Annotated in this window: 57 protein-coding genes and 1 pseudogene (2 of these 58 cut by a window edge); 31 read left to right on the forward strand and 27 right to left on the reverse strand. The window is 70.5% G+C overall.

The features are described from left to right. On the reverse strand, positions 1-282 hold the 5' end (the start) of the coding sequence (locus IF188_RS09145) for a fumarylacetoacetate hydrolase family protein (protein WP_191171485.1). Its footprint begins 1269 nt before the window's first position; 282 of the gene's 1551 nt are visible here — the first part of the coding sequence; the start codon lies at positions 280-282; its stop codon lies off the left edge, out of view. 114 nt (positions 283-396) lie between these two features. Here IF188_RS09145 and IF188_RS09150 point away from each other — a divergent pair, with 114 nt between their 5' ends. Continuing rightward, positions 397-1773, forward strand: a complete 1377-nt coding sequence (locus IF188_RS09150; protein ID WP_191171486.1) for an MFS transporter — start codon at positions 397-399, stop codon at positions 1771-1773. Between the two features lie 175 nt (positions 1774-1948). Here the strand turns inward: IF188_RS09150 and IF188_RS09155 are convergent, their stop codons facing one another. After that, positions 1949-2557: a TetR/AcrR family transcriptional regulator gene (locus IF188_RS09155; protein ID WP_191171487.1), complete on the reverse strand. Its 609-nt coding sequence runs from the start codon at positions 2555-2557 to the stop codon at positions 1949-1951. Positions 2558-2648: 91 nt separating this feature from the next. Between IF188_RS09155 and IF188_RS09160 the strand changes: the two genes are divergently transcribed. The 9 genes from IF188_RS09160 to paaE all read left to right on the forward strand — a co-directional run bounded on the left by IF188_RS09160 (position 2649) and on the right by paaE (position 11217). Next, positions 2649-3398, forward strand: coding sequence for an enoyl-CoA hydratase/isomerase family protein (locus IF188_RS09160; protein ID WP_191171488.1), 750 nt, complete (start codon positions 2649-2651; stop codon positions 3396-3398). A gap of 242 nt (positions 3399-3640) precedes the next feature. Next, positions 3641-4453, forward strand: coding sequence for a 3-hydroxyacyl-CoA dehydrogenase family protein (locus tag IF188_RS09165; protein ID WP_224751667.1), 813 nt, complete (start codon positions 3641-3643; stop codon positions 4451-4453). Further along, positions 4450-6567 (forward strand): phenylacetic acid degradation bifunctional protein PaaZ, encoded by a 2118-nt coding sequence (gene paaZ / locus IF188_RS09170; RefSeq protein ID WP_191171489.1) that lies wholly within the window; start codon positions 4450-4452, stop codon positions 6565-6567. Before IF188_RS09165 ends, paaZ begins: the two co-directional genes overlap by 4 nt. Before the next feature lie 189 nt (positions 6568-6756). After that, a complete protein-coding gene (locus IF188_RS09175; RefSeq protein WP_396652755.1) occupies positions 6757-7224 on the forward strand; it encodes a hotdog fold thioesterase in 468 nt (155 codons plus the stop codon). Positions 7225-7324: 100 nt separating this feature from the next. Continuing rightward, positions 7325-8290 (forward strand): 1,2-phenylacetyl-CoA epoxidase subunit PaaA, encoded by a 966-nt coding sequence (gene paaA / locus IF188_RS09180; RefSeq protein WP_191171490.1) that lies wholly within the window; start codon positions 7325-7327, stop codon positions 8288-8290. After that, positions 8290-8595 carry a 1,2-phenylacetyl-CoA epoxidase subunit PaaB gene (gene paaB / locus IF188_RS09185; protein ID WP_191171672.1) on the forward strand — a complete coding sequence of 102 codons (306 nt, stop codon included), beginning with the start codon at positions 8290-8292 and terminating at the stop codon, positions 8593-8595. Before paaA ends, paaB begins: the two co-directional genes overlap by 1 nt. Before the next feature lie 5 nt (positions 8596-8600). Continuing rightward, a complete protein-coding gene (gene paaC, locus IF188_RS09190) occupies positions 8601-9497 on the forward strand; it encodes a 1,2-phenylacetyl-CoA epoxidase subunit PaaC (protein WP_224751693.1) in 897 nt (298 codons plus the stop codon). Further along, complete coding sequence (gene paaD / locus IF188_RS09195; RefSeq protein WP_191171673.1) at positions 9497-10003, forward strand: 1,2-phenylacetyl-CoA epoxidase subunit PaaD; 507 nt, start codon at positions 9497-9499, stop codon at positions 10001-10003. The genes paaC and paaD overlap by 1 nt, the downstream gene beginning before the upstream one ends. After that, positions 10003-11217 carry a 1,2-phenylacetyl-CoA epoxidase subunit PaaE gene (gene paaE / locus IF188_RS09200; protein ID WP_224751668.1) on the forward strand — a complete coding sequence of 405 codons (1215 nt, stop codon included), beginning with the start codon at positions 10003-10005 and terminating at the stop codon, positions 11215-11217. Before paaD ends, paaE begins: the two co-directional genes overlap by 1 nt. 194 nt (positions 11218-11411) lie before the next feature. Here paaE and IF188_RS09205 read toward each other — a convergent pair whose 3' ends face one another. The 4 genes from IF188_RS09205 to IF188_RS09220 are packed head-to-tail and all read right to left on the reverse strand — an operon-like array spanning position 11412 to position 16214. Beyond that, on the reverse strand, positions 11412-12155 hold the full coding sequence (locus IF188_RS09205; RefSeq protein WP_191171491.1) for an ABC transporter ATP-binding protein: 744 nt from the start codon (positions 12153-12155) through the stop codon (positions 11412-11414). Then, on the reverse strand, positions 12152-15040 hold the full coding sequence (locus IF188_RS09210) for an ABC transporter permease family protein (RefSeq protein ID WP_191171492.1): 2889 nt from the start codon (positions 15038-15040) through the stop codon (positions 12152-12154). Before IF188_RS09210 ends, IF188_RS09205 begins: the two co-directional genes overlap by 4 nt. Continuing rightward, positions 15037-15687: a hypothetical protein gene (locus IF188_RS09215; protein ID WP_191171493.1), complete on the reverse strand. Its 651-nt coding sequence runs from the start codon at positions 15685-15687 to the stop codon at positions 15037-15039. The genes IF188_RS09210 and IF188_RS09215 overlap by 4 nt, the downstream gene beginning before the upstream one ends. Beyond that, a complete protein-coding gene (locus tag IF188_RS09220; RefSeq protein ID WP_191171494.1) occupies positions 15684-16214 on the reverse strand; it encodes an RNA polymerase sigma factor in 531 nt (176 codons plus the stop codon). The genes IF188_RS09215 and IF188_RS09220 overlap by 4 nt, the downstream gene beginning before the upstream one ends. Positions 16215-16491: 277 nt before the next feature. Here IF188_RS09220 and IF188_RS09225 point away from each other — a divergent pair, with 277 nt between their 5' ends. Further along, positions 16492-17253 (forward strand): enoyl-CoA hydratase/isomerase family protein, encoded by a 762-nt coding sequence (locus IF188_RS09225; protein WP_191171495.1) that lies wholly within the window; start codon positions 16492-16494, stop codon positions 17251-17253. A 191-nt stretch (positions 17254-17444) separates the two neighbouring features. On the opposite strand, the gene IF188_RS09230 is transcribed toward IF188_RS09225, so the two are convergent. Together IF188_RS09230 and IF188_RS09235 are read right to left on the reverse strand one after the other, a co-directional pair. After that, entirely contained in the window at positions 17445-18260 is an 816-nt protein-coding gene (locus tag IF188_RS09230; protein ID WP_191171496.1) for an LLM class flavin-dependent oxidoreductase, read from the reverse strand. An 88-nt stretch (positions 18261-18348) separates the two neighbouring features. Continuing rightward, positions 18349-19062 carry a TetR/AcrR family transcriptional regulator gene (locus tag IF188_RS09235; protein ID WP_191171497.1) on the reverse strand — a complete coding sequence of 238 codons (714 nt, stop codon included), beginning with the start codon at positions 19060-19062 and terminating at the stop codon, positions 18349-18351. Between the two features lie 84 nt (positions 19063-19146). Here IF188_RS09235 and IF188_RS09240 point away from each other — a divergent pair, with 84 nt between their 5' ends. Beyond that, on the forward strand, positions 19147-20349 hold the full coding sequence (locus IF188_RS09240; RefSeq protein ID WP_191171498.1) for an FAD-dependent monooxygenase: 1203 nt from the start codon (positions 19147-19149) through the stop codon (positions 20347-20349). A gap of 64 nt (positions 20350-20413) precedes the next feature. Here the strand turns inward: IF188_RS09240 and IF188_RS09245 are convergent, their stop codons facing one another. After that, a complete protein-coding gene (locus IF188_RS09245; RefSeq protein WP_191171499.1) occupies positions 20414-22066 on the reverse strand; it encodes a thiamine pyrophosphate-binding protein in 1653 nt (550 codons plus the stop codon). Between the two features lie 141 nt (positions 22067-22207). Here IF188_RS09245 and IF188_RS09250 point away from each other — a divergent pair, with 141 nt between their 5' ends. Then, on the forward strand, positions 22208-22519 hold the full coding sequence (locus IF188_RS09250) for a hypothetical protein (RefSeq protein ID WP_191171500.1): 312 nt from the start codon (positions 22208-22210) through the stop codon (positions 22517-22519). Between the two features lie 580 nt (positions 22520-23099). On the opposite strand, the gene IF188_RS09255 is transcribed toward IF188_RS09250, so the two are convergent. Continuing rightward, the gene (locus IF188_RS09255; RefSeq protein WP_191171501.1) at positions 23100-23816 is read right to left on the reverse strand and encodes an IclR family transcriptional regulator; all 717 of its coding nucleotides are present in this window, start codon (positions 23814-23816) and stop codon (positions 23100-23102) included. A 112-nt stretch (positions 23817-23928) separates the two neighbouring features. Between IF188_RS09255 and IF188_RS09260 the strand changes: the two genes are divergently transcribed. The 10 genes from IF188_RS09260 (at position 23929) to IF188_RS09305 (ending at position 34197) form a co-directional block, all read left to right on the forward strand. Further along, positions 23929-25821, forward strand: coding sequence for an FAD-binding monooxygenase (locus tag IF188_RS09260; RefSeq protein WP_191171502.1), 1893 nt, complete (start codon positions 23929-23931; stop codon positions 25819-25821). A 118-nt stretch (positions 25822-25939) separates the two neighbouring features. Continuing rightward, entirely contained in the window at positions 25940-27409 is a 1470-nt protein-coding gene (locus IF188_RS09265; protein WP_191171503.1) for an NAD-dependent succinate-semialdehyde dehydrogenase, read from the forward strand. Between the two features lie 100 nt (positions 27410-27509). Further along, positions 27510-27908, forward strand: coding sequence for a VOC family protein (locus IF188_RS09270; protein WP_191171504.1), 399 nt, complete (start codon positions 27510-27512; stop codon positions 27906-27908). Further along, positions 27905-28441, forward strand: a complete 537-nt coding sequence (locus tag IF188_RS09275; protein ID WP_318152844.1) for an AAA family ATPase — start codon at positions 27905-27907, stop codon at positions 28439-28441. Before IF188_RS09270 ends, IF188_RS09275 begins: the two co-directional genes overlap by 4 nt. Positions 28442-28669: 228 nt before the next feature. Further along, positions 28670-29758 (forward strand): YihY/virulence factor BrkB family protein, encoded by a 1089-nt coding sequence (locus IF188_RS09280; RefSeq protein ID WP_224751669.1) that lies wholly within the window; start codon positions 28670-28672, stop codon positions 29756-29758. Between the two features lie 145 nt (positions 29759-29903). Next, positions 29904-31910, forward strand: a complete 2007-nt coding sequence (locus tag IF188_RS09285; protein WP_191171505.1) for an ATP-dependent helicase — start codon at positions 29904-29906, stop codon at positions 31908-31910. Between the two features lie 84 nt (positions 31911-31994). Then, positions 31995-32432, forward strand: coding sequence for a DUF1622 domain-containing protein (locus IF188_RS09290; RefSeq protein WP_191171506.1), 438 nt, complete (start codon positions 31995-31997; stop codon positions 32430-32432). Between the two features lie 213 nt (positions 32433-32645). Continuing rightward, positions 32646-33329: a phosphatase PAP2 family protein gene (locus tag IF188_RS09295; protein WP_191171507.1), complete on the forward strand. Its 684-nt coding sequence runs from the start codon at positions 32646-32648 to the stop codon at positions 33327-33329. A gap of 52 nt (positions 33330-33381) precedes the next feature. Then, positions 33382-33849 (forward strand): DUF1294 domain-containing protein, encoded by a 468-nt coding sequence (locus IF188_RS09300; protein WP_318152845.1) that lies wholly within the window; start codon positions 33382-33384, stop codon positions 33847-33849. Positions 33850-33852: 3 nt separating this feature from the next. Further along, the gene (locus IF188_RS09305; protein WP_191171508.1) at positions 33853-34197 is read left to right on the forward strand and encodes a TfoX/Sxy family protein; all 345 of its coding nucleotides are present in this window, start codon (positions 33853-33855) and stop codon (positions 34195-34197) included. Between the two features lie 7 nt (positions 34198-34204). Here the strand turns inward: IF188_RS09305 and arfB are convergent, their stop codons facing one another. From arfB to IF188_RS09320, 3 genes are read right to left on the reverse strand one after another with little or no spacing between them, the layout of a single operon-like run. Then, complete coding sequence (gene arfB / locus IF188_RS09310; RefSeq protein WP_191171509.1) at positions 34205-34642, reverse strand: alternative ribosome rescue aminoacyl-tRNA hydrolase ArfB; 438 nt, start codon at positions 34640-34642, stop codon at positions 34205-34207. Between the two features lie 38 nt (positions 34643-34680). Further along, positions 34681-34962, reverse strand: a complete 282-nt coding sequence (locus IF188_RS09315; RefSeq protein ID WP_191171510.1) for a winged helix-turn-helix transcriptional regulator — start codon at positions 34960-34962, stop codon at positions 34681-34683. Next, the gene (locus tag IF188_RS09320; RefSeq protein ID WP_191171511.1) at positions 34959-35363 is read right to left on the reverse strand and encodes a VOC family protein; all 405 of its coding nucleotides are present in this window, start codon (positions 35361-35363) and stop codon (positions 34959-34961) included. Before IF188_RS09320 ends, IF188_RS09315 begins: the two co-directional genes overlap by 4 nt. Before the next feature lie 78 nt (positions 35364-35441). Between IF188_RS09320 and IF188_RS09325 the strand changes: the two genes are divergently transcribed. Continuing rightward, complete coding sequence (locus IF188_RS09325) at positions 35442-35582, forward strand: hypothetical protein (protein WP_191171512.1); 141 nt, start codon at positions 35442-35444, stop codon at positions 35580-35582. Positions 35583-35866: 284 nt separating this feature from the next. Here the strand turns inward: IF188_RS09325 and IF188_RS09330 are convergent. Then, a pseudogene (locus tag IF188_RS09330) lies at positions 35867-36256 on the reverse strand (M24 family metallopeptidase); the annotation flags it as partial. A gap of 143 nt (positions 36257-36399) precedes the next feature. On the opposite strand from IF188_RS09330, the gene IF188_RS09335 reads away from it, so the two are divergent. Further along, a complete protein-coding gene (locus IF188_RS09335) occupies positions 36400-37230 on the forward strand; it encodes a phosphotransferase (RefSeq protein WP_318152846.1) in 831 nt (276 codons plus the stop codon). A gap of 24 nt (positions 37231-37254) precedes the next feature. On the opposite strand, the gene IF188_RS09340 is transcribed toward IF188_RS09335, so the two are convergent. From IF188_RS09340 to IF188_RS09360, 5 genes are all read right to left on the reverse strand, one after another. Next, on the reverse strand, positions 37255-37671 hold the full coding sequence (locus IF188_RS09340; protein ID WP_191171514.1) for a VOC family protein: 417 nt from the start codon (positions 37669-37671) through the stop codon (positions 37255-37257). 39 nt (positions 37672-37710) lie between these two features. Next, positions 37711-37995, reverse strand: coding sequence for a hypothetical protein (locus IF188_RS09345; RefSeq protein ID WP_191171515.1), 285 nt, complete (start codon positions 37993-37995; stop codon positions 37711-37713). Between the two features lie 78 nt (positions 37996-38073). After that, positions 38074-38502, reverse strand: a complete 429-nt coding sequence (locus IF188_RS09350) for a TA system VapC family ribonuclease toxin (RefSeq protein WP_318152847.1) — start codon at positions 38500-38502, stop codon at positions 38074-38076. 1 nt (position 38503) lies between these two features. Further along, on the reverse strand, positions 38504-38722 hold the full coding sequence (locus IF188_RS09355; RefSeq protein ID WP_191171517.1) for a hypothetical protein: 219 nt from the start codon (positions 38720-38722) through the stop codon (positions 38504-38506). A gap of 195 nt (positions 38723-38917) precedes the next feature. Beyond that, the gene (locus tag IF188_RS09360) at positions 38918-39283 is read right to left on the reverse strand and encodes a DoxX family protein (RefSeq protein ID WP_191171518.1); all 366 of its coding nucleotides are present in this window, start codon (positions 39281-39283) and stop codon (positions 38918-38920) included. 112 nt (positions 39284-39395) lie between these two features. Between IF188_RS09360 and IF188_RS09365 the strand changes: the two genes are divergently transcribed. Continuing rightward, positions 39396-39827: a winged helix-turn-helix transcriptional regulator gene (locus tag IF188_RS09365; protein ID WP_224751671.1), complete on the forward strand. Its 432-nt coding sequence runs from the start codon at positions 39396-39398 to the stop codon at positions 39825-39827. A 283-nt stretch (positions 39828-40110) separates the two neighbouring features. After that, positions 40111-41187 (forward strand): winged helix DNA-binding domain-containing protein, encoded by a 1077-nt coding sequence (locus IF188_RS09370; protein WP_318152848.1) that lies wholly within the window; start codon positions 40111-40113, stop codon positions 41185-41187. 6 nt (positions 41188-41193) lie between these two features. Here IF188_RS09370 and IF188_RS09375 read toward each other — a convergent pair whose 3' ends face one another. Continuing rightward, the gene (locus IF188_RS09375) at positions 41194-42630 is read right to left on the reverse strand and encodes an XRE family transcriptional regulator (protein ID WP_191171519.1); all 1437 of its coding nucleotides are present in this window, start codon (positions 42628-42630) and stop codon (positions 41194-41196) included. 125 nt (positions 42631-42755) lie between these two features. On the opposite strand from IF188_RS09375, the gene IF188_RS09380 reads away from it, so the two are divergent. Further along, entirely contained in the window at positions 42756-44651 is a 1896-nt protein-coding gene (locus tag IF188_RS09380; RefSeq protein ID WP_191171520.1) for a phosphoenolpyruvate carboxykinase (GTP), read from the forward strand. A gap of 208 nt (positions 44652-44859) precedes the next feature. Here the strand turns inward: IF188_RS09380 and IF188_RS09385 are convergent, their stop codons facing one another. Together IF188_RS09385 and IF188_RS09390 are read right to left on the reverse strand one after the other, a co-directional pair. Then, a complete protein-coding gene (locus IF188_RS09385; protein ID WP_191171521.1) occupies positions 44860-46953 on the reverse strand; it encodes an ABC transporter ATP-binding protein in 2094 nt (697 codons plus the stop codon). 25 nt (positions 46954-46978) lie between these two features. Next, positions 46979-47194, reverse strand: a complete 216-nt coding sequence (locus IF188_RS09390) for an AsnC family protein (protein ID WP_191171522.1) — start codon at positions 47192-47194, stop codon at positions 46979-46981. 133 nt (positions 47195-47327) lie between these two features. Between IF188_RS09390 and IF188_RS09395 the strand changes: the two genes are divergently transcribed. Genes IF188_RS09395 through IF188_RS09405 form a run of 3 tightly spaced genes read left to right on the forward strand, consistent with a single transcriptional unit; the run spans position 47328 to position 49983 of the window. Further along, positions 47328-48269: an ABC transporter ATP-binding protein gene (locus IF188_RS09395; RefSeq protein WP_191171523.1), complete on the forward strand. Its 942-nt coding sequence runs from the start codon at positions 47328-47330 to the stop codon at positions 48267-48269. A 23-nt stretch (positions 48270-48292) separates the two neighbouring features. Then, positions 48293-49168, forward strand: a complete 876-nt coding sequence (locus IF188_RS09400; RefSeq protein ID WP_191171524.1) for an ABC transporter permease — start codon at positions 48293-48295, stop codon at positions 49166-49168. Further along, entirely contained in the window at positions 49165-49983 is an 819-nt protein-coding gene (locus IF188_RS09405; protein WP_191171525.1) for an ABC transporter permease, read from the forward strand. The genes IF188_RS09400 and IF188_RS09405 overlap by 4 nt, the downstream gene beginning before the upstream one ends. A 12-nt stretch (positions 49984-49995) precedes the next feature. Here IF188_RS09405 and IF188_RS09410 read toward each other — a convergent pair whose 3' ends face one another. The 5 genes from IF188_RS09410 to ribA form a co-directional block, all read right to left on the reverse strand. Further along, the gene (locus tag IF188_RS09410) at positions 49996-52011 is read right to left on the reverse strand and encodes a TPM domain-containing protein (protein ID WP_191171526.1); all 2016 of its coding nucleotides are present in this window, start codon (positions 52009-52011) and stop codon (positions 49996-49998) included. A 68-nt stretch (positions 52012-52079) separates the two neighbouring features. Continuing rightward, the gene (locus IF188_RS09415; protein ID WP_191171527.1) at positions 52080-53519 is read right to left on the reverse strand and encodes an MFS transporter; all 1440 of its coding nucleotides are present in this window, start codon (positions 53517-53519) and stop codon (positions 52080-52082) included. A gap of 87 nt (positions 53520-53606) precedes the next feature. Further along, positions 53607-53960 carry a Fe-S protein gene (locus IF188_RS09420; RefSeq protein ID WP_191171528.1) on the reverse strand — a complete coding sequence of 118 codons (354 nt, stop codon included), beginning with the start codon at positions 53958-53960 and terminating at the stop codon, positions 53607-53609. Positions 53961-54031: 71 nt separating this feature from the next. Then, complete coding sequence (gene ribH, locus IF188_RS09425; protein WP_191171529.1) at positions 54032-54514, reverse strand: 6,7-dimethyl-8-ribityllumazine synthase; 483 nt, start codon at positions 54512-54514, stop codon at positions 54032-54034. Then, positions 54511-55757, reverse strand: partial view of a GTP cyclohydrolase II gene (ribA, locus tag IF188_RS09430; protein ID WP_191171530.1) — the 3' portion only. The gene runs 61 nt beyond the window's last position; the window shows 1247 of its 1308 coding nt (coding positions 62-1308); the start codon falls outside the window, past its right edge; the stop codon is at positions 54511-54513. Before ribA ends, ribH begins: the two co-directional genes overlap by 4 nt.

Raw genomic sequence — 55757 nt, forward strand, 5'->3', positions numbered from 1 at the left:
GGCGTCGGCGAGGGCGACACGGCGTGCCGGCGTGCCGATGACGAGCGCGATCTCACCCTCGAAGGCGAGCAGCTCGGTGCCGGCCGGGCGCTCGATCGTGCTGCCGGAGGCCGAGACCGAGCTCGACGGCTTGAAGAAGTAGGAGGGGGCAGCGGGCCGGCGTCCGCGCTGGTCGGCGCGGGAGGCGTAGCTGAGGTGGATCGCGATGATCTTGCCGGGACGCCCGGGCAGACCAGAGAACCGCGGATCTGCGGCATCCGGCGATGTCGTTTCTACCGTCATGAGCTCCCTCACTCTTGCGTCGTATCCGAAATCGTATATGATCGTCCGCAATCCGGCAACCATCCCGAATCGGTCGCCGGTGACGACGACGTCAGCCCCGACACAGGAGTCACAATGAGCACATCCCACGAGGGATTCACCCCCACCGGCACCATCGCGGCGTCGGCAGATCGCAAGAGGGTCGTCTTCGCGACCGTCATCGGCACCACCGTCGAGTGGTACGACTTCTTCATCTACGCCACGGCGGTCGGGCTGGTCTTCGGCCAGCTCTTCTTCGCACCGCTCGGCGCCAACAGCGCGCTCATCGCCTTCGCGACGGTCGGCGTGAGCTTCTTGTTCCGCCCGCTCGGCGCCTTCCTCGCCGGGCACTTCGGCGACAAGTACGGCCGCAAGGTCGTTCTGATGTGGACGCTGATCCTGATGGGCGCCTCGACCGCGCTCATCGGCGTGCTGCCGACCTACGAGGCGATCGGCATCGCCGCGCCGATCCTGCTGGTGCTGCTGCGGATCCTGCAGGGCATCTCGGCCGGCGGCGAGTGGGGCGGCGCGGTGCTGATGGCCGTCGAGCACGCCCCGAAGACGCGTCGCGGCGCGTTCGGCGCAGCGCCGCAGATCGGCGTGCCCCTCGGCCTGCTGCTCGCCTCGGGCGTCATGGCGCTCATGGCGATGATCGCGCCCGGCGACGCGTTCCTGGTGTGGGGGTGGCGTGTGCCGTTCCTGCTCAGCGTCGTGCTGATCCTCGTGGGCTACTACGTCCGCCGCCGCGTCGAAGAGAGCCCGGTGTTCGCCGAGCTCGCCGAGCGCAAAGAGAAGGCGCGCATGCCGATCATCACGCTGTTCCGCAAGCACCTGCTGCTCGTGATCGTCGCCGCGTTCGTCTTCGCGGGCAACAATGCGGTGGGCTACATGACCACCGGCGGCTACATCCAGGGCTATTCGACGAACCCCGAAGGCCCCCTCGCGCTGGAGCGCGGTCCGGTGCTGTGGGCCGTCGCGGGCTCGGCGGTCACGTGGCTGCTGTCGACCCTCGCGGCGGGCTTCATCTCCGACCGCATCGGCCGCCGCACGACATACATCATCGGCTGGATCCTGCAGCTCGCCGGCGTCTTCCTGCTGTTCCCGCTCGTCAACACCGGGAACATCTGGCTGCTGTTCCTGGGGCTGGCGATCCTCACGATCGGCCTGGGCTTCACCTATGGCCCGCAGGCGGCGCTGTACTCCGAGCTGTTCCCCGCGTCGATCCGCTTCTCGGGCGTCTCGATCTCGTACGCGATCGGCGCGATCCTGGGCGGCGCGTTCGCCCCGACCATCGCGACGGCGCTGGTGCAGGCGACCGGGTCGACCATGTCGGTCACGTGGTACCTGGCCGGCATGACGCTGCTGGGTCTCATCGCGACGCTGCTGCTGCGCGACCGCTCCGGCATCCCGCTCGGCCCCGAGCACGAGGCCGAGCAGGAGGTCAGCCCGATCTACGGTCTTGCCAAGGCCTGACCCTTCGGGGAGTGGATGCCGCCGCCCCGGGCTTCTCGTGAGCCCGGGGCGGCGGCATCCATCGTCGACCTCGTGTTCATCCGTCACACATGTACGCGGGGAACGCGGTCTCGCGTACATCTGTGACGGATGAACCATCGGGGGTGTGGCGCTGGGGCGCCGCGGGAGAAGGGGGTCAGCGGGTGCGCATGCCGTCGAGGGCGACCGTGACGACGTCGTGCGCGAGGCGGTCGCGGTCGACCGAGCCGCCGGGGCGGTACCACTCGACGAGCGAGTTGACCATGCCGAACACCAGGCGCGTGACGACCGCGCCGTCCACGTCGGCGCGCACACTGCCGGTCCGCTGCGCCTCGGCGACCAGAGCGGTGACACGGTGGTCGAAGGTGCGCCGGCGCTGCAGGGCGGCGCGCTCGACCTCGCTGTTTCCGCGCACCCGCAGCAGCAGCGTGACAAAGGGGAGCCGGTCGACCAGCACGAGCACGGCCCCGCGCAGCACGGCGGCCAGGCGCTCGGCGGGTGCGGCATCCGCGATCGCCGGGTCGTCGAGCACGCCCTCGAGCCCGCCCAGGGCTTCGTCGAGGGCGAGCGCGAGCAGCTGCTCCTTCGAGTCGAAGTGGTGGTACAGCGCGGACTTCGTGAGGCCCAGACGCTCGGCGAGATCGGCGACGGACGTCGCGTCGTAGCCCTGCTCGTTGAACAGCTCGACCGCGACCGCGAGGACCTGATCGCGGTCGTAGCCGGGGCGGCCGCGCCGTGCGGGGGCGGGGGCGGCGCTCGCGGACATGCGCCCAGTCTCGCACCACTCGGGGTAATACTGAACGATCGGTCACGTATTATGTGAGGCAACCGCGACGTCGCGAATCGAGAGGATGCCGATGCCGGTGCCGAATGAGCTTCCGCTCGTCGTCGAGCGTCGCGCCGACCGCGTCGTCGCCACGCTGTCGCGGCCGGCAGTGCGCAACGCGATCGACCAGCGCACGATCGACGCGCTGCACGACGTGTGCGCCGAGTTGGAGCGCGACCCGCGCACGCTCATCCTCACCGGAACGGACGGCGTGTTCGCGTCGGGCGCCGACATCGCACAGCTGCGGGAACGCGGCGCCGCCGACGCGCGCCGCGGCATCAACACGCGGGCGTTCCAGCGTGTGCGCGACCTGCCGATGCCGGTGATCGCCGCCATCGACGGCTATGCGCTCGGCGGCGGGGCCGAGCTCGCCTACGCCGCCGACATCCGCATCGGCACGCCGCGGCTGCAGATCGGCAACCCCGAGACGGGCCTCGGCATCATCGCCGCGGCGGGCGCCACGTGGCGGTTGCGCGAGATCGTCGGGGACGGCAGGGCTTCGGAGATGCTGCTGACGGGTCGGATCCTGGATGCCGCCACCGCCGTCGAATGGGGGCTCGTGTCCTCGCTGTTCGAGCCCGGCGACCTGCTCGCCGCGGCGCACGCGCTGGCAGACCGCATCGCCCGCAACGACCCGCTTGCGACACGGCACACCAAGACGGCGCTGCTCGCGCCGCGGGCCGCGCACCCCGAGATCGACCTCGAACTGCAGGCGGAGCTCTTCGAGAGCCCCGAGAAGCGGCGCCGCATGACGGCCTTTCTCGACAGGCGCGGGCGATGAGCGGCCAGGACGGTGCTCGCTCGATGGCCGGAGACCCGGCCCGCCTGGTGGTCGAGCGACCGAGGACGCTTCGTCTCGTCGCAGGCGCCCCTCGCTCAGCGACCGACTCGGGAGACGAAGCGTCGCGAGACGCCCTCGAGGACGATCCGCTCGGCGGTCGGGGCGTTTCGACTCGCTCCGCGGGCTCAACGAGCGGGCAGCCGAGCGTTCCCGACCGCGTCGGGGTCATCGGCGGCGGACGGATGGGGGCGGGCATCGCGCACGCGTTCGTGCTCGCCGGCGCCGAGGTGGTCGTCGTCGAACGGGACGAAGAGGCGGCGGTGGCGGCATCCATCCGGTTCACTGACAGCTTGCGACGCAGCGTCGAACGCGGCGCGACCGACCGCACCGCCGAAGAGCTCGCGGGTGCCGTGCGCACCGCCACCGATGTCGCCGCGCTGGCCGGATGCGGGCTCGTCGTCGAGGCGGTGCCCGAGGATCGCGGCCTCAAGGTCGATGCGCTCGCGCGGGCCGAGGCCGTGCTCGCCCCGGATGCGGCGCTTGCGACCAACACCTCTTCCATCTCGATCGACGACCTCGCTGCGGCGCTCGCGCGCCCGCAGCGCTTCGTCGGTCTGCACTTCTTCAATCCGGTTCCGGCGTCGCAGCTCGTCGAGGTCGTCACGGGAACGGCGACCGAACCCGGGCTCATCGACGACGCTCGCGCGTGGATCGCCGCGCTCGGCAAGACCGCGGTCGTCGTGCGCGACAGTCCGGGGTTCGCCTCCAGCCGGCTGGGCGTGGCGCTCGGCCTGGAGGCGATCCGCATGCTCGAAGAGGGCGTCGCGAGCGCGGCCGACATCGACGCGGCGATGGAGCTCGGCTACCGGCATCCGATCGGTCCGCTGCGCACGACCGACCTCGTCGGGCTGGACGTGCGGCTCGGCATCGCCGAAGAGCTGCGCCGCGAGCTCGGCGAGCGCTTCGCGCCGCCTGAGCTGCTGCGGCGGCTCGTCGCCGACGGGCATCTCGGCCGCAAGAGCGGCCGCGGGTTCTACGAATGGAGTGAGCAGTGACCGACATCCTCCCCAGCTACGTGCGCGACGCGTGGTGGACTCCGGATGCCGGCACCGCCGGCATCCCGGTGCGCGATGCTTCCACCGGCGAGGTCGTGACGCACGTGAGCACCGAAGGCCTGGACCTCGCCGGCGCGCTCGAGCACGCGCGCACGGTCGGGCAGGCGAGTCTCGGCGCGCTGACGTTCCACCAGCGCGCGCTGCTGCTCAAGGAGTTCGCGCTCGCGCTGACCGCGCGCAAGGACGAGCTGTACGAGCTGTCCAAGCGCGCCGGGGCGACCGTGCGCGACTCGCTGAACGACGTCGACGGCGGCATCGGCGTGCTCTTCACCTACGCGTCGAAGGGGCGACGCGAGCTGCCCAACGCGCAGGTGTACCTGGATGGTCCCGTCGAGGCTCTGGCGAAGGACGGGTCGTTCCTCGGCCGTCACGTGTACACGCGGCTGCCCGGGGTCGCCGTGCAGATCAATGCCTTCAACTTTCCGATGTGGGGCGCGCTGGAGAAGTTCGCGCCGGCGTTCCTGGCGGGCGTGCCGAGCGTGGTGAAGCCGGCGACGCCCACGGCCTACATCGCCGAGGCGTGGGTGCGCGTCCTGGTCGAGGCGGGGCGCCTGCCCGCCGGATCGCTGCAGCTCGTGAGCGGCGGGGTGCCGGGCCTGTTCGACCACCTCGGCCTCGGCGACCTCGTCGGGTTCACCGGCAGCGCCTCGACGGCCGCTCGGCTGCGTGCGCACGCACGTGAAGGCGTGCGGTTCACGAGCGAGACCGACTCGATCAACGCGTCCGTGCTCGGGCCCGACGCGGTGCCGGGCACGCCCGAGTTCGATGCGTACGTGAAGCAGCTGATGGTCGAGCTGACGACGAAGGCCGGCCAGAAGTGCACGGCCATTCGCCGGGCGATCGTGCCTGCGGGTGTGAGGGATGCCGTCGTCGAGGCCCTCCGCGACAAGATCGCCGAACGCGTCGTCATCGGCGACCCGCACGCCGAGAGCGTCACGATGGGTCCGCTGGTCTCGCTCGAGCAGCGCGACGAAGTGCTGCGCGCGGTCGCGGAGCTCGAGGCTGCGGGCGGCCGCCTGGTGCTCGGCACCACCGACGCCCCCGAGGTCGTGCGCGCCGACGGGTCGACCGGGGCTGCGCCCGACGGCGCGTTCGTCGTGCCGCTCGTGGTCGGCTTCGATGGCGACGCCTCCGCGCTGCCCGACGCCGTGCACGACATCGAGGCGTTCGGCCCCGTCGCGAGCGTGCTGGCCTACCGCACCGTCGACGAGGCGGCGGACCTCGTGGGCCGGGGCGGCGGATCGCTCGTCACGAGCGTCGCCACCGCCGACCCCGCCGTCGCCGCCACGCTGCTCGCCCGCACCGCGGCGTACAACGGGCGGCTGCTGTTCCTCGACCGCGACGACGCCCGCACTTCGACCGGGCACGGCGCGCCGGTGCCGCACCTCGTCCACGGCGGACCCGGCCGCGCCGGCGGCGGTGAAGAGCTCGGCGGGATCCGCGCCGTGCTGCACCATATGCAGCGCACGGCCGTGCAGGGCTCGCCCGCGATGCTGACGGCGCTGACCGGCGTATGGCATCAGGGCGCGGCATCCCGTTCCGACAGGCACCCCTTCCGCAAGCCGCTCGCCGAACTGCGGATCGGCGACCAGTTCGCCTCACCCCTGCGCGCCGTGACGCTCGACGACATCGAGACGTTCGCGCGCTTCACCGGCGACCTCTTCTACGCGCACATGGATGAGGAGGCCGCGGCCGCCAACCCGTTCTTCCCGGGGCGCGTGGCGCACGGATACCTGCTGGTGTCGTGGGCGGCCGGGCTGTTCGTCGACCCGGCGCCCGGCCCGGTGCTCGCCAACTACGGGCTCGAGAACCTGCGCTTCGTCACGCCGGTCTCACCCGGCGACGAGGTGCGCGTCGTGCTGACCGCCAAGCAGATCACCCCCCGCGAGACCGACGAATACGGCGAGGTGCGGTGGGACGCGGTGCTCCTCAACCAGCGCGACGAGATCGTCGCGACGTACGACGTGCTCACCCTGGTCGCGAAGACCTGGGAAGAGGGGGATGCCGGGCGCCCGGCATCCACGTCTCCCGAGCCTGCGGGGGTCGAGGCGTGAGCGCGGGGGTGGGTGTGAGCGCGGACGGCGTGGGCGTCGCGGCGTCGTCTCCCCAGAAACCCTGCGCGCTGTCGAAATCGGCATCCGCGCATGAAACTTTCTAGCGCGGATGCAGGTTTCGACAGCGCGAGCCTGGGCGCGTTGTGGGAACAGCGCGGATGCAGGTTTCGACAGCGGGAAGGTGGTGCCGTGACGGACCCGGCTGAGCACTTCGCAGGGCAGCGCGACATGCTGCGACGAGACCGGGCGTCTGCCGCACTCGGCATGGTCGTCGAGTGCGACGAGCCGGGCGAGGCGGTCGTGTCGATGCGCGTGCGCGACGACATGACCAACGGCTTCGGCATCACCCACGGCGGGATGGTGTTCGCGCTGGCCGATACGGCGTTCGCCATCGCGTGCAACGAGCCTGCTTCCGGGGCCGGGGCCGCCTCCGGGGCCGCGGGCGCCGGCGAGGGCGTCACGGTCGCCGCTGGGGCCGACATCTCGTTCCTCAAGGCGACGCGGGCCGGCCAGACGTTGACGGCGCGTGCGCACCGGCGTGCGCTCGCCGGGCGCTCCGGCCTGTACGACGTGACCGTGACGGATGAGACGGGCGAGGTCGTGGCCGAGTTCCGGGGGAGGTCGTTCATGACCCGCCCACCGACGGTGTCACCGTGACCGAGCGGTCTTTCGGGCACCCGGCATCATATGACGTAGACTTTACTGAACGAACGGTCTGTAATCCTTCGACAGGCTCAGGAACCGAACGGAGTCGACGATGACGACCGAGACGCTGATCGACGAAGCGGCCGAGCAGGCCGCGTTCGACGCGATCATCGAGGCCGATTCGCGCATCGAGCCGCGGGACTGGATGCCGGCGGCCTATCGCAAGACGCTGATCCGGCAGATCTCGCAGCACGCGCACTCCGAGATCATCGGCATGCAGCCCGAGGGCAACTGGATCACGCGCGCGCCGAGCCTCAAGCGCAAGGCGATCCTGATGGCCAAGGTGCAGGACGAGGCGGGCCACGGGCTGTACCTGTACTCGGCCGCGCAGACCCTCGGCATCACGCGCGACGAGATGACCGAACAGCTGATCGAGGGTCGCGCCAGGTACTCGTCGATCTTCAACTACCCGACGCCCACGTGGGCCGACATGGGGGCGATCGGCTGGCTCGTGGACGGCGCCGCGATCTGCAACCAGGTGCCGCTGTGCCGCGCGTCGTACGGGCCGTACGGGCGCGCGATGGTGCGCATCTGCAAAGAGGAGTCGTTCCACCAGCGGCAGGGGTTCGAGATCCTGCTGACGCTCATGCAGGGCACGCCCGCGCAGCGGCGCATGGCGCAGGAGGCCGTGGACCGCTGGTACTGGCCGAGCCTGATGATGTTCGGTCCTCCCGACGACGAGTCGCCGAACTCGGCGCAGTCGATGGCCTGGAAGATCAAGCGGTTCTCGAACGACGAGCTGCGACAGCGTTTCATCGGGATGCTGGTGCCCCAGGCCGAGGTGCTCGGCGTCACGCTCCCCGACCCGGAATTGCGGTGGGATGCCGACGCGCAGCGGTGGCACACCAGCGAGATCGACTGGACGGAGTTCCACGAGGTGCTGTCCGGTCGCGGACCGATGAACGTCGAGCGCATCCGGCGACGCCGCGAGGCGCACGAGGACGGCGCCTGGGTGCGCGAGGCGGCGGCCGAGTACGCCCGCAAGCAGCAGCTCGCACGACACGAGGAGGCGGCGTGATGACGACCCCGGGTGCGGCCGACCGCGAGACGTGGCCGCTGTGGGAGGTGTTCGTGCGGGCCGGACGCGGTCTCAGTCACGTGCACGCCGGGTCGCTGCACGCGCCCGACGCCGAGTTCGCGCTGCGCAACGCCCGCGATCTGTACACGCGGCGCGGTGAGGGCAGCTCGATCTGGGTGGTGCCCGCCGATGCGATCACCACCAGCGATCCCGACTCGAAGGGCGCCTTCTTCGAGAGCCCCGCGGGCAAGAACTACCGCCACGCCTCGTACTACACCGCGTCCGAGGGGGTGCCGCACCTATGACCGGGATGGATGCCGGCGGCCGCACGATCCCGCTCGTTGAGCGACCCAGGCACGATCCAGGCGAAACGTCGCACGCCGCTCTCGAGAACGACCCGCACGGCGACGTCACCGTCGACCGCGTCGCGCTGTCGGCGGAACTCGCCGGCGGCGAGGGCCGCGCGGCGTCGGCCGATGTCGCGGAGTACGCGCTGTGGCTGGGCGATGACGCGCTCATCCTGTCGCAGCAGCTGGGCATGTGGATCGCCCGCGCCCCCGAGCTCGAAGAGGACGTCGCGCTGGCCAACATCGCCCTCGACCTGCTCGGCCACGCGCGCTCGTTCCTCCGGTACGCCGGTACGTTCGACGGCCGCACCGAGGACGATCTCGCCTACTGGCGCGACGAGCCCGAGTTCCGCTGCGCCTGGCTGTTCGAACAGCCGAACGGCGACTTCGGGCAGACGATCGCGCGCCAGCTTGCGGCATCCACGTATCTGTTCGAGCTGTACACCGCGCTGCAGGGGTCGTCCGATGAGACGCTGGCCGCCATCGCCGCGAAGGCCGTCAAAGAGGTCGAGTATCACCGCGACCACGCCGTGCAATGGACGCTGCGCCTCGCCGGGGGCACCGACGAGTCGCGGCGGCGCATGGTCCGCGGGGTGGACGACGTGTGGCCGTACGTGGGCGAGCTGTTCCGTGACGAGCCGCTCATCGAGCGCCTCGGCCCCGTCGCAGTGCGTCCCTCGTCGCTGCGAGAAGGCTTCGACGCGGTCATCTCCGCGGTGTTCGCCGAGGCCGAGCTCGACATCCCCGCCGGGCCGATGTCCTCGGCCGGAGGCCGGCGCGGATCGCACTTCCCGACACTGGGCTACCTGCTCGCCGAGATGCAGGTCCTCGCCCGGCAGCATCCGGGGGCGACGTGGTGATGCTTCGACAGGCTCAGCAGCCGGCGACAGCGACCGACCACGCGTGGGCCGTCGCAGCATCCGTGCTCGATCCGGAGGTTCCCGTCCTCACGATCGAGGACCTCGGGGTGCTGCGCGCGGTCGACGTCGACGGCGACCGGGCAACCGTCACGATCACCCCGACGTACTCCGGGTGCCCGGCGATGGACGCGATCCGCGACGACCTCGTACTGGCCCTCACCGCCGAGGGCTTCGCACGCGTCGATGTGCGGTTGGTGCTCGCGCCCGCCTGGACCACGGATTGGATGACGGATGCCGGCAGACGCAAGCTCCGCGAGTACGGCATCGCCCCGCCCACCGGTCGCCGCGCGGTGACCGGGCCGGTCCCGCTGCGGCTGTCGGTGCGCTGCCCGCGCTGCGGGTCGCTCGACACCCGTGAGCTCGCCCGGTTCGGGTCCACCTCGTGCAAAGCGCTGTACGAATGCCGGGCGTGCCTGGAGCCCTTCGATCACTTCAAGGCGCACTGATGACTCCCGCAGAGCCCGGCGACGCCGAGCGCGAACGCGTCGCCGAGGCGCTGCTGACGACCGCGGTCGGCGGTCCGCACGGCAGCCGGCGGCGCGCCCGGTTCCACCCGCTGCGCGTCGCCGCGGTGCGGCCGCTGACCGATGACGCCATCGAGGTGACGTTCGCCGTGCCCGAGCAGGTGCGGGGCGAGTTCGACTACCTCGCCGGTCAGCACGTCGCGCTGCGCACCACACTCGACGGCCACGAGGTGCGGCGCTCGTACTCGCTGTGCCGGCCTTCGGCAGGCTCCGGGACGATCGACTCCGGTGGGGGCGGCGACGGGCCCCGCACCATCAGCATCGCGATCAAGCGCGACGTCGGCGGGCGCTTCTCGACGTGGGCGCAGACCGGGCTGAAGGTCGGCGACGAGCTCGAGGTGATGAACCCGCAGGGCTCGTTCACCTCGGCGCTCGCCGATCTCGACGGCGCGCATGTCGCGGGCATCGCCGCGGGCTCGGGCATCACGCCGCTCATGGCGCTCGCCGCGACGGTGCTGGCTCGATCCGCGACCTCGCGGTTCACGCTGGTGTACACGAACCGGTCGAGTCTCGATGTGATGTTCCTCGACGACCTGTCCGACCTCAAGGACCGCTATCCGACCCGCCTGGCCCTGCATCACGTGCTGTCGCGCGAGCAGCGCACGGCGCCGCTGCTGTCGGGACGCCTCGACGAGCCCCGCCTGCGCCGCATCCTCGACGAGCTCGTACTGCCCGACACCGTCGACGAGTGGTTCCTGTGCGGGCCGCTCCCGCTCGTGCAGCTGTGCCGCGACACCCTCGACGACCTGGGCGTCGACTCCGCGCACGTGCGGTACGAGCTGTTCACCCCTGCCGACGGCCCCCGCGACGAGCCGGGCCCGGGTGCGCCCGTCCTCATCCGCGAGGACGAGCCGGTCACACGCATCGAGTTCACCCTCGACGGCCAGTCGCAGTCGGTCGACAGCCCGGTCGCCGCGCGCGAGTCGATCCTGACCGCCGCGCTGCGCGTGCGGCCCGACGTGCCGTTCGCGTGCGCGGGCGGGGTGTGCGGAACTTGCCGCGCGCGGCTGCTGCAGGGGTCGGTCACGATGACCGAGAACTACGCGCTCGAGCCCGACGAGCTCGAGCGCGGCTACGTGCTCACCTGCCAGTCGCATCCCACGACCGACGCCGTGGTGGTCGACTACGACGTGTGAGGCCGTCCGGTCTCTGGCTGCTCCCTGGTTGAGGTGGCACGAATGGCCGTTTCGACGGGTTGGATGCCGCAACCTGTGCCACCTGAGCGAAGACCGCCGCGGTTGATGTGGCGAACATGGTGGCGTCGGCGGGGGCGTTGCGGCGTGTTGCGCCACCTCGAGGCAGGAGGGGATGCCGGGCGCCCGGCATCCCCTCAGCTCAAGGTCGTGCGCGAATCGGCCGCGGCGATGAGGTGCTCGTCGTGCGAGGCGACGAGCACCGCGATGCCGTCGTCGGCGAGCGAGCGCAGCAGCGCGATCAGCTGATCGGCGGTCGCCCGATCGAGGCTCGCGGTCGGCTCGTCGGCCATGATGACGGCCGGCCCGAGCAGCAGCGCCCGCGCGAACGCCACGCGCTGGCGTTCTCCGCCCGAGAGCCGGTCGGGGTAGTGCGTGGCGCGGGGGCCGACGCCGAGGCGGTGCAGCACGTCGCGGGCGGGGCGGGCCAGCTCGCGGGTGCGCTTGTCGGGCACGGCGGGCAGCAGCACGTTCTCGAGAGCCGTGAGCCCCGGCACGAGGTTGCCGCGCTGGTCGAGATAGCCCACATGAGCGCGGCGGCGAGTGGTGATGACGTCGTCGGCGAGCCCGGTGATCTCCATCCCCTCCCACAGGACGTGACCGGATGCCGGCGGCACGAGCCCCGCCGCGACCCGCAGGATCGAGGTCTTGCCCGATCCGCTGCGCCCGGCGAGGCAGTGCATCCGCCCGCGTTCGAGCACCAGGTCGTAACCGTCGACGATGTGCAGCGGCTCGTCGCCCGGTCGCTCGTACTGGATGGTGACGCCGCGCAGCTCGACCGCCGGTCCGCCGAGCGCCTCGGTGGCGTCGGCGCCGTCGAGGACGGCGCGGTGGTCGGCGATGAGGCCGGTCGTTCCGCCGGCGTTGGGTTCGGTGGTCATGCGGTGCCCTTCCGGCGGACGGTGTGCGAGATGAGTGCGGTGAGAACGGCGGCGATCACCGCGATGCCCGCGTAGAGCCGCGGCGCGAGTTCGAGCCATTCCGCCCCGAACCAGGCGAGCGCGCCGGTCAGGGCGATCGCCGGGAGCGACACCACGAGTCCCTCCACGCGCTGGGCGGTCGCGAGTTGCCGGGTGGTCCACCCGGTCGCGCGCAGCGTCGCCCACTGCTCGGATCGACGGGCGAGGTCGAGTCGGCGCGTGAGACGGGCGAGCAGGATGCCGCTCACCACGCCCGCCGCGCCCAGCAGCACCTGCGGCCAGAGCTGGCGCGCGATGGTCAGCAGCGCCAGGCTGCTCTCGCCCGCGCCCTCGCGTCCTGCCAGCAGCGCGGCGACGAGTCCGGCGGCCGACAGCCCGACGATGAGGATCGCCAGCACGTGGGTGATGCTGGCGAGCGGGTGCACGAGAGCCTGCCGTGCGCCGAAGCCGGGTACCGAGCGGGCGCCGAGCCGACGGGAGCGCGCGTCTCGCGGCATCCGCAGTCCGGTCACCGCGGAGCCGGCCGCGACCGAGGCGATCGAGGTCACGAGCACCGCGCCGACGGCGACCAGGGCGACCAGGGCCGCCGTGCCGGTGCCACCAGACAGCCACAGCGCGATCGCCCCGATCGCCGTCACCGCGATGAGCCCTGGCACCTCTTCGGCGGCGAACCACCGCGCGATGCGCACGCGGGTGAACCCGGTCTCGCGCATGACGGCCGCCTGCTCGCGCCTGCCGGGGACGCCGGCGAGCTGCACGGCGCCGAGAAGAAGGATGCCGGCGGCCAGGCTGATCCCGAGGACCGTGATCGTCGCCGTCGACACCGACAGCGATACCCGCGCGGCGGCGCCCAGCTCGGACCACCGCTGCGTCACGGCGCCGAGCGGACCGACGGTCTGCGTTCCTGCGGGGTCCATGGTGCCGAACGCGTAGCCCTCGACCTGCACGTCGACGTCGGTGGGCGAGGAGCCGGCGACGATGGCCGCGTCGAAGCCCAGATCCTCGATCTCGCGCGCGACCTCGATCACCTTCTCCTGCGCCTCGCGCGTATACCCGTCGATGCCGCCGACGCGCACCCGGATGGAGCTGATCGGGCTCGCGTCGCGCCACTGCGCCGCGCTCGCGAGCGAACCGATCGCGACGGTGCGCGGCGAGACCAGCCCGAGACCCGTGAGGCTGGGAAGCATCGTCGTGCCCGCGTGCTCGCCGCCGGTCACCGTCGAGCTCACCGGGGCATATGCCCCGAGCGGCACATAGTCCGCGGCGGACTCGTCGATGTCGATGTCGGCGGGGTCGAAGCTGCCGACGGGCGTGGCGATGACCTGCTGCTGCAGCGTGCCGGCGGTCTTGGTTCCGACGTACGAGGCTTCCGCGCCGAGCGCCTCGGGCTTGGCGCGCGCGGTGAACTCCTGTCCGGGCATGACGTTGTCGCTCAGAGGCAGACGGTAGCCCGTGGTGCCGAGCTCTGGTGACACGCCGCCCGCCGTGAGCGCGGCGGGGGTGATCGTTCCGACGCTCATGATCCCGAGGTTGTTCCAGACGGGCAGCTGGTCGACGGCGGTGACCTCCGCCCCCGGCCAGGCGACCGCACCGCCGTCGTCGACGAAGGGGTTCAGCAGCCCCGAGACGTCGGCGGCGGTGCCGCCGAGCACGGTGCCCGGACCGCCGGACTGGAGCGCCTCCGGCAGCACGTAGTTCCGGTCGCCGAACCCCGTGTCGTTCGCCGCGACCGCACCGAAGCCCTCGACATCGATGCGCACCGAGAGCTGCGCGGGTTCGGTGGTGGCCACGAGCAGCGGTGTGAACATGACGCCGTCCGACAGCTGCTCGATGTACTGGTCATAGTCGTCGCCGTCTGCCGCCCAGAGTGCACGCAGCTCGGCGAGCTGCTCGTCGGTGTACGGGGTCTGCGCCATCGCGGCAGCGATCCGTTCCAGGTAGGCATGGAACGCGTCCGTGTAGGGACTGGACTCGGAATCGGCCCAGGTCGCCATCGCCGCGGTATCGGTCGTCGGCGACGGGTCGACCGCGATGAGCGGGTCGAGGAACGCTCCGGCCTCACCGAGCAGCTGCTTCTCGGCGACGGGGTCGACGAGCGTGATCCGGGTCATCGTCTGCGGGGAGCCTGGCAGCGGAAGGTTGAGCACGGGTTCCTTCGGGACGCGGGCGCTGTCCGTGTTCGACATGCGGGTCGCGTCGTCGAGGTACACCGTGACCCCGTCGCCGGGAGGATCCATGCACGCCATCGCGGCGAGAGCCGGGTACTTCGCCGGGTCGACGTCATGGCCGTCGAAGGTGTACGACTGCGGCTCGCACGGCGCCATCTGCACCGGGTGCTCGTCCGTCGACTCGTCGACCACCACGGGCACCTGCTGCGTCTCGACCACGCGCTCGCCGAGTCCGTCGTCCGTCGTGTAGGTGATCGTCAGCCGGTACGCCTGCGGGGCGTCATCGGCGCCGACGAAGCCGCGCGGGATCGCGACCCGCACCTGCCCGAACTTCATCCGCGGCGCCACGATCTCGCCGATCGGCGCCGCGATCTCGACCCCCGCGACATCGCGCACGGCCTCGAGGTCGTCGAACGTCATGCCCGACCCGGTCGAGGCGAGAGTGTTCGGGGGAAGCAGCTCGCCCACCGGCTGGAACGCGTCGGTCGGCGTCACGAGGATGTCGTACGCGCCACGCCAGTTGTCGTCCATCGTCGCCCGCAGCGCCGCCGATGCCGCGCTCTGGATGCCCGCCGTCGCGAGCGCCGATGCCGCCAGCAGGCCGACCGCTGCCGCGCGCAGCGGCTGCCGCAGCAGCCGCCGCAGCGGTCCGGGCAGCGCGCCCCGGGCGCGGCTCACCGGTCGACCGCCGCGCACAGCGCTGCGCGTTCGACTCCGTTCGTCGCCGCGGACCGCGTCGACACCACGACGTTCAGGTCTCCGCCCGCCGCGCACACGACGAACGACGCCCCCGCCCCCGCAGACAGCAGCCCGAACGACGCCTCGTCGACGCCGACCGCCGCCGGCGCCGGGCCGTCCGCAGTGCCGGGCGCCGCAGCATCCACCGTCGCCGCCGAACGCACCAGCTCGAGTGCGCGCGCGACCAGCTCCGCGGGGGAGTCCTGCGCGATGGCCCCGTCGTCCGCGGCGATCGCCGAGCGGGCGCTCGCGCACAGCGCCGCGTCATCCACGCTCACGTCATCGCCCGTGCGGTAGCGCGCCGTGAAGTACGCCGCCACTCCGGGGTCGGGCCGGTCGACGCAGTGCACTTCACGGGTCACCGTGAGGGGAGCGGATGCTGCCGGCTCCTGCTCTCCGGCGCGCGAGGTGAGGGCGACCGCCGTCGCGGCGCCGCTCGCGATCGTGGCGACGGCCAGCGTCGCGATGCCGATGCGCACGCGGCGCCCGCGTCGCCTCGTCAGTTCGTCGATGCGCTCGTCGACCTGCTCGCCGATGACGGCGAGGGTGGCGTCGAGGTAGATCCCCTCGCGGGGCCGGTCGTTCATGCGTCCCCCCTGACGGACTGCTGCAGCGTGGCTCGCAGGCGCTGCACGCGCTTGGCGACGGCGGAGGTGGTGAGTCCGAGGTGATCGCCCGCCTCGGCGTACGAGTAGCCCTCGACGAGGCACAGGTGGACGATGCGCTGGTCCATGCCGCCCAGGCGCGAGACGGCCTGGCGCACCCACGCCACCTCTTCGACCCGCTCCTGGCGGACGCGGTCGCCGGGCAGCACCGACTCGTCGAACTCCACGCTCGCGCGGCGTGCGCGCACCGTGTTGCGGGCGACGTTGCGGGTCGTGACGAGCAGCCACGGCAGCGCGGACGACTCGACGATGCGGATCGTGCGCAGCTTGCGCCACGCCACGACGAACACCTCCTGCGCGATGTCTTCGGCGTCTCGATCGTCGCGGGCGACGGCCCACGCGTACAGGTACACGGCTTTGCCGTGCCGCGAGAACAGTGCGCTGAAGGCACCGCGATCGCCGCGGCGCGCGAGCTCCAGCAGCCGCGCATCGTGGTCGGTCTCGTACATGCATCCTCGGTTTCGGTGGGGCGCCGCTTCGTGCCCTCACCTGTGCATTGTCGGCACAGCGGGAATCATGACATACCCGGTCCGGCTCGCCCGGGGTTCGGTGTCGCGTCGGTGGTGTCGATGCCCGCAACCTGTGCCACCTGAGCGTCCGGTGCTCGGTGTTGAGGTGGCGCAAGTGGTGCCTTCGGCGGGGTGGATGCCGCAACCTGCGCCGCCTGAGCGTCCGGGGCCGCGGCTGCCGTTGCCGGGGGGCCGAAGGGCACCGTAGCGTGAGGGCATGATCGAGCTCGCCATCGACGGCGCTGTCGCCGAGATCACGCTCAACGCTCCCGACAAGCTCAACGCGCTCTCGCTCGAGGCGCTGCGGCAGCTGGATGACGCGTGTGCCGAGTCGGCGGCATCCGGGGTCCGCGCCCTCGTGCTGCGCGGCGAAGGACGCGCGTTCTGCGCCGGGCGCGACATCGCCGGCGTCGACCCCGAGACCGACGATGTGCCGAGATACCTGGGCGCGCTGGAACAGGTCATGCGGCGGATCGCCGCGTTCCCGGTGCCGACGTTCGCGGCCGTGCAGGGCGCGTGCCTCGGGGTCGGGCTGGGGCTCGCCATCGCGAGCGATGTCGTCTACGTCGCCGAGAACGCCAAGCTGAGCTCTCCGTTCGCGAACCTCGGGGCGATCCCCGACTCGGGAGCGCACGCGCTGTTCGTGGATCGGCTCGGCGCTCACCGGGCACTCGACCTCATCTTCACGGGGGAGCTCATGTCGGGCGCCGCAGCGGTCGCCGCGGGCCTGTTCAGCCGTGCGGTCGCGGCCGACGAGCTGCTCGCGTTCACCCGGGAGCGAGCCGCGGCGACGGCGTCCGGGCCGACGGCGGCCTTCGCGGCGTCGAAGCGTCTGGTCGCGCGCCTGCGCGATGCGAGATTGTGGGATGCCGTCGCGGAAGAGTCCCGCGGCCAGGAAGCGCTGCGCGCCACGGCCGACTATCGCGAGGGCTTCGCGGCGTTTCAGCAGAAACGCAAGCCGGTGTTCCGCGGCGAGTGAGTGCCTCTGGCCGTTGAGCGACACTTCGACTCGCTTCGCTCGCTCAGTGCGGGTCTCCGCGAGACGAAACGTGGTGAGCCGCGCATCGGACCCAGCCACCCGGCGACGTGCGCGGCCGGCCAACTTGTCGAGAGCGGCTCGTGACGTTTCGTCTTCGCTCGTTCCTCGCTCCGCTCAACGACCAGAGGCGCTCAGCGACCCGCGAGCTCGGCCACCAGCGGGGCGACCGCCGGCGCGAGCTCGTCGGGCACCGTGAAGAACGACACGCCCGTGGCATCGCGCAGCGCGCGCAGCGCCTCGGCGTCGTGCGTCACGTCACCCGACAGGGCCGCGACGGCGCCGGCCGCGCGCAGCGACTCGGGTGTGAGGCCGGCGCTGCGCCGCAGCCACTCCGGAACCGCCTCGCCGACGCCCGCGATCTGCAGCGACAGCTCGATCGGCGGCCGGTCGGGCGCAGCGGCCGCACGCGCCCGGGCGGCGACCGCGGTCACCGCGGCGAGGTGCGCGTGCGGCGGCAGGGGGAGCGCCACCGCCTGAGCATGGCGGCCGGCGATCCGCATCATGCGGTCGCCGCCCGCGGCGAGCGTCAGCGGCAGGTCGTCGCCGAGTGCCCCGCGCACCGCCGCGATCGTCGCCTCGACCTGATCGACGCGCTCACGGCCGGAGCCCCACGGCACACCCAGGGCCGCGGCATCCGCTTCGCCCTGCGGCCGGCCCGCACCCAACCCGAGCTCGAAGCGCCCGCCCGACAGCTCGACGAGCGTGCGGGTCTCGCGGACGGTCGCGGCGGGACTGCGCAGCGGGGCCGCGAGCACCCACGTGCCGAGGCGCAGCGTCGAGGTCGCCGCGGCCGCGACCGACAGCGCGAGGAAGGGGGAGGGCGTGTAGAGCGTGTCGGGCACCAGCAGCGCCGCGTACCCGTCGCCCTCGACGCGCCGGGCCGTCTCGCTCCAGGCTCGGGCGTCACCGTGTGCGCCGGTCACGACGCCGAATCGGAAGGAGGTCATGCCTTCATGCTCGCTCGCCGTCGGGCGCCGCGCATCCGCCTGCGGGAGGCATCCGATCTCCTCCCGCGGGAGCACGCGCGAAGGGGCCTCAGCCCTCGCGCCGCGATGCCGCGAGCGCCTCGACGCCCGCGACGATGCGCTCCACCCCGAAGCGCAGGGCGTCTCCTCGTGCGCCGCCGGGATCCGAGAACGCCGCCACGGTGAGCGGATAGTCGGCCGCGCGGGTCGTGAAGATCCGTTGCATGGATGCCGCAAGCTCCTGTTCGGGGGCGGCACTGGCCGACTCCTGCCGCACGATCGACATCGCGTGGCCCGCCAGCAGTGCCAGCACGTCGAGCTTCTCACCGCCATGCAGCTCGAGGTCCGCCATCGCGGCGAGGCCGACCTCGTACCAGGCCAGTTCGCAGGGTCCCGGTCGGTGCGGGCGCTGAGCGAGTTCGACGGACCACGGGTGGGCAAGAGCGCGGGCGTGGACACCTTCGGCCCATGCGGCCAGCGCGCGGCGCCAGTCCGCGTCGTGCTGCGGCCGGGGCATGCCGAAACTGCGGTCGAGCATCACGGCGTCGAGTTCGGCACGACCGGGGACGTAGCGGTAGAGCGCCATCTTGGTGCTGCCGAGGTCGTGCGCGATCCGCTGCATGGTCACGGCGCCGAGGCCTTCGGCATCCGCGATGCGCGTGCCGGCGTCGGCGATCTGCGCAACCGTGAACCTCGGCTTGGGCCCGCGGCGGACGGTGGCAGGCCCCGGCCACAGCAGGTCTTCGCCGGGGTTCGGTGCCGGTGGGGTCTCGCCGGGCGTCATGCGAACCTCCTGAGAACAATTGCGTCCAGTGTAATCAGTTATGTATTGTGTCCACGAGACGCAGTTACGTGGAAGGAGGACCACATGTCCGCGAAGAAGGTTCTGATCTCCGGTGCGAGCATCGCCGGGCCTGCCTTGGCGGGGTGGCTCGGACGCAGCGGGCACCATGTCACGGTCGTCGAGAAGGCTGCCGAGGTACGGCCCGGTGGGCAGGCGGTGGACTTCAAGGGCCGCACGCACCGCGAGGTGCTCACCCGGATGGGGGTGTGGGACGACGTGCAGGCGCAGCAGACCGCCAAGACCGACTGGCGCATGGTCGACGAGTCCGACCGCGTCAGGGCGGTGATCCCCGGCGAGTTCATCGGGGGCGACGTCGAGATCCTGCGCGGCGACCTCGCCGGCATCCTCCACCGCCACAGCGCCGCCGACGCGGAGTATGTCTTCGGTGACGAGATCACCGCGTTGGCAGAGCACGCGAAGGGGGTCGAGGTTTCGTTCGCGCGGCGCCCCGACGAGCGCTTCGACCTCGTGATCGGCGCCGACGGCGTGCATTCTGCCGTGCGGCGGCTCGCGTTCGGGCCCGAGGGTGATCACGTCGAGCGTCTCGGCTACTTCTACGCCGTGGCGAGCGGTGCAGTGCCGCTCGAGGGTCTGGAGACCCGGCTGCCGAGCGGTCGCACCGTCGCGTACGGCTACAACGTCCCCGGCCGGCTCGCCCTCGCCGGCGGGCAGAAGGCGCCGAACCTCTTCGTGTTCCAGGGTGATGCCGAGGCGTACGACCGGCGCGACGTCGCCTCGCAGCGACGGTTCCTCGTGCGTGCGTTCGACGGCATCGGGTGGCGGGTGCCCGAGATGCTGGCGGCGGCGGAGGCGGCATCCGATTTCTATCTCGACGAGATCACCCGCACGCGCATGACGTCGTACACGAAGGGGCGCATCGCGCTGGTCGGCGACGCCGGCTACGCGAACACCCTCGGCGGCTTCGGCACCGGCCTCGCGCTCGTCGGCGCGTACGTGCTCGCCGGTGAACTCGCACGCGCGGACGGTGATCACCTCGCGGCGCTCGCGGCCTACGACGCGCGCATGCGCCGGCCCACGAGGATCGCGCGCACGGGCAGCGCCGGACCGTTCCTCGCGCCGCCGTCGGAGCGGCGCATCCACAGGCGCGACCGGACGTTCGCGAACCCGCTGATGCTGCGGGCGATGATGTGGATCACGGACGTCTTCGCGACGGACACGTCGCTGCCCGACTATGACCTCACGACCGTGCGGCGTTCCTGGGGATAAGGACGTCAAGCGTGTCCTTATCCCCAGGAACGTCTGCCGCAGGTCATGACCGCGGCGCCCGCCGCTAGGAGTTCACGCGGATGATCTCGCGCTGGTACGGCGCGACGATCTCGCCTGAGATGCGGCAGTCGAGCACGAGGAAGGGGCGGGATGCCGGCGGCTGCGCCCTCCATGACGCCAGCCGTTCCAGGTCGTCGAGGGTGCGCACCACGACGCCTTCGGCGCCGACCCCGGCTGCGAGGGCGGCGAAGTCGACCTCGGGAATGAGCATCGGCTCCTTCGCGAGGCCCTTCAGACCGTAGAGGTTGACCTCCGCGCCGTAGGCGGCGTCGTTCCAGACCACGGCGACGCCGCGGCCGCCGGCGACACGCACCGCGGTCTCGAGGTCGGCGAGCGCCATGAGCCCGCCGCCGTCGCCGGTGGTGAGCACGACGGTGGCATTCGGCTTCGCGAGCGCGGCGCCCGGCACCGAAGGCCAGCCGAGGCCGATCGACTGGAACGCGGTGCCGACCATCATCATGCGGTCGGGCGAGGCGACCGGCCAGTACATGTTCGCCCAGCCGATGAAGTGGCCGCCGTCCGAGACGACGACCCGGTCCTGCGGCAGCAGTTCGCCGATGCGGCGGGCCACGGCGCGCGGGTCGAGGCGTCCGTCGGCCGCCACCGCCTCGCCGGGTTCGTACGCTCGCAGCGCGGCGATGTCCACGGACTCCCGCCACCCGCTCGGCGCCCGACCCCGGTCGCGCAGGGCGGTGGCGACGAGACGGGCCGCGACGCCGGCATCCGCCCGCACGAATCCGCCCACGTGGGGGTGGGTCGCCGCCGGGGCGACATCGATCTGGAACACCCGCGTGCCGGGCGCGAAGAGGTCGCCGAAGCGCATCGTGAACTGATTGAGGGATGCCCCGAACACGACGGCGACGTCGACCTCGCGCACCAGCTCCATGGCGGCCTCGGCGCCGAAGCCGCCGGTGACGCCGAGGTCGTACTCGGTCCTCGGGAACACGCCTCGGCCGAGAGCGGTCGACGCGGTCACGGCGCCCACGAGGTCGGCCACTTCGCCGAGCGCGTCCGCGGCCCCAGAGATCCAGGCGCCACGACCGGCGAGCAGGAACGGGCGCTCGGCGTTCGCGAGCGCGTCGACGAGGCTGTCGAGGGCTCCGGCCGCGAACGGTCCGACGGGTGAGAGCGGTTCGGGCAGGCGCGGCTCCGGCGCCTCGGGCACGGGGCCGGCATCGCGCGCGGCCACGTCGTAGGGGATGGCGAGCACGGTCGGCACCCGATAGGTGAGCGCGTGCTCGATCGCGATGACGGTGGTGGCTGCGGCATCCGCTCGCCCCACCGTGTACGTGCGGGCGCCGACCGCCGAGGCGAGCGCGATCTGGTCGACGTCCCACGGGCGTGGGCCGGAGGTGGGCTCGTCGCCGACGACGAGCACGAGCGGTACGTGCGCCTGCACGGCCTCGGCCAGCGCGGTGAGCGTGTTGGTGAACCCGGCGCCGTAGGTGGCCGTCGCGGCGGCGAGGCGCCCCGACGCGCGGAAGAAGGCGTCAGCGGCGACGACCCCGCCTGCCTCGTGACGGACGGCGGTGAAGTGCACGTCGGTCGAGCGCTCGAGCGCGTCGAGGAAGTACGCGTTGCCGTTGCCCATCACCCCGAACACGTGGTCGATGTGGCGGGCGAGCGTGAGGGCGACGTGAGCGGACACGGTGGGCATGGCGGATCCCTTGAGACTTCAGACGGATGAGAGGCCGTATGTGTCTCGCGCTGCCGCGCGGCGTGCCCTTTTTTCGAGCACCGGCGGGCGTCGATGCCGCCGGACGAAACCGAGTATAGGACGTACGCCAAGATGGGAGACATGAGGACGATCCAGCTGCGCCGGTACACGCTCGTCGACGGAGAGTACGACGCGTTCGTCGACTGGTGGAACGAGTGGATGCCGAAGGTGCGGCCCGCTGCCGGGTTCGCCATCGAGTTCGCGTATGGCATCCGTGAGACGAACGAGTTCGTGTGGGCAGTCAGCGCCGAAGGGGACGAGGACGCGTTCCTCGCGCTCGAGCAGGAGTACCTGGCGTCCGACGCGCGCGCCGAGGCGTTCGCCGGGGTGCCGCAGCGGGTCGCCGCGTACAACATCGGCTTCGTGACGGAGTTCCCGGCGACCGGTCGTTGAGCTCGCCCCCCGCTCGTTGAGCGGAGCGAGGAACGAGCGAAGACGAAACGCGGTGAGCCGATCTCTGGACCCGGCCCCGCGCGGACGTCGCCGGAGGGGCTGAGTCCGACGGGCGGGTTGCGGCGTTTCGTCTCGCTGGCGCTCGCTCAACGAGCGGGTGGGGGACTGGCGCTCGCTCGTTGAGCGGAGCGAGGAACGAGCGAAGACGAAACGCGGTGAGCCGATCTCTGGACCCGGCCCCGCGCGGACGTCGCCGGAGGGGCTGAGTCCGACGGGCGGGTTGCGGCGTTTCGTCTCGCTGGCGCTCGCTCAACGAGCGGGTGGGGGACTGGCGCTCGCTCGTTGAGCGGAGCGAGGAACGAGCGAAGACGAAACGCGGTGAGCCGATCTCTGGACCCGGCCCCGCGCGGACGTCGCCGGAGGGGCTGAGTCCGACGGGCGGGTTGCGGCGTTTCGTCTCGCTGGCGCTCGCTCAACGAGCGGGTGGGGGAGTCGCGCTCGCTCAACGAGCGGGTGGGCGACCCGCGCTCGCTCGACGTGTGGGTGGGGGACCCGCGCTCGCTCGACGTGTGGGCGGCGCTCAGCCGCCCAGCGCCTCTCCGATCGCGGCGGCGGAGCGGGCCAGCCGGGCCGCGATCGCCGCGGGATCCGCCGGGCTCGACACGTGCACAACGGCGATCGCCGCGGGGCGCTGGCCGCCGCGCAGTCGCAGCGGCACCGAGATCGCCTGCACGGTGGGGATGACCTCGTCATGGCTCGTGGCGTAGCCCCGCTGCGCGCACTCGGCGATCTCGGCGCGCAGGCGCTCGTCCACCTCGACGGGCCATTCCGCGGGGGAGAGCGTCGACAGGATCGCCTTGCTCGGCGCGCCCACCGTGATCGAATGCCGGGCCCCCGGTCGCTGAGCCACGGTCGCAACAGCGTGACGCGGCTCGACGCTCGCGAGCGTGATGCACTCGTCGCGGTCGAGCACCGCGAGGAAGCAGGTCATGCCGAGCTCGTTGGCGATGGCGGTGAGCTCGGGCAGCGCCTCGGCCTGCAGGTCGTGCGCGACCCCCGCGGCCAGCGCCGCGATCCGCGCGCCGAGCTGCACACGCCCGGTCGAGTCGCGGGCGACCAGGCCGTGGTCTTCCAGCGTGCGCAGCAGCCGGTACGCGACCGAGCGGTGCACCTCCAGCCGGGCGGCGAGTTCGTCGATCGTGAGCGGCTCGCGAGCGTCGGCGAGGACTTCGAGAATCCGGATGCCGCGGCTCAGCGTCTGCGAGGCGGGCGCGGTCGCGCCCTCCGACCTTGTCATGCGGCATCCCCTTCGTATACGATCTGTTCAATAGTAGAACGACGTGTTCGAATATAGAACACGACTCCTCTCGACACAATCCCGACGAAGTCGTCAGGAAGGGATCAGGACGATGCAGTTCCATCACCACGGTTACGTCTCCGGCGACCCGCGCGTCCAGGACGCGGCCGGCACCGGCATCGACCGTCCCGCCGAGCTCCCCGACGAGATGGACGTGCTCATCGTGGGCTCGGGACCTGCCGGCATGCTGCTCGCGGCCCAGATGTCGCAGTTCCCGGCCGTCACCACGCGCATGATCGAGCGCCGCGACGGTCGTCTCGTGCTCGGCCAGGCCGACGGCATCCAGCCGCGCAGCGTCGAGACGTTCCAGGCCTTCGGCTTCGCCGAGCGGATCATCGCCGAGGCGTACAACATCGGGTGGATGAACTTCTGGGGACCCGATCCAGCGAACCCCGGGAACATCGTGCGCACCGCGCGCACCGAGGACTACGCCTTCAAGATCAGCGAGTTCCCGCACCTCATCGTCAACCAGGCGCGCGTGCTCGACTACTTCGCCGAGGCCGCCGCCCACGGCCCGGGCCGCATCGTGCCCGACTACGGCATCGAGTTCGTCGGCCTCACGATCCACGACGACGGCGAATACCCGGTCGAGGTGCGCGTTCGCCACACCTCGGGGGAGCGGGCCGGCCAAGAGCGCACCGTCCGCGCCAAGTACGTCGTGGGCTGCGACGGCGCGCGCAGCGGCGTGCGCGAGGCGATCGGCCGCAAGCATGTCGGCGGCATCTCGGCCCACGCGTGGGGCGTCATGGACGTGCTCGTGAACACCGACTTCCCCGACTGGCGCACGAAATGTGCCATCAACGCCGAGGCGGGCAACATCCTGCACATCCCCCGCGAGGGCGGGTACCTGAGCCGCATGTACATCGACCTCGGCGAGGTCGCCGACGACGACGACCACCGCGTGCGACAGACGCCGATCGAAGAGATCATCCGCAAGGCCAACGCGATCCTGCACCCCTACTCGATCGACGTGAAGCAGGTCGCGTGGCACAGCGTCTACGAGGTCGGCCACCGCGTGACCGACAAGTTCGACGATGTCGACGTCGACCAGGGTCACGCGCCCCGCGTGTTCCTCACCGGCGACGCGTGCCACACGCACTCGGCGAAGGCCGGGCAGGGCATGAACGTGTCGATGCAGGACGGCTTCAACCTGGGCTGGAAGCTCGGGCACGTGCTGACCGGCCTCAGCCCGGCATCCCTCCTGCAGACGTACTCCGCCGAGCGCCAGCCCGTGGCGCAGCAGCTCATCGACTTCGACCGGGAGTGGTCCTCGCTCATGGCCCGCAAGCCCGAAGAGATCTCGGACCCGCAAGAGCTCGCCACCTTCTACCTCGGCACCGCCGAGTTCCCGTCCGGGTTCATGACGCAGTACGGCCCGTCGATGACGGTGATGGATGCCGCCCACCAGGGCCTCGCGTCCGGCTTCCCGCTCGGCAAGCGCTTCAAGTCCTCCGAGGTGGTGCGCGTGTGCGACGGCAACCCGGTGCACCTGGGACACCATGCCAAGGCCGACGGCCGGTGGCGGATCTATGCCTTCGCCGACGGTGTGGCGCCGGGTGCGGCATCCACTCTCTCCTCATGGGCGGAGTACATGGCCTCGGACGCGTCGCCCGTCGGCCGGTTCACGCCGACAGGGGCCGATGTCGACGCCGTGTTCGACGTCAAGGTCGTGTACCAGCAGCCCCACGAGGACGTCGACATCATGGCGGTGCCGAAGCTGTTCCTGCCCGAGACCGGGCCGCTCGGCCTGATCGACTGGGAGAAGGTCTACGCTGCCGCGCCGAGCGCCTGGACCTCGACCGACATCTTCGACGAGCGAGGGCTGTCGCGCGACGGCGTGGTCGTCGTCGTGCGCCCGGACCAGTACGTCGCGGCGGTGCTGCCGCTGACCGCCCACGACGAGCTGGCGGACTTCTTCGCGGGTGTTCTGCTTCCTCAGCGCTGAGTACGCGAGGGCGAGATCGAGGCCGCTCGTGTACACGGCGTATATGCACCCACCTCTGCCGACGGCGTAAGAATGGCCGCAGGCATCCACTGATCCATCCACAGACGAGGGAGTCCCCGTGACCGAGAACCGTGAGACCGCACTGCTGGCGTCGGTGCCCGATGGCCTGTTCATCGGCGGGGAGTGGCGTGCGGCGACCGACGGCAAGACGCTGAAGGTGTACGACCCGTCCAACGGCCAGGTCGTCAAAGAGATCGCGAACGCCTCGCCCGCGGACGGGAAGGCCGCGCTCGACGCCGCGGTCGAGGCGTTCCCGGCGTGGGCGGCGACGCCAGCGCGCGAGCGCGCCGAGATCCTGCGCCGGGCGTTCGACCTGCTGCAGGAGCGCAAGGAGGAGTTCGCGCTCCTCATGACCGTTGAGATGGGCAAGCCGCTGGCCGAGGCCCGCGGCGAGGTCGCGTACGGCGGCGAGTTCCTGCGGTGGTTCAGCGAAGAGACCTCGCGCATCCAGGGGCGCTACGGCGCCAACCCCGAGGGCACCGGCCGCATGATCGTGTCGCAGCACCCGGTGGGCCCGTGCTTCCTGATCACGCCGTGGAACTTCCCGCTCGCGATGGCGACCCGCAAGATCGCGCCTGCGCTCGCCGCCGGCTGCACGGTCGTGATCAAGCCCGCCGAGCTCACCCCGCTCACCACCCTGTACTTCGCGAAGCTGCTCGAAGACGCCGGACTGCCGAAGGGCGTCGTCAACGTGTTCACGACCTCGACGTCGGGCGCCGTGTCGGAGCCGATCATCCGCGACCCGCGCCTGCGCAAGCTGTCGTTCACGGGTTCGACGCAGGTCGGTCAGCGTCTGCTCGAGCAGGCGTCGCAGGGCGTGCTGCGCACCTCGATGGAACTCGGCGGCAACGCCCCGTTCGTCGTGTTCGACGACGCCGACCTCGACAAGGCGGTCGACGGCGCGATCGCGGCGAAGTTCCGCAACATCGGCCAGGCGTGCACCGCCGCCAACCGCTTCATCGTGCACCGCTCCGTCGCCGACGAGTTCGCCCGCCGGGTCACCGAGCGCGTCAACGGCTTCACCATCGGCCGCGGCACCGAAGAGGGCGTCACCATCGGCCCGCTCATCGACGACCGCGCGGTCGCGAAGGCCGCCCAGCTGGTTCAGGATGCCGTCGCCCGCGGCGCCTCCGTCGCCACCGGTGGCAGCGCCATCGACGGCCCCGGCACGTTCTACCAGCCCACCGTCGTCACCGACGTGCAGCCGGGGTCGGAGATCCTCCGCGAGGAGATCTTCGGACCGGTGCTCGCCATCGTCCCGTTCGACACCGAGGACGAGGCCGTGCGCCTGGCCAACGACACCGAGTACGGCCTGGTCTCGTACGTCTTCACCGAGAACCTCGCCCGCGGTCAGCGCATGATCGAGCGCCTCGAGACCGGCATGATGGGCCTCAACATGGGCGTCGTCTCCAACGCCGCCGCCCCGTTCGGCGGCTGGAAGATGTCGGGCCTCGGCCGCGAGGGCGGCGCCGAGGGCATCCACGAGTACCTGCAGACCAAGTACACGCTGACCCCGAACCCGTTCTGATCCGGGGAGTGAGATGAGCGGATGCCTCGTGCCGAGGCATCCGCTCATCTTTTGTGTGCGGGGCTGTGCTCGGATTCATCGGGGAACTAGCGTGGGGCGCATGGGCCTCAGCGACTTCCCCGTGCGCGCGTCGATCGGAGTGACGGATATTCGCCGAGCGGTTGACTTCTACGAGGGCATCCTTGGGCTCGAGAAAGCCGGCGAGGGTCCGAGCGCTGACATCGAGGGCGGCGGCCGCTCCTACCGGGCGGGCGGCGGAACGATGCTCAACGTGTTCGAGACACCGAACGCGGGCGGGGCGAAGTCAACCGTGGCGACCTGGTACGTCGATGATCTCGACACGGTCCTCGACGAGCTCACCAGGGCCGGTGCCGAGATCCCTCGATACGAGGGTCTCGGGCAGGACGAGCGAGGCGTCGCTCCTCGAGCAGGCGGAGGGCGCATATTCTGGGTCGCCGACCCGGACGGCAACACCATCGCCATCGAAGCGGAAGAGTGAGAGGCTCCAACGTCCATTCAGCGACCCTTATCCGCCATCTGGGTAGGGTCGGGATGGTGAGCAGGGTCGTCATGATGTGCGGGCCGGCGGGTTCCGGAAAGTCGACCGTCGCCAGAGAACTCGAAGCGACGGGCATGACGCGACTCTCGTTCGATCGCGAGGCGTGGCGACGTGGGATCCATGTGATGCCGCTTCCTGCTGAGGTTCACGAGGAGATCGAGCGAGAACTCCGCGCTCGGCTGGTCGAACTGGTCACGGCCGGTCGCGACGTCGTCCTCGACTTCTCGTTCTGGTCAAGACGATCCCGTCTCGCGTACCGGACGCTGCTCGGACCGCTTGGAGTGGTGCCCGAGACGATCTACCTCGCGACTCCACGAGCTGTCGCACTTGAACGGCTGCGGAAGCGCAGCCATGAACACGCGGACGACTACGCGCTCGCCGCGGATCTCGCGGCCGAGTACTTCGACCACTTCGAGCCTCCGACCGCTGACGAGGGCCCGCTCACCGTACTTCGAACAGCTGGACCGCAGTAGCGCATCGCTCATCGGACTCCGCTGAGCGATCGGCTTGCGAGTGCTCCCATTCCCAGGAGTCGAGGAGATCGGAAGTCTGCAAGTGGACGAGGGCACGCGCCTCGAAGTCGACCTGTGGACGCGGTAGCCCAGCTGCGGAGTCCGTTTGTCAAGCCCCGTGTGGGTCTGCTGCCTGCGCGCGCAAGATCCTCGTCTTCGCCTTGCCCGATTCGACCACGTGGAGGTGCGATGAGCACGACTGACCAGCAGCCTGAGAAGCGCGCCGACGGGATGCCCGATCCGGAGCATCCCGCGAAGCCGGATCGGCTGCGGGACATCGAGAAGCGCTCGTGGAAGTACGTCTTCGGCAACACGATCCGGGAATTCTCGGACGATGAGTGCACCGACATCGCCGCGGCGCTCACCTACTACGCGATGCTCTCGCTGTTTCCCGCCCTCATCGCCGTGTTCTCGATCCTGGGCGTCGTCGGCGAGGGAGAGAAGGCGGCCAACGCAATCACGGGCATCATCCAGAACTTTGCCCCGGACGCCGCCGACGCCCTCAAGGGTCCGCTCACCGACATGGCCACCTCTCCCGGCGCCGGCTTGGCCCTGATCTCCGGCGTCGTGCTCGCGATCTGGGCTGCGTCCGGCTACGTTGGGGCATTCAGTCGCGCCATGAACCGGATCTACGAGATCCGCGAGGGGCGGCCGTTCTGGAAGCTCAAGCCGGCACAGCTGCTCGTTACGCTGATCGGCATCGTGCTCATCACCGTCGCGACCGTCATCCTCGTCGTGTCGGGGTCGGTTGCCAGATCGGTGGGCGAGGTGTTGGGACTCGGGGAGGTCGCGACGACCGTCTGGTCGATCGCCAAGTGGCCGGTGCTCGCGTTCATCGTCGTCGTAATGGTCGCGATCCTGTACTACGCGGCACCCAACGCCAAGCAGCCGAAGTTCCGATGGATGAGCCTCGGCTCGCTCTTGGCGATACTTGTGCTCGTCGTGGCGACGGTCGCCTTCGGCTTCTACGTCACGAATTTCTCGCACTACGACAAGACGTACGGATCGCTGGCCGGAGTCGTGATCTTCCTGCTGTGGCTATGGATCGCGAACCTCGCGCTGCTCTTCGGCGCGGAGTTCGACGCCGAACTCGAACGGGGGCGTCAGGTGCAGGGCGGCATTGCCGCGGAGGAGGAGATCCAGCTGCCGCCGCGCGACGACCGCAACATCAAGAAGAAGGAGAAGAAAGAGGCGGAATCGGTCGAACGGGGCCGCGCCATCCGCGACGCGCAGGATGACGACGACGGTCAGCGCCGCGCCGGCGACTCCACCCGCTGACGGGGCAGCCCGACACCCTCTTCGCAGCCAGGGGCCGAGCTGGGCTGTCCACGTGCGGTTCATCCCGATCAGGAAGTCCGCTTGAGCCTCTCTCCGAGCTCGCCCGGACGGTTGGATGTCCGGGGGTCTGGTTACCGTGGCCTGCGTGGCAGTTGGTGATGCGCTTGCGGGGCTGGATCCGGCACAGCTTGAGGCCGTCGAACACGGCGACAGCCCGCTCGTGGTTGCGGCGGGTGCCGGGACCGGAAAGACGCGGGTACTCACTGCACGGGTCGCTCGATTGCTGGAGTCGGGAGTTCCGCCTGAGCGGATCCTGCTGCTGACATTCACGCGGCGCGCGGCATCCGCGATGCTCTCTCGCGCCGCGTCGCTGTGCGGCGACCCACAGGCTGCGCAGCGCATCGCCGGCGGCACATTCCATGCCGTGGCGCACCGCATCGTCGCCGAGCACGCACAGCATCTGGGGCTGGAGGATGTTACGGTCATCGATCCCGACGACGTCACCGACCTGATAGACCTGCTGCGCGCGGAGCACGGACTCGACGGCACCGAAGTGCGACTGCCCACGACGCGTTCGATCGCGGACATCGCCTCGCGCGTGGTCAACACCGCGACGCCGGTCCGTGCCGTCATCGAGGAGCAGTTCCCCTGGGCGCTGGAACAAGCCGACCAGGTCGCGGCACTGTTGCGGCATTATCGGGAGCGCAAGCGCGTGCGCGGACTGCTCGACCTCGACGATTTGCTCATCGCCTGGCGGGCACTGGTCGCTGATCCGGATGTCGGGGCGAGGTTGCGGGCTCGGTGGGACTGGGTGTTGGTCGACGAGTATCAGGATGTCAACCAGCTTCAGGTCGAGATCGTGCGCGGACTCAGCCCCGACGGCCGCGGGCTCACCGTCGTCGGCGACGACGCACAGGCGATCTACGCCTTCCGAGGGGCGAGTGCGGGGCACCTGCTGGATCTCATCGAGGCGTACCCCGACGCCACGCTCGTGCGACTGCAGCGCAACTTCCGTTCCACGCAGCCGATCCTCGACCTCGCGAACGAGGTTCGCCCGGGGGAGGTGAAGCTGCGGCTGGTCGCCGACCGTCCCCAGCAGGGCGGCCGGCCGACGCTGGTGACCTGCCGCAATGCCGACGACGAGGCTCGCACGATCGCCGACCGCATCCTCGCCGCACACGTCGATGGCACGCCGCTGCGGTCGCAGGCCGTGCTGATGCGGACCGGATCCCACAGCGCGCAGCTGGAGGTCGAGCTCAAGGTGCGGGGGATCCCGTTCCACAAGTTCGGCGGCATCGGATACCTGGAGACGTCGCATGTGCGCGACCTTCTGGCCAGCTTCCGGGTCGTGCTCAACCCGGCTGATGAGGTGTCGTGGTACCGCCTGCTCACCCGGCACCGCGCGATCGGCAAGGCCAGCGCGCGCACGCTCGCAGCGATCCTCGCGGACGGGGGTGTCGACCGTGCGGCCGACGCGGTGGCGGCGGCACCGGCGAAGGCGCGCACCGGGCTGGCGTCGACCCTGTCGCTGCTCGGCGCCGTCGACGTCACGACCGCAGTGCCGGAGCTGGTGGAGGCGTGCCGGGGTGCGGTGGATCCGCTGCTGCGCGCGCACTACCCGGATTGGAATCGTCGGGTCACCGAAGTCGAGGGCATCGCACAGGCCGCCGCGGCGCAAAGCGATCTGCGCACCTTCGTGAGCGAGCAGGCGATCGACCCGGTGAACGTCGCCGGCGACTGGGCGAAGCAGCCACATCTCGACGAGGATTGGCTGACTTTGTCCACGATCCACTCCGCCAAGGGATTGGAATGGGACGCGGTGCACTTGATGCGGGCGAATGACGGCGCGATGCCCTCGGACATGGCACTCACCTCGTCCGCCGGCCTTGCCGAGGAGCAGCGACTCTTCTACGTTGCACTCACGCGTGCACGCGACACGCTCGACGTGTACGTGCCCTCACAGCTGCCCACCCACCCCACCGCGTTCCTCGCCAAGCACGTCGCCGCCAAGCCCAGCAGATTCCTGACCGAGCCCGCACGCGCTCTCATGGAGGCGGTCAGCACCCCCGCCCTGACCCCAGAACCTGCGGTCAAAGCGGCGTTCGCTGTACCGCGGGTGTGCACAGACGCGTTCGACGACCTGTTCGCCTGACCGACATCAGCTGGGCTCGGCGCGAATGGGCCCGATCTGCGCGTCGCCTAGCCGCGCTTGTGCCCGGACCCATACGCTGAGCGCGTGGATTTCGAGTCGGTGTTCACTGCCGTCGCCATCGGGTTCGAGGTGATCGGCGCCGTCGTGATGGTCGCCGGGTTCCTCTTCGCGGTCGTGCTCGGCATCCGTTCTCTCCTTCGCGGCGAGGGCGGCCACGCCGCCTACACGGCCCTGCGCACGACCCTCGGCGCGGCGATCCTGCTCGGACTCGAGGTGCTCGTGGCCGCGGATCTCGTGCGCACGATCACCTCCAAGCCCTCACTCGAGGACGCCCTCATCCTCGGGATCATCGTGATCATCCGGACGATCCTCTCGATCTCCATCCAGATCGAGATCGACGGGGTCGCCCCGTGGCGTCGAGCGCTGCTGACGAGCGGCGGTCAGCTGCTCGGGCAGGCGGCGGCGAAGGATCGCGCCGCCTCCGCCCGTGCAACGGCTTCGCGCGCAGGAAGTGCTCAGTAGCCCCCGTTTCACTCGTCGACCCGGTGTCTCGCCGCCGATCGTGCCGCAGCCCTACGTCTTATCGGTGAGAAGTGGCGGCTGAGCGCTCCGTCAGTCGGGCGCGGCCGGCACCGAGATCGACTCTGGCGGTGCGGAGACCGCCGGTGAGCGCCGCCAATGAGTGGAGCGCGCCGACCCGCTGCCGCGCACACACACCGCCGCTACGATGCGGGCATGCCGCTGTTCCGAGCCATCGTTCTGCCAGCGCTCGGTGCGATCGCCGTGCTGACCGCGGCTGGGCGGGTCATCCGGCTCATCGACGGCGACGACCCGCGCGAGGACCACGCCGTGCGTGCCCTGCAGGAGGCGTTCGGCCACAAGCCGGGAACCGACGGCGTCGCATTCCCGGCCGACTTCGCCGGCCGACTCATGCCGCGCGATCCACTGGATCGAGTCACCGAACCACTCTCGTGGTACTCCGGCGTGCCGCAGACCATCGCGAACGCCGTTGCCTGGTGCGGCATCGCCTGGGCGCTGACGCGCAACCCCCGCTCAGCGCTCGCCCCTGCGGCCGTCCTGGCTCTCGAGACCGCGTGCTTCATGGCATCCGCGGCGCTCGTGGGGCGACCGAGACCCGCGAGGGTGTGGCGCCCCGAGCATCCCCACGCGACGTCGTCTTTTCCTTCCGGGCACACGGCGGCGGCCTTCGCGCTCCATGGCACCCTCGCCGACCTGCTCGACCACCACGACGCCCGTGGCGCGCGGATAGTCGGCCCGCTCCTGAGGTACGGCATCCCAGGGGCGATCGCCGTCTCACGCGTCTATCGCGGCCAGCACCACATCTCGGACACAGTTGCGGGCGCAATGCTGGGGCGGTTGAGCGCTGCTGTGGTGCGGCGGGCGCTGATCGCGTCGTAAGTGGGCGGGACTCGCGAGTCGTGAGCCGACCCATCTCCCTAGAATCGAGCACGTGACCACCGGCTCAAGCAGATCGACACATCTCGACGTCGGTGACCGTCCCCGCGACATGTCGAAGCCGCTCCCTTCGACGCTGAGCTGGACCGTCCTCCTTGTCTTCATCGCAGCGTTCGCGGTTGCGTGTCTCGCGGCCGACCTTCCGCTGTGGATCCCGGTGCTCTACCTCGTGATGAGCGTCGTCGGCTTCGCCGCCTACGGTGTCGACAAGTCGGCGGCGAGAGCAGGTCGTCGGCGCGTCTCGGAGCAGACGTTGCTCACCGTCGGTGTCCTCGGCGGCTGGCCGGGAGCGCTCATTGCGCAGCAGGTGTTCCGGCACAAGACGCGCAAGCGCTCCTTCCGGCGCATGTTCTGGCTCACGGTGCTCATCAACGTCGCTGTCTTCGCCGCACTCGTCTACGTCGCGATGACCAAGCCCGGGGTTCTCGACCTGCCATTCCTCAGCGCACTCATGAAGGGGTGACTCATGCCGATGAGCGAAGCGCAGCAGGAGCTGACCGACCGCACCCGTGCGCTCCTGGCCGACGAATCGGACCTCACCGAGAAGGCGATGTTCGGCAGTCACGCGTTTCTGCTCGACGACCGGATCATCGTCGCGGTGATGCGGGATGCACAGCTGCTGGTGAGGGTGAGCGCCGAGGATGCCGCGACCCTGACGCTTGAGGCGGGCGCGGCTCCGGCGGTCATGGGCCCGAATCGGCGCGAGATGGGACCCGGCTGGCTGCTCGTCGCGCCCGACGCTCTGGCAGACGACGAGCGACTGCTGTTCTGGATCGACGCGGCGAGAGAGTTCAACCGGCTCGACCGCTGACGTCCGGTCACTCGTGGGGTGGTCGACGGAGCTGTTTCACGTCGGTGCGATGCTTCTTGGCCGCCAGGCGTCGTTCCTTCGCACCTCGACTGGGTTTGGTGGGTCGTCGCGCAGGCGGGGGCGGGCGGAGCGCGTCGGCGACGGCGGTGGCAAGTCGCTCGCGGGCGGCCTCCCGGTTGCGTCGTTGCTCGCGATGTTCGGATGCCGCGATCGTCAGCACTCCTCCCACCAGCCGGCCGCTCAGGTTCGTGAGCAGCCGCTCTCGCTGATGGGGCGAGAGGGCGGCCGATCGTGCCGCATCCCATACGAGCTCGGCTCGGGAGTCGGCGGTGTTCACGCCTTGCCCGCCCGGGCCTGAGGAACGTGAGAACCGCCACGACAGTTCGGACTCGGGGATCGTGACCCCGGCGTTGATGCGAAGTCCGGGACGGTGCGCGGCCGGCATGAGTCCATCATCCCCTCCGCTGCGTTCTGTCCAAGCGCCTAGGTGTGCTCGGCACCCCAGCGTCCCAGCGCGACGATCGCGTCGCGCAGGGCGAACCCGCGCTCGGTGAGCGCGTAGGCGCGCGTGTTGTGATGGAGCGGAAGGCGGTACAGAACTCCTGCAGCTTCGAGTTCGCGCAGGCGCGTCGCGAGCATGTTCGTCCCCGCGCCGAGCTCGCGCTGCAGGTCGCCGTAGCGTTTCGGGCCGTCGAGCAGCTGCTCCACGATGAGCAGGGCCCAGCGTGCTCCGAGCACGTCGAGGGCGTCGGCGAGGTCGCTCACGCCGTCGGTTCGGTGTCCGGCTTCATCCAGAACGGCGAGTAGTGGTAGCCGTCGGGGTCGTCGAACTGGCGCTGGTACATGAAGGGGTAGTCGTCGGTGTCGCCGATCCGGCCGCCCGCCGCGCCGGCTCGCTCGACGAGTTCGTCGACCGCCTCACGACTGCCGAGGTCGAACGAGACGGTGACCTTCGACGGCGTCTCCGGCCCGCCGATCAGCGAATCGACGCCGCCGACACTGGCGTACATCTCGCGACTGCCGAGCATGACGTACTGCTCGGGCGCGATCGCGAAGCACGACACGTTGTGGTCCGACATCTCGGCGTTGAGCGTCCAGCCGAGGGCTGTGTAAAAGGCGGTCGCGCGTTCCACGCTCTCGACCGGGCACGTGATGAAGAGGCTCATGGGCTGATACTTCCAAAATGAAAGTGCCCCGTCAACCCCCCCGGCCCAGCAGTGGTCGGCCGACTCTAGGCTGGACGCGTGATCGACCGCCCCGCAGACCCGCTGGCCTGCCCGACGTGCGGCGATCCGCTGACCTTCGAGATCCTCGACGACGAGAAGTTCCTCGTCGCGTGGTCATGCGTCAACTGCGGGCTGGTGCGCACGACCGAGCCCACGTGACCACGACCGAGCCGGCCGCGGAACATGCTCGCCGCGGAATATCGGCTGTGTCAGCCAGCTGCGCGTCGGACTCGCAGCGATGGTCGATGGCTCGTACGACGTTGCGTGGCATTTTCGCGAAGAGCTCACTGCCGATCCCGAGGAGACTGGTCCGCCGCTACGTCGACGCGTCGGACTATGAACCTCTGCCGTGCCAGTGCAGCAGCGGCGGTGACTGCGACTGCCCCGGCGGGTGAACCTGCTGCGTGAGTGAACTGGATGCCGGGGGCCGCGGCATCCAGTTCTCACGAGGAGGTGGCGCTCGACGTCGTCGGCACGCGACTCGGGACGGTGAGGATCTCGGCGCCGTCGTCCGTGATCGCGATCGTGTGCTCGCTGTGGGCGGTGCGGCAGCCGGTGGCGCTGCGGAGCGTCCAGCCGTCGGCATCCACGATCAATCGGTCGGTGTCGATCATCGCCCAGGGTTCGAGCGCCAGCAGAAGTCCGGGGCGGAGCATGTAGCCGCGGCCGGGGCGGCCGGCGTTGGCGACGTGCGGATCCTGGTGCATCGACGAGCCGATGCCGTGGCCGCCGAATTCCAGGTTGACGGAGTATCCGGCGTCGGTCAGCGTCGTGCCGATGGCGTGCGAGAGGTCTCCGAGGCGGGCGCCCGGGCCGGCGACGGCGATCGCGGCGATCGCGTCGGCGCTGGGTCTCTCGCTGGATGGCGTATGGGCCGAGGTCAACGGCGACGAGCCCGCATCCCCCGATCAACTCGCCTCCTAGTCTCGATCGACCCGTCCGGCAGCACCTAACCTGGGTGCAGGAGAGGTGGCACGTGGAGGAACCGGCACGCACGCGCGCGATCGAGGCGGCGAGAGGCATCGCCTCAGCCCTGGGCCTTGCCTGCGACGAGGTGGTCGTGCTCAACGACTCGAACAAGCTCACGTTGCGGCTGCTGCCCGGCGATGTGCTCGCTCGGGTGGCCCCCGACGATGACACGGCCTGGTTCGAACTCGACCTCGCCCGCCGCATCATCGACGCAGGAGGCCCCGTTGCCGAAACTGACCCGCGAGTCGATGCGCGCGTGTATGAGGGCGACGGGTTCTTCGTGACGCTGTGGACCTTCTACCCCCAGCTCCAGCCGCCGACGATCGCACCGGCCGCGTACGCGGACGCGCTCGCTCGGTTTCACTCTCACGCAGGGGATCTGCAGGTGGCGACGCCGCACTTCACCGACCGGGTGCGCGAGGCGCAGGACCTTCTCGCGAGCCGCGAGCGCACCCCCGAGCTGGCCGAAGACGATCGCGCGCTCCTGGCGCGGACGCTCGACCGCCTTGCGGCGAGCATCGCCGAACGAGGCGGCCGAGAGCAGCTCCTGCACGGCGAGCCTCATCCGGGCAACCTGTTGAGCACGCCCGATGGCGTGCGGTTCATCGATCTCGAGACGTGCTGCCGCGGCCCCGTCGAGTTCGACGTCGCACACGCTCCCGAAGAGGGCGGCCGGCATTACTCAGGCATCGACCGGGTGCTGCTGCGCGAATGCCGGATGCTCGTGCTGGCGATGGTCATCACCTGGCGGTGGGACCGCGACGATCAGCTGCCCGACGGCCGGCGACTGGCCGCGACGTGGCTCGACGAGCTCCGGACGGAGCTGGCCGCCGCCTGACATGCGGCGCCGCCGGCGCCAGGCTCAGTCGTCGTGCAGCTCTTCGAAGTACGACAGGCCCACCAGCATCCCCTCCGGACTGAGCAGTCGTGCGGTCGTCTGGCCCCACGGCTCGATGTGCGACGTCACCAGGATCTCGTGACCCGCGGCACTCAGCTCGCGCTCGCCGTCGGCGACCGCGTCGGGCGACGCGAGCTCGAACTCGAGCCACGCCTGCGGCACGGGGAGGTGCGCGGGCCACTCCGAGCTGCCGAACGTCGACTGCGCGGCATCCGACAGCCGCCACAGGGCGAACGCTTTCACTCCGCCGAGCGAGTTCGTGTGCAGATAGCCGGGCGGCGACTCGTGCAGGGGGAGTCCCAGGTCATCTCGGTAGAAGGCCTGCGAGGCTGCGTCGTCGCGCACAATGGGGCCGAAACCGGCCACGAACTGTACGTCCATGCGCTCACCGTAGGGGAGGGGTGCGACAGCGGTGCAGGATCATTGATCCGTCGCCGAGCAGGCTCCCATCACCTCCAGGTGCGGGAGCCCGTCGATCGTCGTACGGTCCCGGATGCTCGTCCGCTCGATCGGCAGCGTCGTGCTGTCGCGGATGTCTTCCTGCATCACGCGGTCCGGCAGGTAGCCGGCGGCGTCCCAGGCGCCGAGGATCGCCGTGAGCGAGTCGGCGTTGTCGCCGGTTGCAAGCTGGAGTGAGGCCGTGAGCCGCGACCCGGCCTCGTTGCAAGCTGCGGTCAGCAGCAGCGAGTCGTCGATGACGATCACGAACCCGCTCGGACCCGAACACTGGGCAACAAGTGCGTGCCTCGCCTCGGGCGTCTGCTGTTCTTTACGTCGTGGACGTCAGCGAGGCAGCAGCAGGACGTGCCGTCGATCGTCGGGCGCGAGCATGTCGAGGATGCCGGCGTCCAGGGTGGCGAGAATCAGACCGGTGCTCGCGGCCAGGTTCACCAGGTGTACATCGGTGATCTGCCCTGGTGTCGCGACGCGGTCGAGGCCGATCGAGGGCGTCGTGAGAGATGCGCCATCCGGCACGAAGCGGCACCCGGGTGTTGCCCGGATCGCCGCGAGCATCGCCAAAGCAGTCGGGACGGTCACAGGCGTGCCGACGACGTGCGGGTTGATGGACAGCCTCACGAAGGCGCTTTCGGTGACCGGCGTTGTCGCCCACTCCTCCGCCGTGTCCCACCACGAACGCGCACGGCGGTGATGAACGTGCGTCGGCCAGGCGAGGGCGATCAGCACATTGACGTCGAGCAGGAAGGCAGGCACGTCAGTCTCGGTGCTCGTTGACGCGGTCGAGGGTGATCGGCGGCGAGGGGTGTTCGACCGCGAAGGTCGGGAACCCGGTCGTGATGTCGATCGTGCCCATTCCGGTCAGGCCCTGGTGTGCGAGTCGCGAGACGGCCGCACCCAGTGAGATGCCGTCCGCGCGCGAAATCGCACGTGCCGCGGCGAGGATCTCATCGTCGATGTCGAGAGTCGTGCGCATCAGCGCATCATAGCATCAGAGCATCACGCACGCTCCGCGGCGATCACGCACGCTCGTGTCAGTATCGGGTGCTGCACAGGAAGGGAAGTGGATGCCTCGGGCTGTGGGCCCACGCGCCCCGAGGCTCCGCGCAGCGCGAAGCGATGCGTGGAGAGGGCGTCGGGAGCATCCACTTCTCCCTGAAGCGTGCGGGGCTCAGAGCACGACGATGAACCCGAGCACGGCGCTCACGACCGAGAGCGCGGCGAGCACGATGGACGGTGTCGCGTTCTCTTTGCGGCGGATGTGGACGACGATCGCGCCGATCATGACGATGGCGAGGGCCGTCGCGGCGATCGGGGTGAGGATGGGGGCGATGTCGGTCAGCAGCGGAAGGATCAGGCCGATGCCGCCGACGACCTCGGCGATGCCGATGAGCTTGACGGTGGGGTCGGCGAAGTCGTCAGCCCAGCCCATGCCGCTCGCCACGAGGGCGGTCTTGGGGCGGACGGCCTTCATCGAGCCGGCCATGATGAAGGCGAGCGCCAGGAGTCCGTTGAGGATCCAGAGGGCGATGATCATGCAGTTCTCCAGGTAGAGATCGTGTGGTCTGTTACTGTTTGTAAGCAACCCCATGATGCGTCATCTTCGGAGGGCGTACAAAAGGCACACGCATGTAAGCAGGTGACACGCGATGGCGAACACGCTGACGATGACTCCGGCCGGCGATCCCGCGCCGACCGGCTACGAGCGCTCCTGCGAGGGCGCGGCGCCGGGCACCGACCACGGCCGGGCGATCCGGGACGTGCTCGACCGCATCGGCGACAAGTGGTCGCTGCTGGTCGTCGGCACACTCCGGGCGGAGCGGCTGCGCTTCACCGAGCTGCAACGGCACATCCCGGGCATCTCGCAGCGCATGCTCACCCTCACCCTGCGCCAGCTCGAGCGGGACGGGCTCATCACCCGCACCGTGCATGCAGAGGTGCCGCCGCGGGTCGAGTACGAGCTGACGCCGCTCGGCGGCACGCTCGTAGAGCTCGCCATGGCGCTCGCTGACTGGGCGATCCAGAACCACCCGCGCATCGAGGCATCCCGTGACGCCTACGACGCGGCCCACGCGCGCTGACGGCGCGGTGACCCGCGGGCCGGCCGGCGTCGCGCCCGGAGTCCCGTCTGGCACACAGAATCGGATCCGCTGGTGCGGACCGGACGACCGACACGCCGGGGTATGTGACCTGTGGGCCGCGTGTCGGATCCGGTATCCGCACCCGCGGATCCGATGTTGTGCGCGCGGCGGGATGTGGTGAGTGGATGCCCGGGGTCCGGCATCCACTCATCTCGAACTCGTACCCGCAGATGTCGGCGGCAGCCTCCTGCGCAGTGTCGGGGCCTCGCGCCATGATGGGTCCGTGGACACCTCGACCATGCGTGCCGAGCGGCTGCGGTCGCACCGTCTGAGCGCGCCCGCGCGCACGATCGCCGAGGCGGCGCGGCACATGCTCGCGACGCAGGCGCAGGAGTTCTGGGGCGGGCGATGGGCGATCGCGCAGCGCACCCGGGGGACGCCGACGCTGAGCGATGTCGATGCGGCATTCGACCGGGGTGAGATCGTGCGCTCGTGGACGATGCGCGGCACGATCCATCTCATCCCTGCCGAAGACCTTTCGTGGGTGCTGTCGCTGACCGCCGACCGGCAGCATCGGCAGATGGCAGGGGTCCGGCGTGTCGAGGCGATCGACGATGCCGAGCTCGACCGTGCCGAGGCAGCGACACGGGCAGCGCTCGCCGGCGGCAACCGGCTGACCCGCAAAGAGCTCGCCGAGGTGTGGGAGGGCGCGGGCGTCTCGACCGCCAAGCAGCGCGGGTATCACCTGCTCGTCGCTTTGTCGCTGCGCGGCGCCATCTGTCAGGGGCCCGTCGTGGCGCGCGCGGAGGGGCCGACGCGCGAGCAGTACCTGGTGCTGACCGAAGAGTGGATCCGAGACCCGGCGATACCCGCCGATCCGCTGGCCGAGCTGTTCGTGCGCTACATCGCCTCGCACGGCCCGGCGGGCGCGCGGGACTTCGCGTGGTGGACGAGCCTGCCCCTCGGGGTGGCGCGGCAGGCAGCCGAGCGGGCCGGTGACCGGCTCGCGGTCGTCGCCGACGAGCCCGAGCCGATGTACGTCGCCGGCCCGGCACCGCGGCGCGCGGCATCCGCGCCCGAGGTCCTCGCGCTGCCGCCGTTCGAGGAGTACTACCTCTCGTACGTGGATCGCACGGTGCCATGCGCGCCGGAGTTCCTCAGCGCCATCGGCCCGAGCATGAACGGCATCGTCCGCCCGATCATCGTGGTGCGCGGCGAAGCGGTGGGTGTCTGGACGCACTCGGTCGCCGTCGGCCGGCATGCCGACGACCCCGTCCCCGAGCTCTTCGCACCCGGGGCGGCCACCGAGGCCGAGGTGGCGGCATCCCTCGATCGCTACAAGGCGTTCATCACCGGGTGAGCCGTTTCACGCGTGGCGGTCAAGGAAGTCGTACACCTCGTTGTCGTCGACCCCGGGAAAGGCGCCACGGGGGAGCGGCGAGAACATCTGCATGTGCACGCGGGCGCTCGGCCACGCCTTGCCCGCCCAGCGCCCCGCGACGTCCGGCGCCGCGCGGCGGCAGCACGACTCGTCGGGGCACGTCGACGTCGCGCGCTTCTGCGTCTCGCGGCCACGGAACCAGCGCGCGTCGTCGAAGGGCACGCCCACCGTGATCGAGAACTCGCCGGCCGAGGTCGACCCGGTCTGCGTCGAGCACCAGAACGTGCCCGCCGGCGTGTCGGTGTACTGATAGTGCTCGGTGGTGCGGTTCTGCTCGTCGAACGCCGCGCGGGCCGAGAATTTGCGGCACGCCATCTGTCCGTCGATCGCCCCTGTGACGTCCGAGGGCAGCGGCAGGTCGTCGTTCTCGTATACGCGTGAGATCGCGCCCGATCCGTCGACGCGCAGGAAGTGCAGCTTGATGCCGAGGTGATGCGTGGCGAGGTTCGTCAGACGCATGCCGGCGGCCTCGTGGGTGACGCCGAACGCGTCGCGGAAGTCCTCGACGGCGAGGTTGCGGTCCTTCTTCGCCTGCTGGAGGAACGCCACCGACGCGGTCTCGGGCATGAGGCAGCACGCGGCGTAGTAGTTGATCTCCAGTCGCTGCTGCAGGAAGTCGGCGTAGTCGGTCGGCCGCTTGTGCCCCAGCAGGCGGTGCGCCATCGCCTGCAGCGCCATCGAGCGCAGACCGTGTCCGCCGGGGATGGATGCCGGCGGCAGATAGATCCGGCCGTGCTCCAGGTCGGTGACCGAGCGGGTGGAGTGGGGCAGGTCGTTGACGTAGATCAGCTCGAACCCGAGCTTCTCGGCCATGATGCTGACGGTGCGGTGGGTGAGAGCGCCCGATACGTGGCCTGCGGACTTGAGCTGCTTCTCGGCGAGCCTCTCGATGTCGGGCAGGTAGTTGTCGCGGGCGCGCATCATGAGCCGCAGCTCGGTGTTGGCGCGCCGTGCCTCTTCGGGCGTCGCGATGGCCTCGCGCTCCCGGCGCTGCAGCTCGCGGTGAAGGCCCAGCACCGACTCGATCGTCTCGTCGGACATGCCCTTGGTGACCTTGACCGGCGCGATGCCCAGCTGACGGAACACCGAGCTCGATTGCGCGCGCTCCAGCTCGATCTCGAGTGCGGCGCGGCGGTTGGGCGGCTCGGCCGACAGCAGATCGGCGACCTCGACTCCCGTGGTCGACGCGATCGCCTGGAGCAGCGACAGCTTGGGCTCGCGCTTGCCGTTCTCGATGAGGCTCAGCTGGCTGCCGGCGACCCCGACGAGGGCTCCGAGCTCGTCGAGCGTGTAGCCGTGAGCGAGGCGCTGATGACGGATGCGGTGGCCCAGGGTCGACAGTTCGAGCGAGGTCGGCGGCATTCCTTGATGATAGCGAAAGAATTGCAACTCTTGACGCCCAGAATCGTGGGAAAAGGCATCCATCACGCCCGAAAGTAGAGGAAGAGCACGAATCTGCACCGTCGAAATCAACGAGGAGCGACACCATGGCCCTTGCCGACATCTTCACCCGGACCGATGGGTCCACGCCCGCGATCACCGGATCGACCCGCCCGACGGCGGCTCGGACGTACGGCGAGCTGCCCACCGTCGCGGGCGAGGGCATGACCGCGCTGCGGGAGTGGGTCGACGAGATCGCGGCGCTGACCAAGCCCGCCCGCATCCACTGGGTCGACGGCTCGCGCGCCGAGAACGACGCGCTGCTGCGCGAGCAGGTCGAAGAGGGCAAGCTCATCAAGCTGAACCCCGAGTGGCGTCCGGGCTCGTACCTGGCGCGTTCGCACCCGAGTGACGTCGCTCGCACCGAGGCTCGTACGTTCATCGCGTCGGAGCGCGAAGAGGATGCCGGTCCCACGAACAACTGGGCCGCCCCCGACGAGATCCGCGCCACCATCACGCCGCTGTTCGACGGCTCCATGACGGGCCGCACGATGTACGTCGTGCCGTTCTCGATGGGTCCGGTCGGCGGTCCGCTGTCGCACATCGGCGTGCAGGTCACCGACAGCGCGTACGCCGTCACCTCGATCGGCATCATGACGCGCGTCGGCACCGACGTCCTGCGCGAGATCGCCGGCGGGGCGCCGTGGGTCAAGACGGTGCACAGCGTCGGGGCGCCGCTCGCCCCCGGCCAGGCGGATGTCGCCTGGCCCTGCAACGACGAGAAGTACATCGTGCACTTCCCCGAGACGCTCGAGGTGTGGTCGTACGGCTCGGGATACGGCGGCAACGCGATCCTCGCCAAGAAGTGCTTCGCGCTGCGCATCGCCTCGGTCATCGGCCGCGACGAGGGGTGGCTCGCCGAGCACATGCTGCTGATCCGCGTCATCGACCCTGCCGGTCGCGCATACCACATCGCCGCGGCGTTCCCGTCGGCGTGCGGCAAGACCAACCTTGCGATGCTGCGGCCGACGATCCCGGGCTGGCGCGTCGAGACCCTCGGCGACGACATCGCCTGGATCCGTCCCGGTGAGGACGGGCGACTGTGGGCGATCAACCCCGAGGCGGGCTTCTTCGGCGTCGCGCCCGGCACCGGCGAGTCGACCAACGTCACGGCGGTCGAGACGCTCTGGGGCAACACGATCTTCACGAACGTCGCACTGCGCCCCGACGGCGATGTGTGGTGGGAGGGGCTCACCGACGAGCCGCCGGCGGAGCTCACCGACTGGGAGGGCAATCCCTGGACGCCGGCATCCGGTCGCCCCGCCGCGCATCCGAACTCGCGCTTCACCGTCGCCGCGGCGCAGTGCCCGCAGATCGCCGACGACTGGGACGCCCCGCAGGGCGTGCCGCTGGATGCGATCCTGTTCGGCGGCCGCCGCGCCACCAACGTGCCGCTCGTCGTCGAGGCCACCGACTGGACGCACGGCGTCTTCATGGGCTCGAACGTGTCGTCCGAGCGCACCGCCGCCGCCGAGGGCACCGTGGGCGAGCTGCGGCGCGACCCGTTCGCGATGCTGCCGTTCTGCGGCTACAACATGGCGGACTACTTCGGCCACTGGCTGAAGGTCGGCCAGAAGCTGCGGTTCGACCGGGCGCCTCGCGTGTTCCAGGTCAACTGGTTCCGCAAGGGCACCGACGGCCGGTTCCTGTGGCCGGGCTTCGGCGACAACTCGCGCGTCATCGACTGGATCATCCGTCGCATCGAGGGCGAGGTGGGCGCGGTCGACAGCCCCATCGGCCGCCTGCCGCATCCCGAGGACCTCGACCTCGACGGCATCGACGTGCCGCAGGCCGACCTCGACGAGCTCTTCGCCGTCGACCCGCAGCTGTGGCTGCAGGAGGCGGACCTCACCGAGGAGTTCTACCGCACCTTCGAGGGCCGCGTCCCGGCGCCGCTGTGGGCCGAGCTGGCCGCACTGCGGTACCGCCTGCAGCGCGCCTGACCGGCTCGGTCGCGACCAGGTCTGCGGTCGTCGCCGAGCCTGTCGAGGCGGATGCCCCGGCCCCACCTGTGCGGTGGCCGGGGCATCCGCTTCTTCTGAGTCCGTTCACTTGCGCTGTGTGTACGCCGGAAGGCCGTAGAAGCGTACATTCAGCGCAAGTGAATTACTCGGCGGCGGCGCGACGGCAGCGGAACGCGCGGGCGTGGGGTCAGACCAGCAGCTGGTGCTTCGCCAGGTCACGGTAGAGCGGCGTCGACTGCACGAGCTCGGAGTGCGTGCCCTGGCCGACCACCCGGCCGTGGTCCATGACGACGATGTGGTCGCTGTCGACCACGGTCGAGAGGCGGTGCGCGATCACGATGAGCGTCCGTCCGGCCGCGACGGCGTCGATCGCGTCGCGCATGCGCTGCTCGTTGAGCCCGTCGAGCGACGAGGTCGACTCGTCGAGCAGCAGGATCGGGGGAGCGGCCAGCAGGGCCCGCGCGATCGCGAGCCGCTGGCGCTCGCCGCCCGACAGCATGACGCCGGACTCGCCCACCGGCGCGTCGATGCCGAGCGGGTTGCGATCGAGCACCTCGCCGAGGTTGACGGCGCGCAGCACCTCTTCGCACTCGGCGTCCGAGGCCTCCGGTGAGGCGAGCCGCAGGTTGTCGCCGATCGTGCCGGCGAGGGTGGGGGCGTCCTGCTCGACGTAGCCGAGCTGCGCGCGCAGCGCGTCGCGGTCGAGGGTGCGCACGTCTTCGCCGCCCAGCAGGATCGCCCCGCCCGTCGGGTCGTAGAACCGCTCGATCAGCGCGAGCGTCGTGCTCTTGCCGGCACCCGACGGTCCGACGAGCGCCACTCGCGCGCCCCGGGGCACCTCGAACGACACGCCACGCAGCACGTCTGTCTCCGGAGAAGTGGATGCCGCGGCATCCTCCTCTCCGTCGGTGAAGGTGAGCGCAGCCGGCGCCACGTGCGCGCTCTCGAGCACCGCGAGCGCCTCGGACTCCGCCTTGCGGCGGGCCGCGACGACGTTCTCGGGGTAGCGGAACCGCACCTCGCGGAACTCGATCGCCGCGGCCTGGCGTTCGGGGGTCGCAAAGCGCGGGTTCCGGCCATGCGATGCCGCAATCTGCGCCACCTCAGGCTCCTCGGCCTCGTGTTCAGGTGTCGCAGAGTGCGGGTTCGGGATGCCGGAAGCCGCAGTGTGCGCCACCTGAACCTCAGCGGCGCCCGGGCCGGCGGCATCCATTCCACGCACGCGCGCGGCGATCGCGGCGTCGTCCTGCGCCTCGGTCGGCAGATCGAGCACCTCTTGGATGCGGCCGAGAGCGCCCAGCGCCTGGTTGACAGAGGTGATGGCGCCGAAGAACGAGCCGAGCGGGGCGATCAGCATGAACAGGAACATGATGAACGTCACGAGGTTCGCGATCGACAGGGCACCGGTCGCGACGCGGAAGCCGCCGAGCCCGATGACCACGAGCAGCGACACCTGCAGCGCGATGCCGGCGATCGGCACGACGAGCGCAGAGACCTTCGCGATGCGTACGCCGACCTCGAACGCCTCGGTGGCCTGGCCGGTCACCGCGGCGACCTCGCGTTCGGTGGCGCCCGACGCGCGCACCGTGCGGATCGAGCCGACGGCGCGCTCGACGCCCGAGGCGAGCTCGCCCACCTTCTCCTGCTGCTCGGTCGAGGCGGTGCGGATGCGGCCGCTCAGCGCGACGACGCCGACGACCGAGACGCCGATGACCAGCACGATGATCCCGAGCAGCAGCGGGTCGATGATCGCCATCGCGACGAGCGCGCCGGCGAACAGCAGGGCGTTGCCGATCGAGTCGGCCAGGCCCTGCGTGAGCGCCGCGTAGAGGAGCGTCGTGTCGCTGCCCACGCGCGACACCAGATCGCCGGTGCGGCGCGCGTCGAACTCGCTGATGGGAAGGTGCAGGATGCGGGCGATCAGTCGTCGCCGGCTCGAATACACCACAGCCGTGCCGGTGCGCTGCAGCAGGTAGTGCTGGTAGCCCGAGATGAGCGACCCCAGGATCACGAAGCCCACGAGCGCCCAGACGAGCAGTCCCAGGTCGAGGTTCTGCTGGACGCGCGTGATCACCTGCCCCACCAGCAGCGGCTGCACGAGCGACGCGCCCGCGCTCAGGATGCTGAGCACGACCACGACGGCGATCGTGCCCTTGTGCTCGAACAGGTAGGGGAGCAGCTGGCGGAAGGTCGCGCGCGGCCCCTCCTGCTTGCCGCGCCGGGTGCGGCGGCCGCGGGCGGGTGCGGTGGCGGGTGCTTCGTCGAGTTCGGCGGAGGGCATGGGTGTACCTCGTTCGTGAAGGGGCTTACCTTCGACCGTACTTCTTGTGGACGGCCTGTCTGCTCACGCCGAGGGCGCTCGCGATCGCCTGCCACGAGAAGCCGAGGTTGCGGGCCTTGCGCACCTGCACCTCTTCGGCGCGGGCGAGCTCCAGACGCACCGCGGCGAGGCGGTGCAGCTCTGCCAGCGGCTCACGTCCACCGGCGGCGCCGATGAGGGTCTGCAGGTCGTCACCGCTCATCGTGCTGCCTCTCGTGTCGAGCGGATGCTCCCCACGTGGTGAGGCATCCGTCGTCAACCATAGTTGACGTCCGCCGGTCCGTCAACCGAGGTTGACGCTGGGCCGTGTCGGCGGAGCGCGCTAGTGTGTTCCGGTGCCTGCCCCCGTGATCTCAGCGTCGAACCTCGCCAAGGCCTACAAGGTCAAAGGCAAGCCCGACTTCGTCGCCGTCGACGGACTCTCGTTCGAGGTGGCGCCGGGCGAGTCGTTCGGGCTGCTCGGGCCCAACGGGGCCGGCAAGTCGACGACCATGAAGATGATCGGCGCGGTCTCCACCCGCAGCGGCGGAGACCTGTCGATCCTGGGGCTCGACCCCGACCGCTACGGCCCAGAGATCCGCTCGCGCCTGGGCGTCGTGCCGCAGCAGGACAACCTCGACGGCGAGCTCAACGCGCGCGAGAACCTCTACATCTACGGTCGCTACTTCGGGCTGCCGGGCAAGGTGTGCCAGCAGAAGGCCGATGAGCTGCTCGCGTTCGCGCAGCTCTCGGACAAGGCGAAGAGCAAGGTCGACGCGCTGTCGGGCGGTATGAAGCGCCGGCTGACGATCGCGCGCGGCCTCATCAACGACCCGCGCATCCTGCTGCTCGACGAGCCCACGACCGGTCTCGACCCGCAGGCGCGCCACGTGCTGTGGGACCGTCTGTTCCGCCTGAAGGAGCGCGGCACGACTCTCGTGCTGACGACGCACTACATGGATGAGGCCGAGCAGCTGTGCGACCGTCTCATCGTCGTCGACAAGGGCCGAATCATGGCCGAGGGGACGCCCGCCTCGCTCATCCGCGAGCACTCCAGCCGCGAGGTGCTCGAGGTGCGCTTCGGGTCTGACCGCAACCAGCAGGTCGCTCCGCAGCTGGAGGGCATCGGCGACCGGGTCGAGGTCCTGCCCGACCGCATCCTGGTGTACGCCCACAACGGCGAGTCCGCGCTCGAGGCCGTCACGCACCGGGGGCTGACCCCGCTCACCTCGCTCGTGCGCCGGTCGAGCCTCGAAGACGTGTTCCTGCGTCTGACCGGAAGGTCGCTGATCGAATGAGTGAGCGACCCGAAGGCGAAGGGATGCCGGCGGCCGCTGCCGCCGGGGCGACCGCGGCGGCGCACCCGACGACCGACGAACTGCGCGCCGAGGCGATGGAGTGGGGCCGCAAGCCCCGGGGCCTGGGCACCTGGTACGTCACCGAGCACATGCTTCGCGCGATGCGCGCCTACGGCTGGACGATCGTCGTCGGCGCGCTCGGGCAGCCGATCCTGTACCTGCTGGGGCTCGCGGTCGGTCTGGCGGCGCTCATCGGCGCTCCGATCCAGGACGGCGACCAGACGGTCCCGTACCTCGTGTTCGTCGCACCTGCCCTGCTCATGACGGCGGCGATCTCGGTGGCGACCGAGGAGTTCTCGTTCCCTGTCGTCGCCGGGTTCAAGTGGCGGCGCTACTTCTTCGGGTTCAGCGCCTCGCCGCTGTCGCCCGGGCAGATCGCCGGCGGCGTGGTCATGGGCGCCACCGCCCGCATGTTCGTGGTGGTCGTCGCGTACTACGCGCTGATCTGGATCTTCGGCGCGGTGCCCGCGCCCGCCACCGGCTGGCTCATGATCCCGATCGGCCTGCTGGCGGGGCTGTCGTTCGGCATCCCGTACATGGCGTACGCGGCGTCGATCACCGAGGACAAGGGGCAGTTCGCCCTCGTCCAGCGGTTCATCTTCATGCCGATGTTCCTGTTCTCGGGCACGTTCTACCCGCTCGACACGCTGCCGCTGTGGCTGCAGTGGATCGGCTGGGTCTCGCCGCTGTGGCACGCGTCCGAGCTCGGCCGCATCGTGAGCTACGGCAAGCCCGCAGACCCGTTCGCGGTGCTCGTGCACGTCGTGTTCCTGCTCGTGCTGGCGGTGGGCGGCTACCTCGTCGCTCGACGGCTGTTCCAGAGGAGGCTCGGCGAATGACCGTCCTGACCGAAGTGCCGGTCCGCTCCGGCGGCGTGCGTGCGCTGTGGGCCGGCAACCCGCAGGCCGTCGTCCAGCGCGGCCTCATCGCCGCGCGCTCGTCCAGCTGGGCGGTCGTGCTGTCGGGCTTCTTCGAGCCGGTGTTCTACCTGCTGTCGATGGGCATCGGCATGGGAGCGCTGATCGGCGACGTCACGACGTCGAGCGGCGTCGAGGTGAGCTATGCGGCGTTCATCGCGCCCGCGCTGCTGGCGACCTCGGCGATGAACGGCGCGATCTACGACTCCACGTGGAACGTCTTCTTCAAGCTCAACTACGGCAAGCTCTACGAGGGCATGCTGGCGACCTCGCTCGGCCCGCTCGACGTCGCGCTGGGCGAGATCCTGTACGCGATGCTGCGCGGCCTGCTGTACGCGACCGGCTTCATGATCATCATGCAGCTGCTGGGGCTCAACCTCGCGTGGACGGCGATCCTCGCCATCCCCGCGGTGCTGCTCATCGCGTTCGGCTTCGCGAGCCTGGGCATGGCGGTCACGAGCTACATGAAGACGTTCCAGCAGATGGACTGGATCAACTTCGTGCTGCTGCCGATGTTCCTGTTCTCTGCGACGCTGTTCCCCATCACGGCCTACCCCGAGTGGATCCAGGCCATCATCATGGCGTTCCCGCTGTGGCACGGCGTCGAGCTCGTGCGCGGCCTGACCACCGGCATCCTCACTCCCGACATGTGGTGGCACGTCCTGTACTACGTCGTGATGGTCGCCGTCGGGCTGGTGTTCACCGCCAAGCGCCTGCGCGCGCTGTTCCTGGACTGACCGGCGCCGAGCTCAGAAGCGCCCGCCGCCGGACCGCCGAGAGCTCGACCGCGATCCGCTCGAGCGGCGGGACGAGCTCGACCCGCTCGAGCGGCGTGAGCTCGACCCCGACGACCTCCGGGAGAACGACGAGCGCGATGAGCTGCTCCAGCCGCTGCGCGAGGTGCCGGAGCCGTACCCCGAGCCGCCGTAGCCCGAGTCGTCGGAGCCGCCGAACAGCCGGCCCCAGACGCCGCCGTCCTCGGCCGCCTGCACGCCCGACTCGTCACGCGGGCCGTTGACCTCGTCGCGGGCGATGCGATCGGCCCGGCCGCCGGCATCCGCCGCCGTGCGGGCGTGCGCGAGCGCGACCTCGGGATCGGAGGCCGCGGTCGCCGCCGCCAGCTCGCGCTCGGCCTCGGCGAGGCGCGTGCGCGCCAGGTCGCCGACGAGCGCCCGCCGCGGGGTGATGTACCCCGAGGCGGCGGAGATGATGCGCTGGGCGTTCTCGAGCGCCCGCGGCAGCTGTGCGGCAGCCCGTTCCCGCCGGGCGCGCTGGTCGCGCACCGACGAGAACGCCTGCGCGAGAGTCGCGTTCGCCCTCTCGACGGTGGTGAGGCTGTCCGCGGGTGTCGCGTCTGCGGCGGCGTCGAGTGCCGCCTGGGCGGCGGCCGCCGCGTCGGCGAGTCCGCTCGGCGCATCGGGGTAGGCGCGTGCTTCGGCGATGTCGGCGCGCAGGTCTGCGACGGCGGCATCCCGATCGCTCGCGATCTTCGGCAGCGACACCGCGAGCTGCTCGACGGTCCCGACCAGCTGATCGATCTGCCCCGCCGCCTGCTGTGCGGCACGCACGTCGACGGCGGCTTCGCCGGTGCGTCCGGCTCCCAGTCGCTCCCGCGCCTGGGCGAGCTCGTCGTCGACGAAGGCGAGCAGTGCGCGGGCGCGGGCGAGCGAGTCGCCGGCGCCCGAGACGGCCGCCGGTCCGTACGTGGCTGAGAGGGAGGTGAGGGATGCCTCGGCCGCCCCGATCCGTCCCGGCAGCGCCGCGCGCTGCGCGGTGATCTGCTCGATGAGTCCGGGCGCGTGCCGCTCCAGGTCGCGCAGGGCGTCGAAGGCCTCGGACTGCGCGTCGAGCGCGGCATCGGTCTGCTCGCACAGCGTGCGGATGCGGTCCAGCCACGCGTCGGCGTCCGTGTCGGCATCCGGTTCCTCGTCTTCGAGGCGGGCGCGCAGTCCGAACGCCTCCGCGAGCTGAGTCCTTGCGGTGTCGAGTGTGGCGGCGAACTCGGCCGTCGCCTCGTCGCCGAACTGTGCGACCGCGAACCCGAGCTCCTGCGTGCTGGTCTTCACGGCATCGTCGGTGGCCACGAGCATCGCGCCGGCCTTGCTGCGCCGCTCGGCGCGCTCGCGCGCGGCGCGGCGCCGGGCACGGGCGCGTTCTCGAGCCGGGCGCGAGACGCGCAGCGCGATCCAGGCGCCGAGGCCGAGCACGACGGCGCCTCCGATGGCGACCGGCACGACAGGGAAGGGCGGGTCCAGCGTGTCGCCCATCGCCGTGGAGAACGACACGATGCCGTCGGCCCAGCGGTCGTCGCGCAGCGACGGCACGAGAGCGTCCGCGATCACGTCGTCGATCTGCTCGTTCGACAGCGCGAAGCCGTCGTCGACCGAGTAGGCGTAGTTGCGGTCGTCGATCGCGATCGCCAGGAGCAGGTCGTGCAAGCCCAGGCCGCTCAGCGACGCCGTCTCGGCCGCCCAGGCCGCGGGATCGCGCGGATCCTCGAACGTGTCGGTGACGACGACGTACAGCGCCTCGCCGGTGCGCGCGAACAGGGCGTCGAGCGACTCGTCCACGCGGTCGAGCTCGGCCGGGCTGAGGGTGCCGGTGGTGTCGGTGACGTACGCGCCTTCGACGTCGACGGGCTCACCGGCGCGTGCGGGGTCGGCGAAGGCACCCGCGATCGCCGACAGGGCGGCGAACCCGACGACGAGGGCTGCCACGCCGGCGCGCAGCACGTCGAGGCGGAGGGGGAGTGAGCGCACAGTCATGATCGGCGCGAGTCTACCCACGGGCCGACGGCCGGCCGATGGGGACGATTCCCCACGTGGCGGAACGGCTACAGCGAGCCGGTCACGCCGACGCCGAGATCGGCGTTGTAGTCGACGTCCTTCGTCTCGGGGCTGGCCAGCAGCGCGACGAAGGTCAGCACGCTCATCGCCGACAGGTACAGTCCGACGAGCCACGGGCTGCCGCCGGCCGCGGCCCACAGCGCGACCGCGACGATGGGCGCGAGCGCGGCACCGAGGATCGACGACACGTTGTACGAGATCGCCGAGCCCGAGTACCGCACGTTCGTCGGGAAGAGCTCCGGCAGGATCGCGCCCATCGGCCCGAACGTCGCCCCCATGAGCATGAACCCGAACACCAGGAAGGCCTGCACGAGCGCTCCCGTGAACTTCGGATCGACCTGCGGCAGCAGGAACAGGTTGAACGACAGGCCGAAGACGATGATGACGCCCGTCACCCACAGCAGCAGGCGGCGCCGGCCGACGGCATCCGCGATCGGTCCCGACAGCAGCGTGAAGATGCCGAAGAACACGACGCCGATGATCTGCATCAGCACGAAGTCGGTGTAGCCGAACCCGAGCCCGGGCACGTACGTCGCGGCGTCGAACGGCGTCCCCGCCGCCTCGGCCGCGGCCTCGGCGCCCTCGAGCGTGGCCTTGGTGCCGTAGGCGAGCGTGAAGTTCGTCATGAGGTAGAACAGCACGTAGGTCGCCAGCATGATGAACGTGCCGAGGATCAGGTGCCACCAGTGGTGGCGGATCACCGTGCCCAGCGGGAACTTGCGGATCACGCCCTTCTGCTCGGCCTTGACGAAGGTCTCGGACTCGACGAGGCGCAGTCGCACCCACAGGCCGATGACCACCATGACCGCCGAGAACAGGAACGGCACGCGCCAGCCCCACGCGAGGAAGTCGGCCGAGCGCTGACCCGCGCCTTCGGGGTGCGGCAGCAGGAAGTTGATGGCGAGGAAGACGCCGTTCGCGATGATGAAGCCGAGCGGCGCCCCCAGCTGCGGGAAGGTGCCGTACCAGGCGCGCTTGCCCTTCGGCGCGTTCTCGGTGGCCACGAGCGCGGCGCCCGACCACTCGCCGCCGAGCGCGAAGCCCTGGAACAGACGCAGGACCAGCAGCAGCACGGCCGCCCACACGCCGATCTCGTTGAAGGTCGGCAGGCAGCCGATGAGGAACGTCGCGACACCCATCGTCAGCAGGGATGCGACGAGCGTCGCCTTGCGGCCGAAGCGGTCGCCGAAGTGGCCGAAGACGATCGCGCCGAGGGGACGCGCGATCATCGCGGCGCCGAAGACGCTGAACGACAGCAGCAGCGACGTGGTCTCGTTGCCGGTGGGGAAGAACAGGATCGGGAACACCAGCACCGCGGCAGTCGCGTAGACGTAGAAGTCGTAGAACTCGATCGTGGTGCCGATGAGGCTCGCGAGGATGACGCGTGAACGGGGGTTTGCGGGGGCTGCGGTCGTGGGGGACGCCATGGCCCTAGACCCTACTCCCGGGAGGGTTCTGACGAGCGGAGGCGGATGCCGCAGGTCTCGCCCGCGGCATCCACTCGGCGACGAGGATCAGCGCCAGATGACGGCGATCCCCGCGTTGATGAGCGTCAGTGCGCCGATCGACCAGAAGATGCCGCCGGGGACCGATCCGTTCTTGCGCTGCCGTCCGGCGCCGATGCCGAGAAGAGCCCCGATGGCCACGAGGATCACGAGCTTCGTGCCGAGCTTGGCGTAGTTCAGGTCGTATTCGATGCCCCACGGCGCGGCGAGGGCGAGACCGGCGACACCGGCGATCGCGAGGCCCCAGTTCATGAGGCGCGTGATCTGGTGCTTGCCGTTGACCGCTTCGACGACCCAGGCGCCGAAGAGGATGGCGAAGCCCACAAGGTGGACGAGCACGACGATATGGCGGAGGATTTCCATACCATCAGCCTATCTGAAGGTCGGAGTCCGCCACAGGGCCTCCGACACAGGTCACTGAGCCAGCATCCAGGTCACTGAGCCTGTCGAAGTGCGCGCAGCACCAGCGCGGTGCGGATCGCGGCATCTGCGGCCTCGAAGCCCTTGTCCTCTTCGGAGCCCGGCAGACCTGCGCGGGCGATGCCCTGCGCCTCGTCGTCCAGCGTCAGCACGCCGAAGCCGACCGGCTTGCCGGTGTCGAGCGCGACACGCGTGAGGCCGTCGGTGGCCGCGTTCGACACGAAGTCGAAGTGGGGCGTGCCGCCGCGGATGATGACGCCGAGCGCAACTGCCGCGTCGGCGCCGGCCTCGAGCGCCGCCTTCGCGACGAGCGGCAGCTCGAACGACCCCGGCACGCGCACCACGCGGTACGTCGCCCCCGACGCGCCGAGCGCGCGCTCGGCACCGGCGATCAGCCCGTCGGTGATGGTCTCGTGCCACGTGCCCGCGATCACGACGACGTCCAGTCCGGTCGCGTCGACCGTCCCGGTCGCCTGGGGTGCGCCCTTGCCGCTCATGCCTGTGCTCCTTCGGTGTGCGTGCCGCCGCGCACCTCGGCAGCCTCGTGCATGTGCGCGAGCGCGTCGGCGAAGTCCTCGTCGGCGATGATGTGCCCCATGCGGTCGCGCTTGGTGGCCAGGTACTGGTGGTTGTTCGGGCCGATGCCGACCAGCAGCGGCACCTGCTCGACGATCTCGAGGCCCAGCTCGCGCAGCTGCTTCACCTTGTCGGAGTTGTTCGTCAGCAGACGCACCTTCTCGACGCCGAGATCCGACAGGATGCCGGCGGCCGCGGCGTAGTCGCGGGCATCGGCCGGCAGACCCAGGGCGAGGTTCGCGTCGACGGTGTCGAGGCCGCGCTCCTGCAGCGAGTACGCGCGCAGCTTGTTGATGAGGCCGATGCCGCGTCCCTCGTGACCGCGCATGTAGATGACGACGCCGCCGTCCTGCTCGATCGCGTCGAGCGCGGCGTCCAGCTGCGGGCCGCACTCGCACTTGAGCGAGCCGAACGCCTCGCCTGTCAGGCACTCCGAGTGCACGCGCACGAGAGGCGCCTCGTCGAGCTCGCCCGAGACGACGGCGATGTGGTCGGTGCCCGTGATGCGGTCCTTGTACGCCAGGAACCGGAACGCACCGTGCGACGTCGGAACATGGGCCTCGGCGCGCAGGCTGACGCGACGCTTGTGGGCACCACGGATCGCCGGGTCGCACGGCACGTGCTCGTCGAGGTAGGCCGACAGCTGCTCGATCGTGATCACCGGGATGCCGTATTCGGCGCCCAGCTCCTGCAGGCCGGGCAGGCGCATCATGCTGCCGTCCTCGGCGACGACCTCGCCGATCACGCCGACCGGCGAGAGCTCGGCGAGCTTCATCAGCTCGACCGCGGCCTCGGTGTGGCCGGCGCGCTCGCGCACACCGCCGTCGACGGCGCGCAGCGGCAGGATGTGGCCGGGGCGCTTCACACTGGCGCGCGTCGACTCGGGGTCGGCCAGCACGTTGAGCGTGTGGGCGCGGTCGGCCGCGCTGATACCGGTGGTCACGTTGTCGGCCGCGTCGACGCTGACCGTGTAGGCGGTACCCCGGGCGTCCTCGTTGTTCTCGACCATGGGCGGCAGGTCGAGGCGGTCGGCCCAGTCGGCGGGCATGGGGGCGCACAGGAACCCGCTCGTCCAGCGCACCGTCCATGCCACCCATTCGGGTGTCGCGAGCTGCGCCGACAGGATGACGTCGCCCTCGTTCTCGCGGTTCTCATCGTCGGCGA

The sequence above is a fragment of the Microbacterium helvum genome (genome assembly GCF_014779795.1).
Lineage (GTDB): Bacteria > Actinomycetota > Actinomycetes > Actinomycetales > Microbacteriaceae > Microbacterium > Microbacterium helvum.

Coding starts and splice junctions, on each gene's coding strand:
- IF188_RS09150 (WP_191171486.1), top strand. CDS start 397: ATGAGCACATCCCACGAGGGATTCACCCCCACCGGCACCATCGCGGCG.
- IF188_RS09155 (WP_191171487.1), bottom strand. CDS start 2,557: ATGTCCGCGAGCGCCGCCCCCGCCCCCGCACGGCGCGGCCGCCCCGGC.
- IF188_RS09160 (WP_191171488.1), top strand. CDS start 2,649: ATGCCGGTGCCGAATGAGCTTCCGCTCGTCGTCGAGCGTCGCGCCGAC.
- IF188_RS09165 (WP_224751667.1), top strand. CDS start 3,641: ATGGGGGCGGGCATCGCGCACGCGTTCGTGCTCGCCGGCGCCGAGGTG.
- paaA (WP_191171490.1), top strand. CDS start 7,325: ATGACGACCGAGACGCTGATCGACGAAGCGGCCGAGCAGGCCGCGTTC.
- paaB (WP_191171672.1), top strand. CDS start 8,290: ATGACGACCCCGGGTGCGGCCGACCGCGAGACGTGGCCGCTGTGGGAG.
- paaC (WP_224751693.1), top strand. CDS start 8,601: ATGGATGCCGGCGGCCGCACGATCCCGCTCGTTGAGCGACCCAGGCAC.
- paaD (WP_191171673.1), top strand. CDS start 9,497: ATGCTTCGACAGGCTCAGCAGCCGGCGACAGCGACCGACCACGCGTGG.
- paaE (WP_224751668.1), top strand. CDS start 10,003: ATGACTCCCGCAGAGCCCGGCGACGCCGAGCGCGAACGCGTCGCCGAG.
- IF188_RS09205 (WP_191171491.1), bottom strand. CDS start 12,155: ATGACCACCGAACCCAACGCCGGCGGAACGACCGGCCTCATCGCCGAC.
- IF188_RS09215 (WP_191171493.1), bottom strand. CDS start 15,687: ATGAACGACCGGCCCCGCGAGGGGATCTACCTCGACGCCACCCTCGCC.
- IF188_RS09220 (WP_191171494.1), bottom strand. CDS start 16,214: ATGTACGAGACCGACCACGATGCGCGGCTGCTGGAGCTCGCGCGCCGC.
- IF188_RS09225 (WP_191171495.1), top strand. CDS start 16,492: ATGATCGAGCTCGCCATCGACGGCGCTGTCGCCGAGATCACGCTCAAC.
- IF188_RS09230 (WP_191171496.1), bottom strand. CDS start 18,260: ATGACCTCCTTCCGATTCGGCGTCGTGACCGGCGCACACGGTGACGCC.
- IF188_RS09235 (WP_191171497.1), bottom strand. CDS start 19,062: ATGACGCCCGGCGAGACCCCACCGGCACCGAACCCCGGCGAAGACCTG.
- IF188_RS09240 (WP_191171498.1), top strand. CDS start 19,147: ATGTCCGCGAAGAAGGTTCTGATCTCCGGTGCGAGCATCGCCGGGCCT.
- IF188_RS09245 (WP_191171499.1), bottom strand. CDS start 22,066: ATGCCCACCGTGTCCGCTCACGTCGCCCTCACGCTCGCCCGCCACATC.
- IF188_RS09250 (WP_191171500.1), top strand. CDS start 22,208: ATGAGGACGATCCAGCTGCGCCGGTACACGCTCGTCGACGGAGAGTAC.
- IF188_RS09255 (WP_191171501.1), bottom strand. CDS start 23,816: ATGACAAGGTCGGAGGGCGCGACCGCGCCCGCCTCGCAGACGCTGAGC.
- IF188_RS09260 (WP_191171502.1), top strand. CDS start 23,929: ATGCAGTTCCATCACCACGGTTACGTCTCCGGCGACCCGCGCGTCCAG.
- IF188_RS09270 (WP_191171504.1), top strand. CDS start 27,510: ATGGGCCTCAGCGACTTCCCCGTGCGCGCGTCGATCGGAGTGACGGAT.
- IF188_RS09280 (WP_224751669.1), top strand. CDS start 28,670: ATGAGCACGACTGACCAGCAGCCTGAGAAGCGCGCCGACGGGATGCCC.
- IF188_RS09295 (WP_191171507.1), top strand. CDS start 32,646: ATGCCGCTGTTCCGAGCCATCGTTCTGCCAGCGCTCGGTGCGATCGCC.
- IF188_RS09305 (WP_191171508.1), top strand. CDS start 33,853: ATGCCGATGAGCGAAGCGCAGCAGGAGCTGACCGACCGCACCCGTGCG.
- arfB (WP_191171509.1), bottom strand. CDS start 34,642: ATGCCGGCCGCGCACCGTCCCGGACTTCGCATCAACGCCGGGGTCACG.
- IF188_RS09320 (WP_191171511.1), bottom strand. CDS start 35,363: ATGAGCCTCTTCATCACGTGCCCGGTCGAGAGCGTGGAACGCGCGACC.
- IF188_RS09340 (WP_191171514.1), bottom strand. CDS start 37,671: ATGGACGTACAGTTCGTGGCCGGTTTCGGCCCCATTGTGCGCGACGAC.
- IF188_RS09355 (WP_191171517.1), bottom strand. CDS start 38,722: ATGCGCACGACTCTCGACATCGACGATGAGATCCTCGCCGCGGCACGT.
- IF188_RS09360 (WP_191171518.1), bottom strand. CDS start 39,283: ATGATCATCGCCCTCTGGATCCTCAACGGACTCCTGGCGCTCGCCTTC.
- IF188_RS09365 (WP_224751671.1), top strand. CDS start 39,396: ATGGCGAACACGCTGACGATGACTCCGGCCGGCGATCCCGCGCCGACC.
- IF188_RS09375 (WP_191171519.1), bottom strand. CDS start 42,630: ATGCCGCCGACCTCGCTCGAACTGTCGACCCTGGGCCACCGCATCCGT.
- IF188_RS09380 (WP_191171520.1), top strand. CDS start 42,756: ATGGCCCTTGCCGACATCTTCACCCGGACCGATGGGTCCACGCCCGCG.
- IF188_RS09385 (WP_191171521.1), bottom strand. CDS start 46,953: ATGCCCTCCGCCGAACTCGACGAAGCACCCGCCACCGCACCCGCCCGC.
- IF188_RS09390 (WP_191171522.1), bottom strand. CDS start 47,194: ATGAGCGGTGACGACCTGCAGACCCTCATCGGCGCCGCCGGTGGACGT.
- IF188_RS09400 (WP_191171524.1), top strand. CDS start 48,293: ATGCCGGCGGCCGCTGCCGCCGGGGCGACCGCGGCGGCGCACCCGACG.
- IF188_RS09405 (WP_191171525.1), top strand. CDS start 49,165: ATGACCGTCCTGACCGAAGTGCCGGTCCGCTCCGGCGGCGTGCGTGCG.
- IF188_RS09410 (WP_191171526.1), bottom strand. CDS start 52,011: ATGACTGTGCGCTCACTCCCCCTCCGCCTCGACGTGCTGCGCGCCGGC.
- IF188_RS09415 (WP_191171527.1), bottom strand. CDS start 53,519: ATGGCGTCCCCCACGACCGCAGCCCCCGCAAACCCCCGTTCACGCGTC.
- IF188_RS09420 (WP_191171528.1), bottom strand. CDS start 53,960: ATGGAAATCCTCCGCCATATCGTCGTGCTCGTCCACCTTGTGGGCTTC.
- ribH (WP_191171529.1), bottom strand. CDS start 54,514: ATGAGCGGCAAGGGCGCACCCCAGGCGACCGGGACGGTCGACGCGACC.